We start from the raw sequence: 56,358 nt of genomic DNA on the forward strand, positions 1-56,358 counted from the left end.
CCGGCGACCAGCGCGCCAAGCGCGACGCCGCGGCTGGTGCCGTCCAACTCCTCGGCGAGGTAGGCCATCGCGGTGGCCGGCAGTCCCGCGATCGCCAGGCCAAGCAGCACTCGTAAGACGAGCAGCGCGGGAAAGTTCGGGGCGAAGGCGCAGCCGACCGCGAGCAGCACGGCAAGGATCACCGAACCGAGCATCACCCTGCGCCGACCGATCAGTTCGGATAACGCGGCCAGCGGCACCACGCCCACGGCAACCGCGATGGTGGCGGCGCTGAGTGCCAACGAGGCGCTGCCCGGCTCCAGCTCGAAGCTGTCCGCGAGCTGCGGCAACAACGGCTGCACCGCGTAGAGCAGCGCGAACACCGCGAAGCCCGCCGAGGTCGCGGCGATTCCGATCCGTCCAGCCCGAGCAGCCACGAGAACAACGCTAAGCGACGCTAATCAATACGTCCAATACAGTAATATGCGATAATTAATGCAATGACGCATGAATATGTCCCGGACGATCCAGCCGGGTTGGCCGCGGAGCTCGCACCCCGGCTCGCGATGCTCCGAGTACTCGCGAACTGCGGGCATATCACCAAGGCCGCGGAACAGCTCGGGGTCGCACAGCCGACGCTGAGCCGGCAGCTGGCCGCGCTCGGTGAATCACTCGGCACCGAGATCGTCACCAAGGACGGCAGGGGTATCCGGCTCACCAGGGTTGGCAGGCTCCTCGGCGAAGTCGCCGACGACGGGCTCGCCGCGATCGAAGCTGGCTGCCGGCGGGTGGTCGAGGAACTCGATCCGCAGCGCGGGCATGTGGTGCTGGGCTTTCTCTCGCTGCTCGGCAGGGCCATCGTGCCGGATCTGCTGCACGGATTCCGGCAGCGGTTTCCCGACGTTCGGTTCAGCTTGCAGCAGTCCTCCCGCCAGGAGGTCCTGGACATGCTGCGCGGCAACCGGGTGGACCTGGCGATGCTGGCGCCGTTGCCAACCGAGTACCCCGAGCTGGACAGCATCGCGTTCGCCAGCGAGGAGCTGAAACTGGTGGTGCCACCCGGCCATCGGCTGGCGGCGCGGCCGGCCGTCCGCATGGTGGATCTCGCCGACGAAGACTTCGTCGGCCTGGTCCCCGGCTTCGGATTGCGCAAGATCACCGACGAACTGTGTGCCGAGGCCGGGTTCGCCGCCCGAATGGCTTTCGAGGGCCAGGAGTCGTACACGGTGCGTGGACTGGTCGCCGCCGGCCTCGGGGTGGCCATCCTGCCGAGCTCCGAGCCCGGTTCGGCGCCCGTCGCGGTGGAGATACCGATCATCCCTACGGTCCACCGGACCATCGGGCTCAGCTGGCTACGCGGGCAACGGCTCACCCCCGCGGCGCGTGCCTTCCGGGAGCACGTCCGCGCGGCCGCCCACTGACGACCAAACCGCATTCTTGAGGGATCTTGCGGTCACCGTGGCACAAACGCGACGGCAGAATTGTTATGACACGCGTTAGTGGAGTCGGTTGTTCGCCGGGATCACTATTGAGGGAAGATGACAGCTATGGCGGAAGAAGCAACCGCGAATACCGACGACACCACTGCTGACCCGGCCCAGCGCCGCGGCAGGTTCGGGATCAGCCGGAAGGTTCGCGTCACATTCATGAAATTCGCGGCCAGTTCCGCAGCGGCTACGGTGGCCGGACAATTAGTCCTAAGCTTCCTATACTGGACACACCTCACCACCGCGGGAATTTCATCCGCAATCGCATTCCTCACCGGTTCGGTGATCAACTACATCGCCTATCGCAAATGGACGTGGCAGCGAAAGGGCAGGCCGAGCCTGCGTCATGAGTTGCTGCCCTACATCGGCGTCGTGGCCATATACGGCGTGGGCACAGTGGGCATCACGAAGCTCACTCACATGTGGCTGAGCCCGCTGGTAGAAGACACCGCGTTCCGCGGCCTGCTGCTCAACGCCTGCTTCCTGTTCGCGACCGGCGTGCTCTTCCTGTTCAAGTTCTTGCTTTTGAACCGCGTGTTCGGCGAGCGCCACGGAAAAGGTAGTCCCGCAGCCACGTCCCCGTCATAGCCTTCGCGTAGTTGTAGCCGTAGACCACGTTGTTGCCCTTCTTCGTGGTCCCGGCCGAGCGAAGGTTCATCGTCATCGGCTGTTCCTTGAGCCGCGCGCCCCGCGCGAGCAGGCCAACCATCAACTCGGACGACTGATACTGCGGTTGCTGCAGCTTCGTGTCGCGGGCCAGTTCCGCGCGCATCCCACGGAACCCGAACGACGTGTCGGTGATCTTGTTCATGGTCAACACCGAGGCCATGATCGCGAACACCCTGGTGCCGAGCCAGCGCACGCTGTCCGCGGCGTGCTCCTCACCGAGCACCCTGGACCCGGTCACGAAGTCGGCCTCGTCCTCGATCAGCGGCTTGAGCAGCAGCGGTAGTTCCTCGATGTCGTACTGCCCATCGGCGTCCGTGGTCACCACATAGCGCGCGCCGTTCTGGCTCGCCAGCTGGTAGCCAAGTCGCAGCGCGGCGCCCTGCCCCCGGTTGGTCGGCGCGACACAGGTGTAGGCGCCGTGTTCCCTGGCGACCCGCGCGGTCTGGTCCTTACAACCGTCCGCGACGACAAGCACGTCCACCGCGAGATCGCAGCTGCTCGACGGCAGCCCGTCCAGCACGGGCCCCAGCCCGTCCTCCTCGTTATAGGCGGCGATCACGATCACCACCGGGGCGAACTGCACCTCGCCGTAGCGCGCGTTGAACTCGCGCAGCGCGGCCATATCCACCGGGTCGGGGAACGGGGTGAGCTTGGCCCGTTTCGGTTTCAGCGGCTGCGGTCGGCGCGCGGGGCCCATCAACGCGGTCAACCCGAGTACGCCCGCGAGCGGCAGCAACACCAGGGCTGGCAGCTGATAACGCCAGGAGAACTCGTAGACCGCGGAGCTGAGCAGCAGGGTCAGCGCGAGTCCGGTGGGCAACAGCGCGGCCGCACGGATGCCGGAATGGCGCGCCCTGGCGATCCCCAGACCGCCGATGACGCCAACCACCGCGAACACCGCGAGCAGAGTGCCCGGCGTATAGCCCATGTTCAGCTGATAGGCGCGCAGGATGCTCGCCGCGGTCTCATTCGCTTCGGGCTTTTCCCCGCTGAACTGTAGGGCCGTCTCCTCAGCCTGGCCGGGCGCGCCGAAGATCGGGTACTCGGTCTGGAACTGCCAGCGATGCAGCGGCACGTCTTCCGAGGCGCTGGTTCGGGTCGGCGCGAAGCCCTTGAGGAAGTCGCGCAGGATCCCGGTGGCCATATCGAACGGCTGCGCCTGGTATACGGCTTGCCCGAATTCTCGTTGTAGCGCCGGGATATCCCAGTCGTCGGGGAACTGCGCCCGCCATACCGGGTTACCACCGATATGCGCGTAGTGGTCAATTCCTTCCCGCTGACCAAGCGGCTCTTCCGGGCACATCGCGAGAACTTGCGGGCGAACGTCCAGCTGCTCGCAGTTCGCTTCGACCGCGGCGCGCCCGTACATCGCGTTGGTGCCATGTCCGGTGAACGCTGGGTAGCCCGTCGACACCCAGAAGTAACCGATGTAGGTGGCGAGCACGATCACGAAGCCGAGGAACCCTGCGGCGCATCGCTTCCAGATGCCCTTCCAGCCCGCCTTGCTGCGCCAGGCACCACCGACGATCACCAGGTAACCAAGTAGCGGGACGATCGTGCTGATCGAGATGACCCGGAAGATGGACGCGACGCCGAGGATCGCGCCGGCGAACACGATCCGGCGAGTGTTCGGCAGACCCCTGCCGATCAGCAGCCACATCGCGAGCACCAGCAACGCCTGCATCCAGACGTCGGTCATGATGTTCTGCTCGATCTGCAGCTGGTAACCGTCCAGCAACACGGGTGCGGTGGCGATCGCGGCGAGCCAGCGCCGGGCGCCGTGCCGCCGGGCAAGCGAGTAGATCGCCACGGCCATGCCCATGCCAACAAGATGCTGGACGAGGGTCACCAGTTCGAGGTTGCCGAACCAGAGCAGCGGGCGAAGGACGAACACCTCGTAGCCGATCGGGTTCAACCCGTCCGGCGCGAGGTCCTCGATATTGCCCAGGTAGCGGAACGAATCGATATAGAGGATGGCCGGTTGATAGGCCACCATGGTCAACACGCGCAGCGCGAGACCAAGCGTGAGCAGCGTGCACAGAATCCAATGCCGCCGAAGCATCACGCCGACGCGGCGCAGCCGCGTCTGCGGAACAACGGGTTTCAGCGGGGCGGGAGCCTCAGCGGGTCGGGCTGCCACATCACTGCTCACGGTGCTCAACCTGCCACTCGCTCACTTTGGGCGGCGAGAAAGTCCCGCCACACCGTTTCCAGACCTTCAACGAGGGATACTGCCGGCTGGTAACCAAGATCCTCTTTGGACCTCGAGATGTCCACGATAACCGCCGGCATTTCGCCAGTTTTCGCCGGCACGTGTTCAATCGGCAACTCAGCGCCAGTAACCGTGCGTACTGCCTCGATCATCTCCAGCACGCTGATCGAGTGACCCGCGCCGATGATCGCCGGGCCGGTGAAATCCTGGGTCCACGCCCGCAGGATGCCCTGCACCACGTCGTCGATATGCACGAGATCGCGGCGCTGCCCGCCATCGCCGTACACCTGGACGCCGGAACCGGCCAGCGCGGCGCGCATCATCCGCGGCACGAAGCTGTCCTTGTGCCCCATGCCCGGCCCGTAGATATTGGTGAACCGCAACGCGCAGGTCTTCATCCCGTACGCGCCGGCATAACCGGAAAGCAGCATCTCGCCGGCCGCTTTGGTGCCACCGTAGGGAGTGAGCGGCAGCAACGAGTTGTCCACCGTGATCCGGCCGGTGCCCACATCGCCGACCACCGCGTTGGTGGAGGCGAGCACGAACTTCTCGGCGCCCTTGACCCGAGCCAGCTCGAGCAGATCGTGCGTCAACTGCACGTTATTGCTGAAGGTTTCCTGCGGCTGCTCCGCGGATTTGAGTACCGACGTGATCGCGGCCAGATGCACGACGCCGGCAACATCGTCGCCGAACGCGGCTTCGCGTACCTCGGCATCCCGCAGATCGCCCTGAATGGCGACAATTTCCGAATCGTCGGTTTCGAACGGCTTCAGATCCGCGACGGTAACCGGAATGCCGTTTGCCCGAAATGCGGCGACAACCGAGCGGCCGACAAATCCCGCGCCCCCGGTGACCAGCACTCGACGGTCTTGCAGTGCGGGCGGAAACGTAATGGAAGAAGAGTTCTGCGTTGTCATCGCGGGCAATCTACCGTCTGCCATCCGAGCGGCGTGAAACGAACTCGATTAACGTACGCGCGGCAAAGCCAGTGGCGCCCGCGACCACGTCGGCATAAGTCTTCTCGGCACGTGCCGGACCGGCGATATCGAGATGCGCCCACGGCAGCCCATCGGTGAATTCGCGCAGAAAGAGCGCCGCCGTGATACCGCCGGGACCCGGCGGACACTGCCGCACGTCACCGAGTTCACCGCGCACCGCTTCCGCGCTGTCCGCGAGCAGCGGCATCCGCCACCAGGATTCGCCAACACTGGCACCAGCCCGCGTCAGCTCCTCCGCGAGCTCGTCCGTGTTGCTGAACAGCCCGCCGGTGCGCAAACCAAGGGACACCTTCATCGCGCCGGTCAGCGTCGCCACGTCGATCAGCGCGTCCGGCTTATGCCGCCGAACGGCGTAGGCAAGCGCATCGGCGAGCACCAAACGTCCCTCGGCATCGGTATTGGTGATCTCGGTGGTGGTTCCGCCGTACTGACGCACCACGTCACCTGGCCGATAGGCACCACCGGAGATCAGGTTCTCCGCGCACGGCACCAGGCCGGTCACCCGCACCGGCAGCCGCAGCTCCGCGATCGCGCGCAGCGCGGCGACTACCGCGGCGCCGCCGGCCATATCGGTGCGCATCAGATGCATGCCGTCGGCCGGTTTCACGGAGATCCCGCCGGTATCGAAGGTGATCCCCTTGCCGACGAGTACCAGGTGCCCACGCGCGCCCCTCGGTCGCCAGCTCAGCTCGATCAGCCGGGGCGGCGATGCCGAACCCCCGCCGACGGCAAGCATGCCGCCGAACCGGTGCTCGGTCAGCCAGTGCTCATCACGGATCTCGGCACGCAGGCCAGGCGTGCCCTCGGCGACCTTGCTGGCCAGCCGGGCCATCCAGTCCGGGTTCTTCACGTTGGAAGGTGAGTTGGCCAGATCGCGGGCGAGCGCAGTCGCCGAGGACTGGGCGATCGCCTCGGCGAGCGCGCCTTGCCACTGAGCCGATGGTTCGCTGGCTACCAGCCGGATCTCGCGGGTCGGCTGATCCTTGCGGTCACCACTGACCAGGTACCGGTAACCGCCAAGGCGCAGGCCGTGGACGAAGGCGGTCAGCGCGGCGGTGTCCAGCTCGGCCGGCAGCGCGATGGCCAGTACCCGTGCGACCCGCCGACCGGCGTCCCGCTCTCGCTCGGCATCCGCGTCCACCCCACGGATCAGCGCGGCGGCAGCACTACGCCAGTCCTCCGGGGTTCCCGCGCCGACACCGAGCAACCAGTTCGGCCCGCCACCGGCGAGCGGCATCCGGTGTAGCTCGCCGGCCTTACCCCGTGGCCGCAGCTCGGCGAGCCAGTCCGCGGGCAGCGCGGCGGCCTCCGGGCCATACCAGGCCGGCTGCTCGCCAGCCGAGCCCGTAGAGGTTTGCTGAGCCGTGCTGCCGGCTAGGACGACGCGGGGCACACCCCGGCCAGCCGCGGTGGCGAGCCGGACGTCTGGCAGCGAGCCGGGCACGGGCGGGAGCATCCCGTCCCGGCGGGCACGCGAACCGGATGAGGTGGCGCTGGTTGCCTTCGCTGGTTTGCTTGCCCCTGCTTCGCTGGCTTCAGTTGTGCTGGCCTGACTACCGGCCACTGGCGAGACCTCCGTGCGAATTCCGTGCGAATATCGCGCGACCCCGGCTGCCACGCTGTTGCACAACCGGGGTCCACCCGTTTCCGAGAACGCACGTCACCGAGCTGCGGTGATCATGCGCAAGACTGTCAGCTCCCGGTGGTTTTCAGTGCCTCAGCCAGTGCACTGGCTTCCTCGGAGGACATCTCGACCACGAGCCGCCCTCCCCCCTCGAGTGGTACGCGCATCACGATGCCCCGCCCCTCTTTCGTCACCTCGAGGGGACCGTCACCGGTCCGGGGCTTCATGGCCGCCATAGCGTGCTCCCTCCGTCATAACTGCGCACCCGGCTCAAGCGACAATCACCGGGTTGCCGTCCATTCTCCCCTATCCGGGTCGAACTGCGAAAACGGACCGATCTTTTCGTGTCGTGATCGCCTCGATCCGGTTGGTAAGCGGCCGGAAATAGTGCCAGACTTTACGCTGCCGAGCTGGGTTTTGATCATTCACGGCGGGAGGATCGCCTTGTCCGATTGTTTGGTTGTCGAGGACAACGCCGGGGTGCGCACGCTGACCATGCACCGCCCGGAGGCGTACAACTCACTGACCGTCGAATTGAAGGAAGCGCTGCGCGATGCGCTGGCCGACACCGCCGCCGATGCCGCGATACGCGCGGTGGTGCTGACCGGCTCCGGCAAGGCCTTCTGTGCCGGGCAGGACCTCAAGGAACATATCGGGCTACTCAACGCCGGCGATCCGGCACCATTCGAGACCGTGCGGCGGCACTACAGCCCGATCGTGCAAACGCTGGCACGGATGGACAAACCGGTGATCGCGGCGGTGAACGGCACCGCCGCGGGTGCCGGCGCCGCCTTTGCCTACGCCGCCGACCTGCGGATCGCGGCGGAATCGGCGAAGTTCCTGATGGCCTTCGCCAATGTTGGGCTCGGTCCGGACTCCGGGGCCAGCTGGACACTGCAGCGGCTGGTCGGCTTCGGTAAGGCCATGGAGCTGATGCTGCTCGCGAAGCCGGTCGATGCGGCCGCAGCCGCCGAACTCGGACTGGTCAACCAGGTGGTGGCCGACGAGGAGGTGCTTGGCACGGCACAGGAACTGGCCGCGCGGCTGGCCGCCGGCCCGACCGCGGCCTACGCCAAGATCAAACAGACCCTGCATGGCGCGGCCGACGCGGAGCTGGATGAGGCGCTGGAACTGGAAGCACAGGCACAGGCCGCGCTCGGCCGCACGGCTGATCACGCCGAAGCGGTGGACGCCTTCGTGGCCAAACGCGCGGCCCAGTTCACCGGCAGCTGAGTGATCACGATCAACCCGCGGACGGGTCAGCCCGCCAGCAGTCGACGATATGGTCGTCCACCATCCCGGTCGCCTGCATCAGCGCGTAGCAGGTGGTCGGGCCGACGAAGGCGAACCCACGGCGCTTGAGTTCCTTGGCCATGGCGCGCGATTCCGGCGTCACCGCGGGCACGTCGGCCAGACTGCGCGGCCGTTGCCTTGCCGTCGCGTCCGGCGCGAACGACCACAGCAACTCGTCCAGCGGTCGATCCAGCTCGGCGACGGCCCGCGCGTTCCGGATCGTCGCGGCGATCTTCGCACGATTGCGCACGATCCCGGTGTTACCGAGCAGCCGGTGGACATCGTCCTCGTCAAACTCGGCTACCCGCGCGGGATCGAAGCCAGCGAAAGCCTCCCGAAAAGCCGCTCGCTTGCGCAGGATCACCAACCAGGACAGTCCGGACTGGAAGGACTCCAGGCACACCCGCTCGAACATGGCGGAGGCACCGTGCAACGGGTAGCCCCATTCGCGGTCGTGGTAGTCCATGTAGTCCTCGGCCGACGTGCTCCACCCGCAGCGCACCAGGCCGTCCTCGGTCACGACGACTCCTGCTTAGCCATCCGCGCCTCGAGCTCGGCGACCCTGCCGCGCAGCTCGTCCAGTTCACCGGCAGCTTTCCGCATTACCCAGTCCACTTCGGACATCTTGTAACCGCGTAGCGTCAGTTGAAACCGCACGGCGCGTAGGTCATCACCAGACACATCGGACGGCGGAAGAGTGGTCGGCGAGGTGCCCGGTTGCAGCGGCTCCAGTTCCTCGCCCCGACCGAACAATACGGACGCGAGCAGGAACACCACGGCCGCGATCAGGACCATGACGACGAGGTAGATCAGCGCGGTGCTCACCCGTCGATCCTGACACGGACCCCCGACGGATGCCCATGCCGGCTCAACCAGCGCGCTCGGCGAGCACCGTACGCATCGGCGGCCGCTCGCCCGTCTCGACGGCAACCACATCCGGCAGCCATTCGCCGGACACCTGGACGAACTGGGTCAACGCCGGATCGGCATCGACCGGCACGCCACACCGCCGCAGTGCGGTATTCAGGATCTGCCCCGCCATCGCCCCCAGCTGGGTGAGCGAGCGGTGCCGATGTTTGCGCACGCCGAGGTTCACCTGCGCCAACCCGGCCAGCCCCGAGCGCGCGTAGACGTCGAGCAGCAAACCGATCTCCACCCCGTACCCGGTGGCATACGGCACGGACTCGAGGAACTCCCGCCGGCCGGCGTACTCTCCGCCAAGCGGCTGAATCAGCCCGGCAAGCTCCGGCCGCAGCGCGGCGAGCAGCGGCCTGGCAAGCAATTCGGTCACCCGACCACCACCGGTGCCCTGCTCGACCGTCTCCAGCCGCAGCGGGCGCCGGTAGAACCCCTTCACCAGCTGCACGGCCGGCTCGGTGAGCAGCGGGCCGAGCAACGCGGGCACGAACCCTGGATCCGGGTCGACCAGATCCGAATCCAGGTACACGATCAACTCACCGGAGGTCGCGGCGAGGGCCCGCCACAGTACTTCGCCCTTGCCGGCGACCGGTTCGAGTTCGGCAAGCACCTCGGTGCGGCGCACCACCCGCGCGCCGGCTGCAGCCGCTACCCTGACGGTGTCATCGGTCGAGCCGGAATCCAGCACCACCAACTCATCGACAAGCGAGCCGAGCAGCGGCCGAACACTGGCCACCACCTCACCGACGGTGTGCTCCTCGTTCAACGCGGGCAACACCACGCTCACCGTGCGATCCGCCTTGGCCGCCAGCAGCTCCGGCACCCGCCAGGCGGGCTCCTGCCAGGTATGCGTGGGAAACCAGGCCGCGGCGGCCGGGTGCATCGTGCTCACGAAACCCGATCTCGCGCCTCGCCAGCGCGCCATTTGCTGCCGCTCGGCGGGATGTAGTCGTGGAAGCCATCCAGCAACGCGACCGGATCGGCGTGGAAGGAGAGCATGTCCCGGTGCTCCGTGCTCAGGAACTCCTCATCGACCATGTGCTGGATCAGCTCGCGCATCGATCGGTAGTAGCCAGCCTCGTCGAGCACCCCGATCGGCTTCGTGTGCAGGCCGAGCTGGGCCCAGGTCCACATCTCGAAGAACTCCTCGAGCGTGCCGGCGCCACCTGGCAGTACCAGGAACGCGTCGCCGAGCTCGGCCATCTTCGCCTTACGCTCGTGCATATCGGCGACCACGTGCAGGGTGGTCAGTCCAGTGTGGCCGACCTCGCGATCCCACAGATCCTGCGGGATCACACCGACGACCGAGCCGCCCTCGGCCAGCGCGGCGTCCGCCACCACGCCCATCGTGCCAACGTGCCCACCGCCGTAGACCAGGGTGTCGCCGCGCTCGGCGAGCAGCCGGCCAACCCTGGCCGCCGCATCCGAGTAGCGCGCACCGCGACCGATACGCGATCCACAATAGACAGTTACGTGCATCTTAGTGTGCGTCCTCCCATGCCCGGTACGCGTCGCGTACCACCTCAACCGCATCATCTACGTCATCGGTGAGGTGCAGCAACCGCATATCGTCGGCACCGACCTTGCCCTCGCCCTGCACGGTTTCCTCGATCCAGCGGTACAGACCCTCCCAATAGGACCGTCCAAAAAGAACGACAGGGAACTTGGTCACCTTCTTCGTCTGCACCAGCGTGAGTGCTTCGAAGAGCTCGTCGAGCGTGCCGAAGCCGCCAGGCAGACAGATGAACGCCTGCGCGTACTTCACGAACATCGTCTTGCGGGTGAAGAAATAGCGGAAGTTCACCCCGAGATCGACCCAGGGATTCAGGCCCTGTTCAAACGGCAGCTCGATACCGAGCCCGATGGAAAGGCCACCAGCCTCCGAGGCACCCCGGTTCACCGCCTCCATCGCGCCCGGCCCACCGCCGGTGATCGCGGCGAATCCGGCATCGGCGAGCGCGCCGCCGATCTTGCGCCCGAGCTCGTACTCGGGATGATCGCGTTTGGTCCGCGCGGAACCGAATACGGTGACCGCGCGGGGCACCTCGGCGAGCGCGCCGAAGCCCTCGACGAACTCGGCCTGAATGCGCAGCACCCGCCACGGGTCGGTGTGTACCCAATCGGTCGGCCCGCGCGCGTCGAGTAGTCGCTGGTCCGTCGTCGTTGGCTCGACCAGCCGCGAGCGGCGCAGCGTCACCGGGCCGCGCTGGCGCTCCCTTGGATGCTCGGCGTCCTCGCCGTTGTTGTTTACCGAAATACTCACCACACCGAGCCTAATCGCGCTGTTGGGGGCGGCCCGACCTGGGAGGACTTCGCAACCGGAACGCTTTCCGCCAGCCATCGGCCGGCCATTCGGCGGATACCTCGGCCGGCAGGGCGCGGGGTTCAGCCGGCGAGAAAGGCGCGCAGCGTGCCGGCGACCGTGCGGATCTGCTCGGTTGGCACATGCTCCGCCTTGGTGTGCGCGAGCGAAGGGTCACCGGGACCGAAGTTCACCGCGGGCAGCCCGAGGCGGGCGAACCTGGCCACATCGGTCCAACCCAGTTTGGCCACCGGCTGCCCGCCGGCCGCGGTCACCAGCTCGCCGGCCGCTGGCGCGGCAAGGCCGGGCAGCGCACCCGCCGCGGCATCCACCACGGTCAGCGGGAAACCGGCGAAGACCTCCCGCAGATGTGCCTCGGCCCGCTCGATACCGCGATCCGGCGCGAACCGGTGATTCACCGTGAGCACGGCATCGTCCGGCACGACATTGCCGGCAACCCCACCGTCGATCCGCACCGCCTGCAAACCCTCGTGATAGGTGCAGCCGTCGATCTCCACCGAACGCGGGGTGTATTCGGCAAGCCGGCGCAGCGGCTCGGCGAGCGCGTGGATCGCGTTCGTGCCCATCCAGGCACGGGCGGTATGCGCGCGCTCACCCGCGGCACGCAGCTCGACCCGCATGGTGCCCTGGCAGCCCGCCTCGATCACCCCGTTGGACGGCTCGGCAACCACGGCAAGATCCCCAGCCAGCCAGTCTGGGAGCTCCCTTTCAATCCGGCCAAGCCCGTTGCGAGCGGCCTCGACCTCCTCGCAGTCGTAGAACACGAAGGTCAGGTCGTGCCGAGGCGTGGGCAGACTGGCCGCGAGATGCAGCAGTACCGCGTCGCCACCCTTCATATCGACCGTCCCGCAACCGTGCAGGACCTGGTCGGCGCCCTGCCCGGTGCGCCGGCACGGCAGGTTCTCGTTGATCGGCACGGTATCCAGATGACCGGCGAAAACCACCCTGCTCGGCCGGCCGAGCAGGGTGCGAGCCAGCACCGCGTTGCCCGACCTGCGCACTTCCAGATGCGGGGCCTGGGTACGCAGCGCCGCCTCAACCGCGTCGGCGAGCGGCTTCTCTTCGCCGGATACGCTCGGCACGTCCACCAGCGCGGCGGTCAGTTCCACGGGGTCCGCGGTCAACTCGAGAGCAGTCACGGATGGCCACGCTAACCCATTCGGCCAGCCACCGGCGGTGGCCCGCTACCGTTGCCTGGTGAGCACCGCAGAGCATCCGAACCCCGAAACGACCGGCGCCACGGGCGTCGGCCTGGCCACGGTGACCACCGACGGCACCGTGCTGGACACCTGGTTCCCGCAGCCAAAACTCATCAGCCACGAGCAGCCGGCTGCCGCCGAGACCGGCGGCAGCGTGCGGCTTTCCGCGAGCGAGACCACCGACGCCCTCGGCGCGGCGGCGGCCGACCTGCTCGGCGAGGACACCGACCGCGGCGTCGAGGTTGTCGCCGTGCGGACCACGGTCAGCTCGCTTGCCGCCGCGCCGGTGGACACCCACGACGCCTACCTGCGGCTACACCTGCTTTCCGCACGGCTGGTGCGACCACACGGGCAGAGCCTGGACGGTATCTTCGGCCATCTGTCCAATGTGGTGTGGACCAACTTTGGGCCGTGCCCGGTGGAGGGCTTCGAGGCGACTCGGCTGCGGCTGCGCTCGCGCGGCCAGGTAGCCGTCTACGGCCTGGACAAGTTCCCTCGGATGGTCGACTACGTGCTGCCGAGTGGCGTGCGGATCGCCGATGCCGACCGGGTACGGCTCGGCGCGCATCTGGCCAGTGGCACCACGGTGATGCACGAGGGCTTCGTGAACTTCAACGCCGGCACACTCGGCGCGTCCATGGTGGAGGGTCGGATCTCCGCGGGTGTGGTCGTCGGCGACGGCTCGGACGTCGGTGGTGGCGCCTCGATCATGGGCACCCTTTCCGGCGGTGGCAAGGAAGTCATCGCGATCGGGGAGCGCTGCCTGATTGGCGCGAACGCGGGCATCGGCATCTCGCTCGGCGACGACAGCGTGGTGGAGGCCGGGCTGTACGTCACCGCGGGCACCAAGGTCGCGGCGGAAGGGCGGATCGTGAAGGCACGGGAACTCTCCGGTGCCAACGGCGTGCTGTTCCGGCGCAATTCGGGCACCGGCGCGGTCGAGGTCGTCGCGCGGAGTGGGAGCGGTGTCCAGCTCAACGAGATGCTGCACGCGAACGACTGAGCCGGCCGGATCGGTGCATTACCCTCGCGTGGATGACGACGAACAGGGCTGGCACCTCGCGCGCGTTGCCGGTCGCGGCCACTGAGCTCGGCCTCACCGCCGAACCACTGGTCGCGGCCAAACGCGAGCCGCTGCACGCCCATCTGCGCGCGGCCGTCGATACGCAGCTGCGGGTACTACTCGCCCGCCAGGAAGGGCTGCGCGCCGGGGACGATCCGGAAGACGTGCACCAGCTTCGCGTCGCGGCCCGCCGGTTGCGCGCGATCCTGCGCGAGCAGGGCAACTCGCTTGGCGAGGCCGCCAGCGAGCTGCGCGCCGAACTGCGCTGGCTGGCCAGTTCCTTCGGTGAACTACGCGATCTGGATGTACTCATCGAAGGCCTCACCGAAGACGCCGCGCTGCTGCCGGAAGCCGACCAGGCGGCGTTTTTCCCGGTGTTGGAAGCCTTCCGGGCGCACCGCAAAGAAGCTCGTAAGCTGGCCATGCGTACCTTGCGCACCGCGCGGTACCGCAAACTGCTGCAACGCCTCGCGGATGCCGTTCTGACCGAGGAGCCGGCGGCAGCCGCACGGCCGGCCACGAGCGCGGTTGGCCAGGCGGCTGGGCCGAAGCAACTGATCAGCCGGCCATACCGGAAGATGCGCAAGGATGTCGCCAGGGCCAGCGATCCACCGACCGATGCGGAACTGCACGAGCTGCGGATTCGCGGCAAGCGGTTGCGCTATTCCGCCGAGTTCAGCGCCCCGCGCGGCGCGAAGCAGACCGATCGCACCAAGCAGCTGATCAAAGCGACCAAGCGGCTACAAACCGTACTCGGCACCCATAATGATCTGGTGATCGCCGAAGAGCGACTACGCGAGCTACTCGGCGCGGAGTCACTGGACACCGAGGCGATCCTGGCCGCGGGCCGACTACTGGAACGCCGGTCCGTCCAGATCGAGGACTGCCGGCTGCGCTGGCGCAAGGAATGGGCGGTGGTGGACAAACACGCCCGCGCCCTGCTCTGATCGCGCGCTGCTCTGCTTGCTCGCTGTTGTTGCCGCCCCGGTCAGGCAACCAGCCGGCGGGCTGCCGCCGCGATCCGCTCATCGCTCGCGGTGAGCGCGACACGCAGATGCGCGCCGCCACGCGGGCCGTAGAAGGTGCCTGGCGCGACCAGAATCCCGCGCTCGGCGAACCAGGACAGCTCAGCCCAGGCATCCCGCCCTCTGGTCACCCAGAGGTAGAGCCCAGCCTCGGAGTGATCCACCCGGAACCCGGCCGATTCCAGCGCGGCGCGTAGTACCGTCCTGCGCGCCGCGTAGCGCTCCCGCTGCACGGCAAGCACCTGGTCGTCGGCGAGCGCGACGGTCATCGCTTCTTGTACCGGCCGGGGCACGATCATTCCGGCGTGCTTGCGCACCGCCAGCAGTCGCTCCACGACGGCTGGATCGCCGGTGACGAAACCCGCCCGGTAACTGGCCAGATTCGCGGTCTTGGACAGCGAGTGGACCGCGAGAATGCCGTCCAGCCGGCCACCGTGCACCTCGGGATGTAGCACCGAAACAGGTTCGGCGTCCCAGCCGAGGTCCAGGTAGCACTCATCCGAAACGACCAGTGCACCGCGCTCGCGCGCCCAGTCCACCGCCTTACGCAGATGCTCGACCGGCAGTACCGCACCGGTCGGGTTGGACGGCGAGTTGAGCCAGAGGATCGCCGGTGTGGCCGGTCCCAGCGCGGTGAGCCCATCCGCCCGCACGCTCTCCGCGCCGGCCAGCCGGGCACCGGCGTCATAGGTCGGGTAGGCGAGTTCGGGCAGCACCACGAGATCCCCCGCGCCGACCCCGAGCAGGGTGGGCAGCCAGGCCACGAATTCCTTCGAGCCGATCGTGGGCAGCACCGTTTCCGGCGCGATATCGACCACCCCGTGCCGGCGACGCAAAGCCGCTACGGCCGCTTCCCGCAATTCGGGCGTGCCGTGCGTGGTCGGGTACCCCGGGATCTCGGCAACCGATCGCAAAGCCTGCTGAATCGATTCTGGAACCGGGTCAACGGGAGTGCCGACCGACAGGTCAACGGGCCCGTCGGGATGGGCACGGGCGGTCGCGGCAGGCTCAGCGAGCGAATCCCACGGAAAGCTTGGCAACCGCCCGTATGGGCCCGTGGTCACTCCGCCTGCGGGGGCAGGTCTTTGATCCACTGCGGATCATCCGCGACCTTGCCGACCTTGGAGGCACCACCCGGCGAGCCAAGCTGATCGAAGTAGTCGACGTTCGCCTGCGTGTACGCGGACCACTGGTCGGGGACATCGTCCTCGTAGTAGATGGCCTCCACGGGGCAGACGGGCTCGCAGGCACCGCAGTCGACGCACTCGTCGGGGTGGATGTACAGCATCCGCTCGCCCTCGTAAATGCAGTCGACCGGGCACTCATCGATGCATGCCTTGTCGAGCACGTCGATGCAGGGCTCGGCGATCACATAGGTCACTGCGCTCTGCTCCTCACTTTGTCTGGCCGCGCGCCTGAGGCTACGCGGGCGCCTTCATTATCCCTCGCTCAGGCAGGCCTAACCCCAGCGGAACGGACGTAGCTCACACATCGGTTGGCAAACCAGGCAGGATGTAGGTAATGGACGAGAACCTGCAACTCGAACACGAATGTGCGGATGCCTGGCCGGCGCTGGTGGAACGCCCGCTCGGCGAATGGCGCATGCGGGCCGCCGATGGCTTCACTGGCAGGGCAAACAGCACGCTCGCTGCTGGTGACCCCGGTATGCCGGTCGAGGACGCTCTTGACGAGGTCATCGCGTTCGCGGTCGATCACGGGATCACGCCGGCCACCCAGGTGGTGCGTGGCACGGAAACCGAGCAAGCGATCGAAAAAGCCGAGTGGGTGGTGAACGTCGACCATCCGGCTGGGGCCGAGGTCGCGGTGCTGACCAGCGGAATCGAGACCTTTGCCGAGCCGGAGGCCGCGGAGGGCGTATCGGTCGATCCAATGCCGAGCGCCCAATGGTGGCAGCTGGCCGCAGGGGCGCCGGAGCCAAGCAGGGCCCAGCGCCAGGTACTCGGCACCGGACGCAATCTCGGTTTCGGTTCCGCCTGGCGAGACGGCCAGGTGGTGGCCGCGGTTCGCGGTGCCGTGGTGGGCGATCTGCTGCATATCGCCAGCCTGTCGGTGCTGCCCGAGTACCGCCGAGACGGTATCGCGACGAACCTGCTCGGCTCGCTCGGCCAGTGGGCGACCGAACGTGGCGCGACGCGCTGCGCGGCACAGGTAGCCGTGCACAACACGCCAGCGCTGGAACTGTGGCAGACACTCGGATGTGCCGAACATCACCGCTACCGCTACTGGAAACCCGGCAACTAGAACCTCGCTAACCTTAAAGAACGCGGTTACGGGGTGTGGCTGGGTCAGCGCTGGCGGCGGTCGTCCTGGGTTCGACGGTCTCCGGTGATCCGGATCCGCGGGGCCGCCGTGCCCTCGGCGCCGTCCGCGGTGCTTTCGGTGTCTTCGGCACCACTCGCCTCGGTGCCACTCGCCCGCGCCTGGTTGAACATGGTGGTGATCTCCTCCACCAGCTCTTCCTTATGCCGGTCATCCTTACGCGCGATGCTCATTCGCGTACTCCCGTCGGTAGCCGATCGCTGCCCTCACTGTGCCTGATCAACGCGCCGAAGGCATCCGCGCCGCCTGCTGTCCCGGACTGCCGAGACCGCGACCGAGCGCCCCGCCAAGCACGATCGCGCTCGGTAGCGCGCCACAGGCGAGCAGCAACAGCGTGCGCCAGTCCGGAATGAGCAGGTTGTCCCCACCTGGCCCGAACACGCCGAAGATGAGTAGCACGACGAACCAGACGAATAGTGGCGCGCCGGCGATCGATGCCTTCGCCCCGACCCGCGCTGCCTGGGAAACCAGCAACGGCGTCGTAACCAGCGCGAGCACCGCGGAAATCGGGAACGGCGCCCCACCAAGGTCCGGCAGTACGGTGCCGTCCAGCCGCAACGGTAGATAGAACAGTTCGACGATCGCGAGTAGCGCGGCGTCCACGCACAGGATGGCAAGCAGCGCGCGGCGCTCTCCTACGGTCACCGCGCGCCCGCCGTTGCCGAGCCGTCCAGCCCGCCGAACAGATCGGTTTCCGCACCCTCGGCCGGACCGCTGGCCAGCACGTAGTACTCCGCGTCCACGATCGGCTGGGCCAGTTGGTTGGACAGCGCGTAGCAGCGTCCCTGCGCCGAATCCCAGACGTTGACCTGTGTCGCATGCGCGTGCAGCGCGCGGAGTTTGGCCGGCAGCACCTCGGCGATCTGAACCACCGTGGTGATCTCGGCGTCCTCGGTCACCGAAAGTTCGCTCAGCGCGGGCACTCGGTACGGCACCTCAGGCGTGGCGGCGAGCTGGGCAAGGCCACGTTCGGTCGCGCCCTTGGAAAGCACCCCGTAAAAGACCCTGGCGATATCGGCGTTGCCTTCCGCGGCAGCCATGGTGACCTCATGCGCGCGGATGTGATCGGGGTGCCCATAGCCACCGAAGGAGTCGTAGCCGATCACGACCTGCGGCCGCACCTCGGCGAAGATCTCGGCAAGCTGGCCGGCCTGCTCGGCAAGGTCTCCCGCGACGAACGCCCTCGGATGTTCGGCCGAGGCGGTGCCAGCCATCCCGGAGTCCCGCCACCTGCCGATGCCACCGAGAAACCGGTGCTCCGCGACGCCGAGCGCGGCACAGGCCGCGCGTAGCTCGCCAACGCGGTAACCGCCGAGCTGATCACCCGCCCAGGCGCCAAGCTGCCCGAGCTCGGGCTGGATGATCTCGCCTTCCTCGCCGAGCGTGCAGGTGACGACGGTGACCTGAACGCCTGCGGCGGCGTAGCTGGCGATGGTGCCGCCAGTCCACAGGCTCTCGTCGTCCGGATGCGCGTGTACCAGCAGTAGCCGTAGCGGGTCCGTGGACATCACTCCCACACCATAAGGAATGGGGCCGGCGCCGTGCGCGCCAACCCCAGATCCTCAGGACGCGAGCTCTTCGGGGAAATGGCAGGCCGAGTACGTGCTGCCGTGCTGCACGAGCGGCGGTTCCTCGGCCGCGCAGATATCCTGCGCTTTCCAGCAGCGGGTGCGAAACCGGCAGCCGGATGGCGGATTCGTCGGGCTGGGGACATCGCCGGCCAGCACGATCCGATCCCGCTGCCGTTCCCGTTCCAGTTTCGGATCCGGCACCGGAACCGCGGAAAGCAACGCCTGGGTGTACGGATGCGTCGGCCTGTTGTAGATGTCGTCGCGCCCGCCAACCTCGACGATCTTGCCGAGGTACATCACCGCCACCCGATCGGAAATATGCCGCACGACGGACAGGTCGTGCGCCACGAACAGGTAGGCGATCCCGCGTTCCTCCTGTAGTTCCTCGAGCAGGTTCACCACCCCCGCCTGCACCGAAACATCCAAAGCAGACACCGGCTCATCGAGCACGATGGCCTTGGGACGCAAGGACAGTGCGCGTGCGATACCGATTCGCTGCCGCTGCCCACCGGAGAACTCGTGCGGGTACCTGTTGCGGTGCTCGGGATTCAGTCCGACCAGTTCCATCAGGTCATTGACCTGTTCCCGGATACTGGCATCCGAACCACTCGCCGTCGCGCCGTGAATATTCAGCGGTTCAGCGATGATGTCATTCACTGGCCACTTTGGATTCAACGAAGCGTACGGGTCCTGGAACACGATCTGCAGATCCCGCCGAACCGGGCGCATTTCCGGTGCGCTCAACCCGGTGAGCTCGCGGCCCTGGAATCGGACCGACCCGGAGGTCGGCTTGTGCAGCTGGAGAATGGCCCGCCCGGTCGTGGACTTGCCGCAGCCGGATTCGCCAACAAGGCCAAGGGTTTCCCCTTGCCGCAGGCTCAAGCTGACGCCGGAGACCGCCTGCACCTTGCCCACCGTGCGCGGGATGACCCCGCCGCCGCGTACCGGAAACTCCTTGACCAGGTCGGTGACTTCGAGCAAGGGCCCGTCGTCCTGCTGGTGCTCGTTCATCGCGACTGTGCTCATTGAATCGTGCTCTCCCCGGCCGCGGCTGGCTCATCCACCACGCCGAGCTGTTTGGTCTGGAACAACTGATGCGGATCGGTGATCTCGACGAGCTTCTCCCAGTGAACACACCGAGCGAAATGGTCACCCGTATCGGTGCTGACCAGTTCCGGTTCACCGTCCTCGCAGGCATCGCTGGCCAGCGGGCAGCGCGGCGCGAAGGTACAGCCAGAAGGCAGGTGCAGCAGGGAAAGCGGGGCACCGCTGATCGGCGTGAGTTTCTCCCCGAGCTGGTTCGGGTTCGGCACCGAACCCAGAAGCCCCAGGGTGTAGGGCATCCGCGGCTGTTCGAATACCTGGTCCACGCCGCCGGCTTCGACCACCGTCCCGCCGTACATCACCTGCACCCGGTCGACCATGCCGGCGACCACGCCGAGGTCGTGGGTGATCATGATGATCGCCGCACCGGTCTCGTCCCTGATCCGCAGCAAGGTATCCAGAATCTGTGCCTGCACTGTGACATCCAGCGCGGTGGTCGGCTCATCCGCGATGATCAGTTGCGGATCGTTGATGATGGACATCGCGATGATCGCGCGCTGACGCATCCCGCCGGAGAACTCGTGCGGGAACTGTTTCGCCCGCTGGTCCGGCTGCGGGATGCCGACGAGTTCCAGCGCCTCCACGGCTTTGGCCCACGCGGCCTGCTTGCGGACCGAGTGATGCGCCCGGTAGGCCTCGGCCAGCTGCCAGCCCACGGTGAATACCGGGTTCAACGAGGTCATCGGATCCTGGAAGATCATCGCGATCTCGTTGTTCCGGTAGGGCTGGAACTGCTTGTAGGTCAACCCAACAAGTTCGTCGCCCGCGTAGTTGATCGAGCCATCGACCTTCGCGTTCTTCGGCAACAGCCCCATGATCGCCATCGAGGACACCGACTTACCCGAGCCGGACTCCCCGACGACACCAAGGACCTCACCGCGCCGCAGGTCGAAGGAGACCCCGCGGACCGCGTTCACCACGCCATCGTCGGTGGGAAAGCGCACGGACAGATCCCGCACGCTCAACAGCGTCTCACCGGACCGTGCCGCCGGCTCGGCATCGAAATCAAAGGTTTCGGTTTCCATCGCGCCAGTCATTACGCACGCACCTTCGTCTGCCTCGGATCGAACGCGTCCCGTAGCCCGTCACCAATGAAGTTGATCGTCAGCGAGATCAACACGATGGTCACGAATGGCGCGAAGAACAGCCATGGCCGGGTGCTCAACTGGGCGTAGGTCTCATTGATGATCAGCCCGAGTGAGGTGTCCGGCGCCTGCACGCCGAGCCCAAGGAAGGAAAGCGCCGCCTCGACCAGCACCGCCTGGGCGATGACCAGCGTGGCGTTCACGGTGATACTGCCGATCATGTTCGGCACCAGATGCCGGAAGATCACCCGCGAAGTGGTCGCGCCACTTGCCCGCGCAGCCTCGATGAACTCCCTTTCGGACAGTGAAAGCGTCTCTCCTCGGGTGATCCTGGCGATCTGCATCCAGAAGAACACCGCGAGCACGACCGCGACAACCCACCAGGAGCCCTGTGCCGACTTCACCAGGATCGCGGCAACCGCGATCTGCGGGATGATCAGCATCAGATCGGCAAGGCGCATCACCAGTCCGTCGGTGAAACCCTTCAGGTATCCGGCGAGCGCGCCGAGCGTCACCCCAATCGCGGTTGCCCCGATCGCCACGACAAACGCGATAAGCAGGGACAGCTGGGTACCCCGGAGCAGCTGGGCGACCATGTCCCTGCCGAGCTGGTCGGTACCCAGCGGGTGATCAGTGCCGGGCGGCAGATAACCGGCCGCGTCCGTGTTGCCGTACTGGTGCGGCCAGAACAGCGGCAGGAACACCGCGACGAGCACGATCAGCAGCAGCACACTGGCGCTGATCATGGCAAGGCGGTGCCGGAGGAACCGGCGCAGGACGGTCTGGGCCTGCGTTCGCGCCTTGACGGTGTCGAACTCTTGGTGCTGGCTCGGGTCGCCACCCGCACCCGTGGTGGCAGCCGCGACATCGGATCGCGGCGGCGTCGGTAGGTCAGCCAATTCGAATCCTCGGGTCCAGGAAGCCGTAAACCAGGTCGGCGATCAGGTTGAACACCACAACCAGTACCGCCACGATCATCAGCCAACCCATCAGCATGTCCGGGTCGTACTGACGTACCGAGCGGACCAGCAGATCGCCCATGCCCTTCCAGCCGAACACCGTCTCGGTGACGATCGCGCCGGCAAAAATCGAACCGAAGTTCAGCGCGAACAGCGTGGTGACCGGAATCAGCGCGTTCCGGTAGGCGTGCCGGAAGATCACGCGGCTTGACGAAAGCCCCTTCGCCCGCGCGGTACGCACGTAGTCCGAGTTCAGCGTCTCCAGCATCGAGGAGCGCTGGAACCGGCTGTAGGCGGCGAAGCTGATCAGCATGATGGACAGCGTCGGCAGTATGAAGGTGCCGGTGTACCTGGCGATGATCTCTCCGAGGCTGCCGCTGAAGCCGCCTTCGGGCGGGCCCGCCGTGGTCAACCACCGGTCCAGGCCGATATCGACAAGGAAGTTGTTGAACTGGATGCCGTAGGTCTTCAGCACGATCGCGACGCAGAAGATCGGCATCGAGAACATCAGGAACGCGGCACTGGTCGCGATGTAGTCGAAGATCGAGTACTGCCGGACCGCGGCGAGTACGCCGATGGCCATACCCAGGACGATCGCGAGAATTTCCGCGCCGAGCACCAGCCGGAAGGTGGTCCAGAAGGCGTCGGTAACGACGGTGAACACGTCGGCTCGGGCCTGCCCGAGCGCGACGCTGAAGCCCCAGTCCCCCTGGAAGAACCCCATTAACCAGTCCCAGTAGCGGACCAGCACCGGCTTGTCCAAGCCAAGGGATGCCGCGGCGTTCTGAATGGTCTCTTCGGTAACTCCTGGCTGCGAGCGCAGCTCGCCGAGCGGATCGCCGGAAAGCGCCACCATCAGGTAGACGGCCAGCGTGCCGACGATCAGCACGGGGATCGATATCAGCAGCCGGCGAATGGCGTATCGAATCACGTAGTGCTCCTCATTGGGCCCGGCAACCCCGGATCAGGGCTGCCGGCGGTCGACCGTGGCGGGGTACGCCCGGTTCCCAACGTCGGTCCGCGACCGGGCTGGGTTGCTGAGCTGGTGGCTGCGCCCCAGCCCGCACGGACTGTTGTTCCCCGCGAAGCCATGCGCGAAAAGGTAACGTGTCGCGCACGGCTGGCAACTCGTGGGCCATTAACTACTTCGATTGAAGTAAAGTCAATGACCCACGAGCCGCGGCTGTCACATCGTTATTCGGTCTTCTCCCACTCGCCGACGTTCCACAGGCTGCCGTAGTACGACTGGTAGAACACTCGGTCGATGCCCTGGAAGGCCCACATGTCCGGGGACTGGAACAGCGGCAGCGTGTAGTAGTTCTCCGCCAGCGCCTTGTCCGCCTGCTGGTAGAACGGCGTGGCGTCGGCCGGGTCGGTCTGCGTTACCGCCTTCTGGAAGGCCTCGTCGACCTTCTTGTCGGAGAACTCACTCCAGTTCTGCCCGCCACCGGTCTCGTAGATCGACTTCTGGCTGGCCTTGAACGGCTCCTGCACCCAGCCGAACAGCGCGACGTCGTAGTCACCCTCGCTCACCCTGGTGTCCAGGAAGTTCGGGTCCTGATCGTCGGTGATCTTCATGCCAGCGTCCTTGCACTGGTTCATGATCAGTTCGACGGTCTGCTTACGGCGCGGGATGTCCGTGTGGCTGATCCGGAACTCCAGCTTCTCGCCGTCCTTGGCGAAGACGCCGTCGCCGCCCTTCTTCCACCCGGCGTCCTGCAGGGTCTTGGTCGCCTTCTGGGCGTCACCCATGGACTTGTCCGAGTAGTTGTCCTTGAAGCCATCCTCGCTTGGATAGAAGACGATGCTGTTCAGCGGTTCGGCTTCCTCATCGACCGGCTTGATCAGCTTCTCCACGATCTCATCGCGGTCCACGCACTCGAAGAAGGCCTGCCGGACCGCGTCGTCCTGGAAGATCGGGTTCGCGTAGTTCAGGTCCAGGTGCTCGTAACCGAGCGAAGGCTTCGACCCGTAGGTCATCCCCTGCGCTTCCAGGCCCTGCAGCCGCTGGGCCGCATCGGCATCCGGCTGGGTGGACGAGACCACGTCCAACTCGCGGTTCTCCAGCGCCTGCGCCTGGGCGGTGGCGTTCGGAATCGACCGCAGCGTGATCTTCTTCGGCCCCGGCGTGTTCCCGACCCATTCGGGGTTGCGCACCATGGTGACCGACTGGTTCTGCTGCCAGCTTTCGATCATGTACGGCCCGGAGCCCGGCATCTTCTCCTTGTCGAAGCCGTTCCACTCCTTGTTCCAGAAGTCCGAAACCTTGGTCAGCACATCGGCCGAGGAGTTCTCGTCCACCTTGGTGATGTCGTCGACGTTGGTGTTCTTCTCCAGGATGTGCGCGGGCAGCACGTCCATCGAGACGCCGAACATCGCCTTGTAGTCCACGTACGGCGTGTCGAAGGTGGCCTTGCCGGTCAGGTCATCCTCGCAGGTGAACTCCTTGACCTGCTCGTAGCCGTTGGTCGCCGCCGCAAGGAAGTAGGTGCCGCCGTTGCCCTTCTTCGCCTTACCGTTCTGCGCCAGGTAGGTGAGGTAGAAGTCGTCGCAGTCCCAGGCCTCGCCATCGGACCACTTCACGCCGTCCTTGATCTTCCAGGTCACCTCCATCGGGTCCTCGTTGGTGAGCTCGACGGACTCCATCACATCCTTGTTCAGGAGGACCTCGTTGTTGCCGTTCAGCGTGTAGGCACTCGCCAACGTGGTGACCAGCGCGGCCGAGTTGTACGCATTGTTCGCATCGGCCGTCGAATTGTTGTAGGCCGTGAACGGATTGTCCGTCGAGACGGTGACCTCTTCGGTTTCCGGGATATTGGCGGGCAGGGAGTAGTTTTCGCCCTGCTGCCCTTTGCCGACCGCCATGTCCTTGACGTCGCCACTTGCACCGTCTCCGCCTTCACCGTTGCCGCCGCAGGCACCGAGCACGAGTGCCGTGCCTAGCGCCATCGCAACAGCGGAGACTTTTCTGGATCTCCTCATCGGTATGTGCCCTCCTAGCACCGGGGTCCAACCCCACGCACAGATATGGGTCGGAGCCTATGTCACGCCGAGCCCAACGGCAGGCGTTATGCGGGAAAACTAGGAACACAATCCAAGCTGGTCACCGGTAAGGGAAAGATCGTGACCAAAGGGTGACTCGCGACCATACTTTCTCACCCATTCAATGGGCCGATTGCGTCAGCCGGACGTCCTTCGCCAGGTCGTTGCCCCTGCGAACGGTCCATCGAGCGGCGGCCCCGGATCGACTTCCGATACATCCGGCCGGACGGCGAGATTATCCGCCAATTGGAAGAGTGGAATCACCACCGACTGCCGCCATAGCCGCGGTTCCACCCTGGCGAGCACTTCGGCGAGCGGCAGCCGCCCGGTCAGCGCGGCGCTGATGGACGGTTGCAACTCGGGATCGCAGAACGCGGCGGCGTTTGCCGGCGGCGCATCCGGCGCGGCATCCGAATCATCACTACGCGCGATCGCTCGACAACCGAAGGTCTGGGCGAGCACGCTCGCCGGATCGCCCCCTCTGCCTTGCGGGCCAACCACGATATTTGGGCCAGGTGCGGTGGTTTCGGTCTGCTCCTCCAGCGGGACACTCGGCGTATTCAACTGATCACCGTAGAGCGCGCGGGGGTCCGGGGACCGCAGCGTCACGTCGATACCGGCCGTACTCAACTGATCACGCAGTTCCTCCGCAACGCTGGTATATGGCGCCACGCCTTCGGGCGCGGCAATCGTCAGCCGGAGCGGATCGCCTTCATCGTCCAACCAGGACTCGCCGTCCCACTGATAACCAGCTTCGGTGAGCAACCGGCGCGCGCGGTCGTTGTCCTGGCTGGCCGCGGGCACGTCGCCGGGCATGGTGGCCCGGTAGCCGGGGCTCGACGGCGCCCGGACCAGCGAATCAGCCCGCAGCTTCGCGCTGGGGCCGCCATCGGCCCCAGCCTCGATCAACGCGTTGCGGTCAAGCAGCGAAGCGATAGCGGAACGCACCCGCTCGTCGGTGAACACCTCGCCGATCGGACGCAGCAGAACGCTGGCGACCGTGGGCTGCGGAACGTCGAACAACTCGATGCCATCACCAAGCGCGGCGAGTTCACCCTTGCCCTCGGAATCGGTACCCACCAGGGCAAGCTGATCGTTCCCGCTGCCGAGGGCGCTGACGATGCCGGACTGATCCGCCCGGCGGAGGACGAGCTGATCGACCATGGCCGGCTGTTCCCAGTAACGCTCGTTACGTTCCAGGATGATCTCGCCACGCGCCGCATCCAGCGACTTGATCGCGAATGGTCCGCCGTAGGCGGGGAAACTCTCGGCGAGCGCGGCCGACCAGCCGCCGGGGGCATCCTTGAGTAGGTGCGCGGGTAACAGGCTCTGGAACAGCGTCCGCCAGCCCGGGTAGGGCTCGGCAAAGGTGACCTCGACCCGCTTCCCACCGTCGGTGGACGAGATATCGGTGATCAACTGGTAGCCGGTTGGTTCCACGACCCCTGGCGAATTACGCATCTGCTGCCAGAGATACACAAAGTCTTCCGCCGCGATCGGCGCCGAGTCCGACCAGGACGCGTCGCCACGCACCTGATAGGTCACCGTGAACGGATCGGCGTTGGTCACCTCGGCCCAGCGCATCACGGTGCGGTCCAGTTCGGGACTGCCGTCGGCCGCCGACCGGAACACCGAGGGCAGCAGCAACTGGGCGAGCGCGGTGGTGACAGTGGACTGATCGGCGAGGTTATGCGGGTTGTAACCGCCCGCGACACTGCTGACGCCCACGGTGAGTTGCCGCGCCGGTTCGGTCGGTGTGCTGGACGCGACGGTGCTCGGCGAACTGACCAGCGGGGGCGGGGGCGTATTCGTGCAGCCGACAAGCAGTACGGCCAGGACCAGCGCACCGCATAACGCGATCGGTCTCGTCTGGAGCCAGCCACCCCTTGCCCGCACGCGGTCAACCTCCGTATTACCAATGAGACCGCCAGGTGAGCCGGCTGGTTGATGCGCGGTCACCTACACGTATCAGTTACGTTCGGTCGGCTTGGTAGCTACCGGCACAAATAGGTCGGCTACGAGGTTCCCATAAGCCGACCAGTCAGCCGGCAGCGGGCACCGCGAGACCATCCCGGCAACGCGACCGATTCGCTAATCAGCCCTGGTCACGCAGCTTGTTCCGGTTGCGCTCCTTGGCCCTGGCGTGACTGTCCAGATGGATCTTGCGTACCCGGATCGCCGCGGGGCCAACCTCAACGCATTCGTCCAGCGCGCAGAACTCGAGCGCTTCCTCCAGTCCCAGCTTGCGCGGGCGGGCCAGCCGCTCCAGCTCGTCCCCTGTGGACGAGCGCATGTTGGTGAGCTTCTTTTCCTTGCAGACGTTGATGTCCAGGTCCTCGGCGCGCGGGTTCTCGCCGACCACCATGCCTTCGTAGACCTCCGCGCCCGGTTCGACGAAGAAGGTGCCGCGTTCGGCGAGCTGCAACATCGCGTAGCTGGTCACCGCGCCGGAGCGATCCGCGACCAGCGAACCGCTCTGCCTGGTGCGGATCTCGCCGGCCCAGGGGAAGTAGCCCTCGAACACGTGGTTGGCGATACCACCGCCGCGAGTCTCGGTGAGGAACTCGGTGCGGAAGCCGATCAGTCCCCGCGCCGGGATCACGTAGTTCAGCTTGATCCGGCCACTGCCGTGGCCGGACATGTCCTCCATCCGCCCCTTGCGGCCGGCGAGTAGCTGGGTAACCGAGCCGAGGTGTTCTTCCGGCGCGTCGATGGTGAGCCGTTCGAACGGCTCACAGAGTTTGCCGTCGATGGTCCTGGTGACCACCTGCGGTTTGCCGACGGTGAGTTCGAAGCCTTCCCTGCGCATGGTCTCCACCAGGATCGCGAGGGCCAGCTCGCCACGCCCCTGCACCTCCCAGGTGTCCGGCCGCTCGGTGGGCACGACGCGAATGCTCACGTTGCCGATCAATTCGGCGTCCAGCCGGGACTTCAGCAGGCGCGCGGTGAGTTTGTCGCCGCCGTTGCGGCCGGCCTGCGGCGAGGTGTTCACGCCGAAGGTCATCGAGATCGCCGGCTGATCCACGGTGATCCGCGGCAGTGGCTGCGGATCTTCCGGGTCGGCCAGGGTATCGCCGATGGTGATGTCCGGAATACCGGCGATCGCCACCAGATCGCCGGCGCTTGCCTGCTCGGCCGGCACTCGCTGCAACGCCTCGGTGATCAGCAGTTCGGTCAACCGCACGTTCTGGGTAGTGCCGTCTTCCCTGCACCAGGCGACAGTCTGGCCTTTGCGCAGTGTGCCGGCGTGAATCCGGCACAGCGCGATCCTGCCGAGATAGCTGGACGCGTCCAGGTTGGTGACCAGTGCGCGCAGCGGTGCCTCGGCGTCGACGCTCGGCGGCGGAACGTGGCTCAGCAGCGTGGCAAAGAGCTGGTCCAGGTTCGGCGCGTCCGGCAGTTCGCCATCGGCCGGTGCGGTCAACGAAGCCCGGCCGTCCCGCGCCGCGGCGTAGATCACCGGTAGATCGAGCACCGCGTCCAGGTCTTCCAGGTCCAGATCGCTCGCCAGATCGAGCAGCAGGTCGTGGGTTTCCGAGACGACCTCGGCGATCCGCGCGTCCGACCGGTCCACCTTGTTCACCACGAGCACCACGGGGAGATTCGCGGCAAGTGCCTTGCGAAGCACGAAGCGCGTCTGTGGCAACGGTCCTTCGCTCGCGTCCACAAGCAACAGCACACCGTCCACCATGGACAGTCCACGTTCCACCTCGCCGCCGAAGTCGGCGTGGCCGGGAGTGTCGATCACGTTGATCACGACCGGCCCATCGGCCGTCTCCCTGCGGACCGCGGTGTTTTTCGCGAGAATCGTGATGCCCTTCTCGCGTTCGAGGTCACCCGAATCCATCACGCGATCGACCGGTTCGGTGCGCGCGCTGAAGGCGCCGGACTGCCGCAGCATGGCATCGACCAAGGTGGTCTTACCGTGGTCTACGTGCGCGACGATGGCGACATTGCGCAGGTCGGTTCTGGTCGTGGTGACCGTGGCGGATGCGGGCACGCGGAAACTCCCCTGAGGTAACAGCGAATGGGCGGCGCGCCGCGAGCCGTGTAGCAAATGCGCAGCGCACAAACACCTCTAGGATAGCTGGCCATCCGCTGTGAGCAGGGTCACGCCAGAGGTCTGGTGCGGTATCCGGTGCCCCGCCCCTGGCGAATCGCCGAGGGACGGGGCCGCGATGAAGGCGGGTTGTCAGTGCGGCGCGGGGATGCGCGCCTCGTTGAAACTGGCTAATTCGTGTGCGGTGCGGGTCGCGTCAAAACCGATTACCTCGTGCCGGGCGAGGTGCTGTAGGGCGAACGGATCCGTGGCGAGGACCGCGTCCAACTTCCCACGTGACATCTGACACGTGAGGATTACGTCTCCGTTGTGGGTTTCCCGACGGCCAGAAGCGAGGAACAGACCGGCCCCGTACTGCTTGGCGAGCCACTCGGCATGGTCAGGCAGTGCGAAATCGACCTCCTGCAGCGGCGCTGTGTAGGTGATCACGACTACGTACATCCCTCGAAGGTAACTCCGTGCCCCCGGTTCACACGATGGCCGAGCCGGCTATATCGTGAGTCCTGATGAAATCTTTGCAGTGTCGAAACAGTGCATGGTGGGCCGCCAACCGGCGGCCGTGACACTGCGCGTTCACTACATACAACGCAGGCCGCCCCATCGGGCGGCCTTTTTTGTTTGCGCGCACGGTGGGTTGGCCGGAAATCGGAGTTTTGATGAACGACCGGCCCTCGGCACACCCAACGGGCGTAACCCGGCTGTCCGGGATCACCCCTTCGGGCCAGGTGCAGCTTGGTAACTACCTCGGCGCGATTCGACGGTGGGCGCGGGATAACACGAGTGGCGATCTGTACTTCGTTTCCGATCTGCACGCGATGACCGTTCCGCATAACCCGGCAAAGCTCAGGGCATTGACCCGGCAACAACTGGCGGTACTTGTCGCCGCCGGCCTCCCGACCGAAGCACTGTTCGTCCAATCCGATCTGGTGCGCGAACTCGGTGCACTGACCTGGTTGCTGGAATGCACCTGTAGTTACGGCGAAGCGTCCCGGATGACCCAGTTCAAGGAGAAATCCAACAGCAGCACCGGGTTCCGGCTCGGCCTGCTCACCTATCCGGTGTTGATGGCCGCGGATATCCTCGCCCAGGGCGCAACCGAGGTGCCGGTCGGCGATGACCAGCGACAGCATGTGGAACTCGCCCGCGCGCTGGCACGGCGATTCAACGGAGCCTACGGCGAGGTCTTCGTGATACCGGAAGCCACGCTGCCACCGAACGGCGCGCGGATCCGCGATCTCGCGGAGCCAAGCCGCAAGATGTCCAAGTCCGCGGCGGACACCTCCGGAATCCTCTCCGTGCTCGATTCGCCGGATTTGTTGCGCCGCAAGATATCTCGCGCGGTTACTGACAATATGTCCAGAGTGGAATACCGGCCGGACGAGCAGCGGGGCGTGGCCAACCTGCTGGATATTCTGGCTGCCTGCACGGGCACCTGCGCGACCGATGCGGCGCGCGATATCGAGTCCTATGCCGAGTTGAAGGGCGCGGTCGCCGACGCGGTGGTGGAAACGCTGCGCCCGGTACGCGAGCGCACCGAGGAAATCCTCGCCGACCCAGCCGAACTGGACCGGCTCCGGGCCGCGGGCGCGGAACGTGCCCGGCAGCGCTGCGCGCACCGGCTGAACTCGGCGCTACGCCTTGCCGGCGTCGGCTGAAGCCCGCAATGCGGGCAACAGCACGAGGTCGGCGTCCAACCAGGACACGTCGTCGAGTTGGGCTGGCGAGAGCCAGCGCAGCGCGCGGTGTTCCCTGGCGCGCGGCTCGGCATGCGGATCGACGAGTGCGGCGTGGTACACCCGCAACAGCGAACCGCTCGGCAGCAGCACGTCGACACCCAGCTCGGCGCCGACGATAACGTCGACGCCGAGCTCCTCGTGACATTCCCTGCGCAGAGCGGCGCCATCGGTTTCGCCCGGCTCGACCCGGCCGCCTGGCAGTTCCCAGCGGCCGGCGTCGCGCGCGGGGAAGGCACGTTGCTGGGCGAGCAGTTCACCCGCGCGCCAGATCGCCGCGCCAACCACGACATCCGCCCGGGCGAGGCGATCGGCCGTAGCCTTGGGCAGTTCGGCAAGCTTGCCCTGCTCGGCGGCGCACAGCGCGGCGAGCACCACGCTCGGTGTCGCATCGACGGGCACGGTGGGGCGGGCTGTCGGCATCGGCCCATCATGCCCGATCCGTCGCCGTCCACTCGCTAACCTTCAAGAACGCGGTAACGGACCGTGACCGCAAGATGCCTAAAGACCGCGGTCGGCGGCGGCGCGCCAGACGACCTGGATGCGCGCGCCGCCTTCCGGCGATTCGGTCAGCCCGACCCGCCCTCCCCTGCGCCGCACGACCTCAGCCACCAGCGCAAGCCCGAGCCCGGATCCACCGGAACTGCGCGCCCGGTCATCGGCCACCCGGTAGAACCGATCGAAGACCCGCTCGCGGTGCTCCGGCGGCACGCCGGGCCCGTCGTCATCAACCACGAGCCGCACCCGAGAACCCACGGTGAGCACCGATACCTCGATCTGCGCCCGCGCGTACCGCCCCGCGTTGCGCAGCAGATTGTCCAGCACCAGCTCGACCTCGGCGTGTGTGGCGTGTGCCCAGTTCCGCTGACCGGTATCGGTGCACAACACGGTCGGCGAATCGGCCGGCAGCCGCGCGATCGCATCCCTGACCAGCGTGCTCAGTTCCACCGGCTCGGCCGGCGGCAGTTCACCGGCATCCGAACGGGCCAATGCGAGCAGGCCATCCAGCAGGCCGGACAGCCGCTGCGACTCGGTCACGACCTCGGTAAGCACCTCATGGGCAAGCTCCGGGTCCGGGTGTGCCACCGCGACCTCCGCCTGCGCGCGAATCGAGGTCACCGGCGAGCGCAGCTCGTGCGCCGCGTCCCCGGTGAACCGGCGCAGCCGCGCGGTTGCTTCGTCCCTGCGTGCGAGTAACCCGTTCAACGCGCCGGCAAGGGCGCGCAGTTCATCGTGCGCGGCCGGCAACGGCAACCGCTCGCCCGCCGGCAGCCGGCCAGCGGCCAGGCGCATCCGTTCCACCGGCCGAAGCGTCAGCCGTACCGTCAACCAGGTCACCAACCCGGCGAACGCCGCGCCAAGCACCGCGCCGCCAAGTAGCCACTGCTGTGCGGATCGTTGCCCTTGTGCCTGCCCGAGCAGGTTTGTCCCGGCGACCACCAGCCGCTGCGCGCCGTCCGGAGCGCTGACCACCTCGCCCAGCCAGCGCCGCTGCGAAGCCGATTCGCCGGGAACATCGCGGGTGACCGCGGTTCCGGCCTTGAGCTCGGCGATATCGCCAGCGGCCAGCTGTACCGGCGAACCGCCATCGGTTGGCGCGCCGGATATATCCAGCACCCGGAGCTGAATGTCCACATTCGTCAATTTCGCCGCGCCGGCCCGCACCTGGTCGGCACCCGCAGCCAGCTGCTCGGCGAGGCCCTCATCGGTTGATCGGGTGAGCAGCGGACCGAGCAGCGTCCCCGCCAGCAACGCCAAGCCAAGCAGCGCGGCCAGGGTGGCCGTGGTAGCCAGCGCGGTGATCCGAAACGGCAAGGTCCGCCGCAACCACCAGCGACCGAAGGGACGCATCAGCTTGTGCCACCGCCGTCGGCGATGAGCTCGGTAGGCCCAGCGGGGCTCGCGGTGGCCAGGTACCCGTGCCCGCGCACGGTGCGCACCAATGAGCCAACGCCCGCGGCGACCAGCTTGCGCCGCAGGTAGCCAACGTAGACCTCGACGACGTTGCGCGTGGCCGCCTGCTCGTCACCCCAGACCGCGCGCAGCAGATCGTCTTTGGTCACCACCGAATCCGCGCGGCGCACCAGTACGTCGAGCACCGCGTATTCCCGGGGGCTGAGCTCCACTTCCCGTGTGCCGCACCAGACCTTGCGGGTGCCCCTGTCGATCTCCAGCTCGCCGAGCCGCAGCCGACCGCGCTCGCCCTCGTGTTCTGCTCGCCGCAACACCGCGCGTAGCTGCGCGACCAGCACCACGAAGGAGAACGGTTTCACCAGGTAACCGTCCGCGCCAAGGTCCAGCCCGTCGGCCTGGTCGATCTCCCCGTCCTTGGCGGAGACCAGCAGCACCGGGGTACTCACCCCGTCGGCGCGCAGCTGCTCGAGCACGCGGTACCCGGATAGCCCCGGCAACATGATGTCCAGCAGTACGGCATCGAACGAACCGGTTCGGGCCAGCCGAAGCGCCGTCGGCCCGTCCTCGGCCGTCACCACTTCCATCCCCTCGGCCTGCAGGCCACGGCGCAACGCCTTGCACACCCCGGGTTCGTCGTCGACTACCAGCACTCGTGGTTTCACGTGTCCCAGCATGCCCCGAACCGGACGTTCGCGGCGGGATGTTCTCAGTTAACTCTCAGCATGCCGGCGGCGTCTCAGGCTTATCTCAGGGATCGGGGAGCACAGTAACTGGCACGGCCCGGGAATCGCCGGGGCCTACAGGGTGAGGCGTACCGGAGGGAACAGGATGAGAGCCAGCAGGAAAGCACTTATCGGGGCAGTCAGCGGCACGGCCGTCGGGGCGATCGGGCTGGGGTTGCTCGCGATGCCAGCCACCGCCGGCGGCGCGCCGGAACTGCCGGATGTATCGGCACCGGAGCTGGTGAGCTCGGTACTCACCGCGGATATGCCGGCGCTGGCCGGCACCGTGGAGGTGGAGAACAACCTCGGTCTGCCGGACATCCCCGGACAGCAGTCGATGCTCGGCACCGAATCCGCGCGGGTTTACACGGACGGCAAACAGGGCGCACGGGTCTCCTTCGAACAGGACACCGGGGAGCAGATCGCGGTCAGTAACGGGAACAAGGCCTGGTTCTGGGACGCGGCTTCGCAGCGGGTCACCGAGTACTCGCTGCACGAAAAGCAGCGGAAACCGAAGGATGCGACCAAGGACAACCCGGCCGAACTGGCTCGCTCGCTCGTCGACAAGCTCAACGAAACCAGCGAAGTACGGGTCGACGGGACCGCAAGGGTCGCCGATCGGGCCGCCTACGACCTGGTGCTCACTCCGAAGCCAACCGAGCGCACGCTGCTGCGCGAAGTTCGGGTGGCCGTTGACGCGGAGACCAGGCTGCCGCTGCGGCTGGCCGCCTTCGCGAACGGCAGCACCGAACCCGTCGCCCAGCTGTCCTTCACCGATCTCACCATCGGCGCGCAGCCAGCCGACCTGTTCACCTTCACGCCGCCGGCCGGTGCCGAGGTCGTGCGGCCGGAACCGAACAAGCAGCGCGACCGGAAGCCTGGCGAGCAGGAAGCCGCGATGGCTGACTCGTCAGTGATCGGCGATGGCTGGGACACCGCGCTCGTGCTGCGGGGCAAGGAGCTACTCAACAGCATGGGCATGGCCGACCAGGGCAGGCCCGACCAAGACAAGCCCGACCAGAGCGGGGTTGGCCCCGGGGCCGAAGCGGATGCCCGCCAGATGCTCGAACAGGTCGGCGAGAAGGTCACCGGCTCGTTCGGCAGTGGCCGGTTGATTAGCACGAACGTGGGCGGCGCGCTGATCACCGACGACGGCAGGATTGCCGTGGGCGCGGTGCCGAAGCAGGTCCTGATCGAGGCGCTGGAGCAGGCGAAATGACCAGCACCATGACCAGCGCGGCGTACGCCAAGGGGCTGCGCAAGGTCTACCGGGGGACGGTCGCGGTTGACAATGTCGACCTCGACGTCCCCCGGGGCGCGGTACTCGGCCTCCTTGGACCGAACGGGTCAGGCAAAACCACCACGATCCGGATGCTGCTCGGACTGGTGACCCCAAGTGCGGGCACTGTCGAGCTACTCGGTGCGGATATGCCGTCCGGCGCCGCGCGCGTGCTGCCAAGGGTAGGCGCGCTGGTGGAAGGGCCCGGTTTTCACCCGTTCCTTTCTGGCAAGGAGAACCTGCGCAGGGTGGCCACCGCCGAGCCGACGCTGTCCAGTGCGGCGATTCCCGGTGCGGTGCGGGATGCGCTCGACCGGGTGGGACTCAGCGGGGCGGCGAACCGCAAGTTCCGCGGCTACTCGCTCGGCATGAAGCAACGTCTCGGCCTGGCCGCGGCACTGCTCGTGGAACGTGAGCTGGTGATCCTGGACGAGCCGACCAACGGGCTCGATCCGGCCGGCGCGCGGGAGATCCGCAGGGTCATCGCGCAGCTACGCGAAGCGGGCAGCACGGTCATCGTCTCCTCGCATCTGCTCGCCGAAGTGGAGGCGACCTGTACGCACGTCGCGGTGCTGCACCAGGGCAACGTGGTGGCACAGGGCGAGCTTGCCGACCTACTCGAGGCAGGCAACCCGACGCTGCTTGTGTCCACTCCGGACGCCGATCGCGCGGTGGAGTCGTTGCGGGACAACCGAATACCCGCGCGAATCGCGCCGGATGGCGTGCGGGTGGATCTCACCGCGGTGCGCCAGCCCGACGTGCTGCGGGCATTGGTGCACGCGGGGGTGGATGTCTACGAGGCACGCAGGGAGCGCACCGGCCTCGAGGAGCTGTTCGCCAAGGTCACCGAGAACGAACTGGACGCGGCCGCCGACGAGGTGCCCGCGCAGGTGCCCGATGACTGGTTGAGCCCAGTTTCTGGCAGCGGGGTTTCTGGGAATGGAGTCGCTGGCAATCGGGAGGAGTCATGAGTACCGCGATCGCGGCCACACCGGTGGCACGGCGCCCGGAACGGACCGGCGCGCCACTCGGCCGGCTGCTCACCGGGGAGCTGCGGTGGATCTTCCGGCGGCCGCGTACCCTGGTCGTGCTCGGGTTGCTGGCGCTGGCCCCGGTCGCGGTGGGGATCAGCGCCGCCGCGGTCGGCAATGCCGCGGCATCCGGTGAAGGGCCACCACTGTTCTCGGTGATGGGCGGCAACGGGTTCATCCTCGCGATCGGCAGCCTGTTGATCGGCAGCACTTTCCTGCTGCCCCTGGTGGTCACCATGTCGGCGGCCGATGCGCTTGCCGGTGAATCCGCGAACGGAACGCTGCGTGGGTTACTGCTCGCGCCGGTTGGCCGGCTCCGGCTGCTTGGCATCAAAGCCTTCGGGGTGGCCTGTATGGCGGTGGCCGCCGCGGCGATCACCGCGCTCGCCGGCCTGCTCACCGGGCTGGTGATCTCCGGTACGGACGGGCTGGTCACGCTGTCCGGCAGCACCCTTTCGCTGTTGGACACGCTGGGCACGCTCGGGCTCGCGGTCGCCTGGGTCGCCCTGCAGCTGTACGCGTTCGGTGCGATCGCGCTGGCGATCTCGGCCTGCACCGAGCATCCGATGCTGGTGCTCGCCGGGGTGTTCGCGGGCAATATTCTGTTCGGCATTCTCGGTTCGTTGCCCGCGCTTTCCTGGCTGGACCCGTTCCTGATCACCGAATCCTGGGCGGCATTGCCGGATCTGTTGCGGGACCCGATTCCGGCGGAAGCGCTGACCGAGGGCGCGCTACGCGCGGCGTGCTACATCGTCATCGGACTGTCCCTGGCTGGCGCGCGAATGTTGACCAAGGACGGCTGAGCGGGTCGGGGGCGACGGTGTCGCGCCTGGTCAGGGGCGGACCAGCGCGACACCGTCGGGATCAAGGGCAAGCCGTACCTCCTCGCCGAGCCGTGGCGCAGTACGCACACCGGACTGGGCGGGCACCTCGTGTCCGCCCAGTTTCTCGTCCAACCGGACGCTCAGCTCCACGCGATCGCGGCGGTTGGTGCGGCCAACTACCCGCCCCGCGACCTCGCCCCGCTCGGCCACCCGCAACCCGGCCGGGCGCAACCCGAGGGTGGCCGGACCGTCCGGCCCGGCCACCGCGAAACTACCGAGCACGCTGCTTGCCTCGCCTGCCCGCACCCGCGCGGGCAGGAACGCGGTGCAGCCGAGAAAACCGGCCGCCCACTCGTCGGCTGGCGAGCACCACACCTGCTCCGGCGCACCGGTCTGCACCACCCGCCCCGCCCGCAGCAACGCCACCCGGTCCGCGAGCGTGGCCGCCTCATCATGGTCGTGCGTTACCACCAAGGCGGTGCTGCCGGTCTTGCGTAGCAGCTCGGCCAGTTCCCCCGCCAGCTGGTCCCGCAACATCCGGTCCAATGCGGACAGTGGTTCATCGAGCAGCAGCAACCTGGGGCGGGGAGCGAGCGCCCTGGCCAGGGCGACCCGCTGCTGCTCGCCGCCGGAAAGCTCGCGCACACCGCGGGCGCCGTAGCCGGCCAACCCGACCAGCTCGAGTAGCTCCGCCACCCTGCTCTCCCGTTCGGCCCGCGCGAGGCCGCTCATCCGCAGGCCGAACGCGATATTGCCGGCGACATCCCGATGCGGAAACAGCTGGCCGTCCTGAAACACCAGCCCGAAGCCGCGCCGGTGTACCGGCACTCCGGACAGTTCCGCACCGTCCCAGCGCACCGCGCCCTGCGCGGCTTCCAGCCCGGCCACGGCGCGCAGCAGCGTCGATTTGCCACACCCGGACGGACCGAGCAAGGCGAGCACCTCGCCGTCGGCGACCGAGAGCGTTACCTCGGACACCGCACGGAACTCGCCATAGCGAACGGTCAATCCAGCGATCTCCAACACTCAGAACTCTCCCAATCCGCCGGCACGCCCGGCGATCCGCAACCGGTCAAGCGCGATGACCACCGCGCCGGTCAGCATCATGAGCAGCGCGCAGGCCGCGTAGGCCAGTTGCGCGTGTTGCTCGCCGGGTCTGGCGAGCAGTTCGGCGATAACCACCGGCAGCGTCGGTGCGTCCGGTCTGGCGAGAAAGCTCGTCGCGCCGAACTCGCCGAGTGCCACCACATAGCCGAACCCCGCGGCGGCCACCAGCGAGCGCAGCGCGATCGCCAGGTCGACCTCGCGCCAGACCCGCGCGGGCGCGGCGCCGAGCGTGGCAGCCGCCTGGCGCAGCCGGTCGTCGATCGAACCGAGCACCGGCAGCACGATCCGCACTACGAGCGGGGTCACCACCAGTGCCTGGGCGAACGGCACAAGCAACGGCGAGGTGCGCAGATCGCCGGGTAGCGCGTGCAGGGTGACCAGGTAGCCGAACCCGACGGTTACCGCGGACACGCCGAGCGGCAACATCAGCGCCGTGTCCAGGGTCTCGGCGACCGGCCGAGCGCCGCCGGTACGACGCAGCCGGACGAGCACCACGGCGGCGAGTACGCCGAGCACCATGGCCAGCACGGTGGCATCGGCCGCGGTACGCAGCGAGTTCAGTGCCGCGTCCAGGCCGGAGACGGCCACCGTCCCTTCGGTGTCACCGGTGAGCAGCGCGCGATATCCGGTTATCCCCCAACCGTCCGAGGTATGCAGCGAACGTGCCAGCAGCGCCACGATCGGGACAAGCAACAGCACGAGCGTGCCGACCGCGGCGCCGACCAACCACCATTCGCCGCCTGCTGGCCGGCGCGCGCCGTCCGGCGCCGCGCTGAGCTTTTCGCCGGGCCTCTCGCCCGCTCGCGTGGCGTTCCGCCGGCGTCGACTGGCCGCGCCGATCACCAGCGCGGCCAGCACCGCAGCGAACTGCACGAGGGAAAGCGCGGCCGCGCCCGGCAGGTCGAGCAGCTGGGTGGTGCGCAGGTAGATCTCGGTCTCCAGCGTGCGGTACCGCGCGCCGCCGAGGATTAGCACCACCCCGAAGCTCGTCGAGCAGAACAGGAACACCACCGCCGCGGCCGAGGTGATCGCTGGCCGCAGCGCAGGCAGCGTGGCCACCCGAAACGCCCGCAGCCGGCTGGCGCCGAGCACCCGCGCGGCGTCCTCGGCCCGCCGGTCGAGGTGGCTCCACAGGCCGCCCACGGTGCGCGCGACCACGGCGACATTGAAGAAGGCGTTCGCCAGAACGATCGCCAACACTTGACTATCCGGCAGCAGCACCCGGAAGGCCAGCCCGACGACCACCGTGGGCAGTACGAACGGCACCAGCACCAGGGTGCGGGCCAGCCCTACCCCCGGCAACCGGCAGCGGGCGAGCAGGAAGGCCACCGGTAGCCCGGCGAGCAGGGCAACGGCGGTGGAGGCAAGCGCCTGGCCGATGGTGAACACCGCGATCGGCCAGATCTGCCCGCTGGACAGCGTGGCGAGCACCCCGCCGTCGGTGAGCCCAAGCCCGACGATCGCGGCGACCGGCCAGACGAAGAACACCGCGAGGAAGCCGATCGGCAGTGCGGCGAGTGCCGCCCACGACCAGCCAGCTCGCCGGTTCACTCCTGGACTAGTTCGCGCCACTGCGCTACCCACTGCTCGCGGTTGCGCTGCACCTGTTCGGCGGGCAGCGAACTGGACTTATCTGGCAGCGGGGCGACCTCCGCCCAGCTTTCCGGCAGGTCCACGTCCGCTCGGGCCGGGTAGACGTACATCGACTCGGCGACGCTGCGCTGGAAGGGCTCGGAAAGGAGGAAGTCCAGTACTGTGCGGGCGGCGGGGGTGTTCGGCGTACCGGCAAGCACCCCGGCGTACTCGACCTGCCGGTAGCAGGTTTCCGGGAGCGCCCTGGTCGGCGCGCTGCCATCCGGGGAGACCTCGGCCGCCGGCGAGGATGCGTAGGAGACCACGATCGGCCGCGAACCCTGCTCGGCGGAGCCGGAGAACTCCTGGCCGTAGGCCTCTTCCCAGCCGCTGACGACCTGGACGCCGTTGGCTTTCAGCTCGCCCCAGTACTCGGCCCAGCCGCCGCCGAACTCCGCGATGGTGCCGAGCAGGAAGGCAAGGCCGGGCGAGGACGTCGCCGCATCGGGCACCACCAGCTGATCGCGATAGCGGGGGTTGGCCAGGTCACGGTAGTTCTCCGGTTCCGGCAGGCCGGCCTCGGCGAAGAACTCGGTGTCGATGTTGACGCAGACGTCGCCGACGTCCACGGCCGTCAGCCGGTGTTGCTCGTCGAGGTCGTAGCGCTGCGGTCCGCTGTTGGCGTGCGGGCTGCGGTAGGTGGCGAACACCTCTTCGTCGAGTGCGCGCGAGGCAAACGTGGAGTCCACGCCGTAGGCGATATCGCCGATCGGGTTGTCCTTGGTGAGCACCAGTTTGTTGGTCAACTCGCCGGCGTCGCCGCTCTTGTTGACCTTGATGGTGATCCCGGATTCCCGTTCGAACTCGTCGAGCACCTGTTGCGGCGCCGCCCAGGAATCGTGGGTGACCAGCGTAACCGTGTTTGATTCGGGCTGGCTGGTATCGCCGATCAGCGTGCAGCCGGTCAGCGCACCGATCGCGAATAGGCTCACCGCGCTGGTGAGCAGCCGGGACTTCGGCAACAACGTTCCTCCTCGCGGGCAGCCACCGCGCGAGCAGACGCCGATGCACTCCCTGCGCCGGCATGACCCGGATCAGGTGCGAACGGTCGAGGGCTGCTCGCGCTGTCCGGCCAGGGCCGGACATGCCCTCCTCTCAGCCCGGCGCGATACCGGGCTCCCGTGGCAGCTACGCAGTCTACGCGCGGATCGGCGGCAAAAGGTCCACCATGGAGGTATGGCTGATTTGTTGACCGAGGAACAGGTGACCGACGCACTGACCCGACTGCCGGGTTGGCGCACGGCGGACGAGGCGCTGTACCGCGAGGTTCAGTTCGCCAGTTTTCCGGAGGCGATTCAGGCGGTGAACCGGATCGCGGAGATCGCCGAGAATGACAACCACCATCCGGACATCGATATCCGATGGCGTACGTTGATCTTCCGATGCAGCACGCATTCGGCCGGTGGGATCACCGCCGCGGATGTGTCGCTTGCTGGCGAGATCGATGCGGTGGTTGAGTCGACCGGCGGCTGATTCTCTTGGCACTGAGGGGTTGTTCGGCGGTCGGCGTGGCTCGGTCGGGTGACGGGCAACCAAACTGTGACCAAAGACCGAGAAAAAGTCCGCCGAACCACGCAACGAAACCGCCGGCTGAAACGTATTTCTTAGTAGAGGCGGCGAACGTCGGACGCCGTCCTCAGTAGAAATGATCAACTTCGAGCTGACAGAAGGTTGTAATGGTTTCCGGGGCACCGTCCATGACGTCCATCCGCCTGCCGCGCCGTGGCGGGCGTGCTTTCGCGTTTTACCTTGCCGTGCTTGGGCTTCTGGCCGCCGCGGTACTCGCGTTCGCCATGGAGAAACCGGATACCAGTGCGCATGTGCCGGGCTCGGCAACCCAGGCTGGCGCCGCGACCCAGGCCGGCGCCGCGGAAACCAGGCAAGCCAGCGGGCCCTCGGACGGGCGCGCGTTGTTCGTCGGCGCACTCGCCGGAATCGGCATGCTCGGTGCGGCCGGCGGGGTGATCTGGTTCGTCGCGCGCAACCGCAGGATCGAGTAATACCGGCACGTTGTGGGGCTGCCCGTGAACTGCCCCACAACGTGGCCGGATCTGCTAATAATCAGGGAGATCAACGCGGTTATACCGGTGTCAACTTCCGGCACTCTCCACATAGGAAAGCCCATGGACACCAAGATCGCGGCCGTCGACACCCGTACCTTCGGCTGGGTCCCCACTATCGCCGCAGCCGTCGTGCTGCTGGCGCTGCTCGCCCTCGGCCTGTTTGGCTGAGCTGGTTTCTCGGTTAACGACTCGGCCTCGGCGCTAGGGTTCGCGGAACGCTAGCCCTCGATCGGTCAGTTCCTCGGTCAGGATGCGGACGGCTTTGGGGCCGACCCCGTGCAGATCCAACAGTTCGGCCTGGCTATGCGTCGCGATCTTCTCCAGCGTGTCCCAGCCCGCGCCGAGCAGGGCGCGGGTCGCGGGCCTGCCGATCGCGGCGGGTAGCGCACAGTCGGGCTGGTCGGCGCCAGCTTCGGCCGCGGCGAGGTCGTTCGCCAACCGCTTCGGCGCCCGATGTGCCCAGGCGGCGCGCACCAAGGCGTTCAGGTCCTTGCCGTTGATGTCGGCGAGGACGATGCGAAAGCCGATCGGCTTGCCGTTGCGCTCAAGTCGCTCGCCGCTGGCGTGTGCGTCGATGGCCGCGTCGGTGTCGGTACTCGTCAGCCGCAGCTGCACCTGACCGTCTCTGGTGACCGAGGCAAAGCCCTTGTCCCGGACCGCGAAGGCGACCATGCCGAAATGCGTGCCCTCGGTGACCTCGGGAAGTGCCAGGGCGGCTTTGCGCAGCTGGGCCAGCGTCGTCATGGCGACAGCGTAGCCGGCTACTCCGACAGGCGCGGCGTTATCGGCGGGTGGGGCCCAGCCAGCGCGGGACTCGCGAGCGGTACTCCTCGTAGGCGCTGCCGAACCGCGCCCGGAGCGCGGCTTCCTCGGCTGGAATCTGGGCGCGGTCGATGAGTAGGACGAATGCGCCGGCCGGCACGCTGGCGAGCCAGGAGCCGCGGAACACGGCGTGTGCGGTGAGCATGCCGGCCATGCCGACGTACATCGGGTTACGGGAAACCCGGTTGGGGCCGTCGACCACCAGTGAGGTCGCTTCCGCCGGGCCGATCGGGTTCACCGTGGTTTCGCTTTTCCGAAACTTGCTTACTGAGGTACCAAGTAGCCAAGCGGATGCCCCGGCGAGCAGGCCGGCAACGGCCGTTCGCGACCTCGTCGCGGCCCGGCCCGGCAGTGCCCGCTGGATTACGGCGGCCAGCCCGACCAGCGCCAACGGTGGAATACCAAAACCCTTCGGAGATCCCATCCACCCAACTTACCCGCGCTCCGTCGGCCACTGCCCAAACCGCAATCTTTAAGGATCGTGCGGTAGGGAGCCTCGGCGGTTGTGCAGGACCAGCCCCGCAACGAGTGCCGCGCCCCACAGCAGGAACAACGGGTCCCAGAGCCAGGCGTGCCCAACCATCCCCGGGCGGTCGTAGCCACCTGCCGGCTGGATGATCCCGCTCAGTACGAGATTGCCGACCACGGTGTTGGCGCCGCCCCAGACGATCAACACCGCCGCGCCGACCCAGCACAACGCCTTGACGGGGCGCCGCCGCAGCCATCCCCAGTAGGCGAACAGCAGTGGCGCTATCGCCGCCACGACCTTCACCACACCGGCGGCCAAGAGCACAACTGGCGCGTCGGCGAAGGCATCAACCACTCGATCACCGAGCGTGGCCAACAGCCACTCGCCGCCGAACAGCCAGTAGAACGTGAAGAAACTATGCAGCACACCCAGCAGGGCGGCGCACCCCAGCCAAGCGATCCCTCGCGTCACTGGCACCTGACCTCGAGCGGCCTGATCGCCTGGACCCGCCGAACTACGCCGGCCAGCGCCAGCGGCGGGACACGAATACCCTTCGAGGAGCCCATCCAGCCAAGCTACCCGCACCGCAATCTGAAGAGAAAGTTAGTGCGGGGTGCGGTGGCCTGGTCCGTTGAACCGCATTTCTTAGCGATCTTGCGGTGACTGCATGTGTCGATCTTGGCGACGTCCCGTGTTCGCGTTCTTTAAGGTTAGCGGTGCTTATCGGGGCGAACCAGGGAGATTGCCGGGCTGCCCGCACCGCATAAGGTTCGCGCCATCGGGAGGGTCAAGTACACCAAAGCCCCGATGACTGCCAGGCTCTCGGTGCTCCTGTGTGCGACAGCGGGACTGTCGAAACCTCCTGCGGATAGGAGCGAAGCACTGCCGAGAGCGCTTTCGAACTGCCGTTTCCGGAACGGACCAACATGTGCTGGACCAAGCTGAGCTGCCCAAATGTACGATTCATACCGCTACGAACGGTGTCGAGGTCGGGCAAGTGGCCGACACGGGGAAGTTTCGGCGTGATGGCGTACACCCGGTTGAAGAGTCGACCATGGTGCGCACACACGTTCCGGACCACGTTCAAACAACGCATCCATGATTCAAGCTGCGGCGCGGACAAACCGAAGACATCGGCAAGGTCGTCTTGGATCTTCCGAGGCGAATAGCCGAACAGGTACGTCAGGCTACCCCAGTCAAGAATCTCGACGGCCACCCAGACGGGAAGCGTACCGCCGTACCTGACTTGGTGATGAGCGATGAAGTCTTCTCTGGATCTGGACAACTCGACTTCGTACCCACGGCGCCACTTGTCGTAGCTACTGCCCTTACGTGCACGCGGGCCGAGTAAATCCGGCCGCAAGTGGGCACATTCGTCGAGTTCGCCGAGAGCATGCCCCAATGCGGCGCGCAGGGATAACTCTACCGGCGCAAGCGCATCGAAGGTCGCACTTCGTAGTCGGGCATCGAACTGGTAGAGCTTCGTAACATCAACGAGGGTTGTTCCTTTGTAGAACTGATCGCTCCGCTCGGTTGCCGATATCTGCCGACGGAACGGATACCAGTACCCACTGAGGCGGTAGTAATTGACTTTGTGCAGCTGCGCGACCGCGGCGGTCCGATCCCCCACGTCCATACCGCGAGACGCCAGCACGTCGACAAGCTCGTCGTAGGTCTTGAACCTCTTGACCCCCACCGACAAAGCAGCTCCTGCGCTACGTAATAAAGAAGACCGGCCCTGGACCTACCGAAGTAGGCGGAACCGGTCGTAGTACAACCTACTTTACCTCACGAATCGGACACCGGCAACTTCGCCGCCTTCCGCAACCCCAACCAGCCGAACTACCCGCACCGCAATCTTTAGGGATCTTGCGGTCCGGGCCGCCGCTGCGCTGAATGTTAAGGCGGGATTCCACCAAGTCTGGTAAATTCTTACCTATGCATTTGTACTTCCTGTGACGGCTGCGTTGGCCGATCGCGCTCGTTGAGAGTCTCCGAGCCGACGGCGGCAACGCGTTCAACCCTTTTTCGGTTCGCCGTCATTTCGCGTACCCGTATGTCTGTTCTGACTTGGGTGCGCCGGTACGAAGGATGCACTGTGAACACCCACACTCATCGGGTTCCCGCGCGCCATCGCGCGCAATTGACCGTCAACGACGTCTCGGTGACGCGAGGCGTGACCCGGGTGCTGAACCACGTCAGCCTCCCGCTGACTCCCGCATCGCGCGTCGCGATCGTCGGCGAGAACGGCAGGGGGAAGTCGACCCTTCTCCACGTGCTCGCGGGCACGCTCAGCCCCGACGACGGCAGTGTCCAACGCGTCGGCACGATCGGTGTCGCCGAGCAGGAGATGGATACGGCCGACGAACGCACCGTCGGGCAGGCTGTCGCGGACGCGATCGCCGATTCCCTCGCGGCGTTGGCACGGCTGGATGCCGCCAGCTACGCGCTCAGCGAGGGTGCCGAGTCCGCGGCCGGCGAGTATGCCGCCGCATTGGAACTCGTCGACGTGCTCAACGCGTGGGACGCCGAGCGGCGAGTACAGATCGCCCTCGAAGCGCTCGGCGCGGAAACCGACATGACCAGAAAGCTCGCCGAACTTTCCGTCGGGCGGCGCTATCGCGTGCGGCTGGCCTGCCTTCTTGGCTCCGATGATGACTTCCTGCTGCTCGACGAACCGACGAACCACCTCGATCGGCAGGGCCTGGAGTTCCTGACCGGACAGCTGCGCGCACGCGACGGCGGTGTCGCGGTCGTCAGCCATGATCGCGCGCTCCTGTCCGACTTCGCGGAGACCATCGTCGATCTCGACCCGACGCCGGACGAGCGTCCACGCGTCTACGGGAACGGCTATTCCGGTTACCGGGAAGGCCGCTCAGCCGAGCGAGAGCGCTGGGAGCAGGAGTACGAACGACAGCGAGCCGAGCACGCTCGACTGCAAGACGACCTCAACGCCGCGCAGAACCGGCTCGTCTCGGGATGGCGGCCGGACAAAGGGCACAACAAGCACGGGCGCGCCACTCGGGCCAGCGGCCTCGTCCAGAGCGTCCATCGACGCCAAGCCGCACTCGACGCGCACGCGATCACCGTGCCCGAGCCGCCACTCGAGTTCCGGTTCCCCGAGCTTCGCGCGCGGCCCGGTGCCTCCTTGCTGAGCGTGTCGGAGGTGCGCGTGGCTGGCCGGCTGCGTGGGCCGGTGTCCTTCTCGCTGTCCGGGCGTGACCGGCTTGTCGTGACCGGCCCCAATGGCGCGGGTAAATCCACGCTGCTCAGCGTTGCCGGCGGCACGCTGGAACCGGACACGGGTTCTGTGCACAAGCCCGACAGCACGCGGTTGGGTTTCCTGCGGCAGGAGAGTGATCTGCCGCCGGATCGGCGGGCGAGCGAGGTGTACGCCACGCACGTCGACGCGCTCGTCGCTGCCGGCATCGTGCCGGCGGCGGAAGTGATCGGGATATCGCAACTCGGTCTGTTGAAGGCTCGCGAGGCGAGCAAGCGCGTCGGCGAGCTCTCGGTGGGGCAGCAGCGTCGCCTCGATTTGGCACTTGTGCTCGCGATCCGCCCGCACGTGTTGCTGTTGGACGAGGCGACCAACCATCTGTCCATTGCACTGGTGGACGAACTCACCGAGGCGTTGGGTGCGACGCAGGCAGCCGTCGTGCTGTCCACGCACGACCGGCAGCTGCTGCGTGATGTGTCCGGGTGGCCCACCATCGAGCTGTCTGCCGCACCGCGATCTTTAGGGATCTTGCGGTGAAGGCCCGGAACAGACCTAGACGTTGAAGCGGAATTCCACCACGTCGCCGTCGGCCATGATGTAGTCCTTGCCCTCGATCCGGACCTTGCCGGCGGACTTCGCCGCGGCCATGCTGCCGGCCTCGACAAGGTCCGCGTAGGACACGACTTCGGCCTTGATGAAGCCGCGCTCGAAGTCGGTGTGGATCACCCCGGCCGCCTGCGGTGCGGTCGCGCCCTGCGGAATCGTCCAGGCCCTTGCTTCCTTCGGCCCCGCGGTCAGGTAGGTCTGCAAGCCCAGCGTGTGGAAACCCGCCCTTGCCAGCGCGGCCAACCCTGGCTCTGGCTGGCCGATCGATTCAAGCAGCTCGCCTGCCGACTCGGCGTCCAGCTCGAGCAGCTCGGCCTCTACCTTCGCGTCCAGGAACACCGCGTCGGCCGGCGCTACCAGCTCGGCCAGTTCCTTGCGCCGCGCCTCGTCGGTCAGCACACCTTCATCGGCGTTGAACACGTACAGGAAAGGCTTGATGGTCAGCAGGTTCAACTCGCGCAGCAGCTCCAGGTCCAATTCGGACTGCGCGTTGAACAGGGTCCGCCCGCCGTCGAGCACATCTTTGGCCTGCTGCGCGGCCGCCAGCGCCGGTCGCTGCTCCTTGCGGGTCCTGGCCTCCTTCTCCAACCTCGGCAGCGCCTTGTCCAGCGTCTGCAGGTCGGCGAGTACCAGCTCGGTGTTGATCGTCTCCATATCGCTGGACGGATCGATCGCACCGTCTACGTGCACCACATCCGGATCGTCGAACACCCGGATCACCTGGCAGATCGCGTTCGCCTCGCGAATATTGGCCAGGAACTTGTTGCCAAGACCCGCGCCTTCCGAGGCACCCTGCACGATCCCCGCGATATCCACAAAGGACACCGTGGCGGGCATCACCCGTTGCGAGCCGAATATCCTGGCCAGCTCGTCCAGCCGCGCGTCGGGCAGCGGCACGACACCCACGTTGGGCTCGATCGTGGCGAACGGGTAATTGGCTGACAGCACATCGTTACTGGTCAGCGCATTAAACAGGGTCGACTTGCCGACATTGGGCAGGCCGACGATGCCAAGGGTCAAACTCACGGAGCCACCTCGAACGAAGCGTTGAACACGGCCTACGAGTCTACGGGTAGCTCAGCGCGGGCCGCGTTCAGCCGCCCTAGTTCTCAGTCGTCGCCGTCATCGCCATCGTCACCGTCGTCGTCGTTCTGCTGCTGTTCGGTGCCGCCGTCGTCGCCGTCCTCGCCGACGTCGTCGCAGGCGCTGGCCAGGGAGATCGCCCCTGCCGCCACCACCGAAATGCCGAGCACGCTCAGCCACCGCCGCTTACGCTCCTGGTTAACTCGCATGGCGACACCCTAAACGCCCCGGTCACCGGCCCGCGTCGCCCGTACGGTGATGTCCGATTTCCGCGAGCCCTGGCCTTCTCCCGGTGGCAGTATCGTGGTCATGCTGGTAGACGAAGAGCAGGCGTATCGCGCGGTACTCGCCAAAGATGCCCGGTTCGACGGGCACTTCATCCTCGCCGTGCGCACCACCGGTATCTACTGCCGGCCATCCTGCCCGGCGATCACACCGAAACGCCGAAACGTCGCGTTCTACCCCACCTCGGCGGCCGCCCAGTCGGCAGGCTTCCGGGCCTGCCGGCGCTGCCTACCGGACGCCGTACCCGGCTCCCCGGAATGGAACCTGCGGGCCGATCTCGCCGCCAGGGCAATGCGCCTGATCAGCGACGGCGTGGTGGAACGCGCCGGCGTGGCTGGGCTGGCCGCTCAGCTCGGCTACTCGGTTCGACAGCTGAACCGGGTACTCACCGCCGAACTCGGCGCCGGCCCACTCGCACTCGCCCGCGCCCACCGCGCACATGCCGCGCGCATCCTGATCGAGCTCAGCGACCTCTCGTTCAGCGATATCGCCTTCGCCGCGGGGTTCGCGAGCATTCGACAGTTCAACGACACGGTTCGGGCGGTTTTCGCCAGCACGCCGGGTGAGCTGCGCGCGGGCGGCGGCCGGCGATCCGGCCCAGCCGCGAGCGGCGGCGGGCGGATCACCCTGCGGCTGCCGGTGCGCACCCCGTTTGACGGCGCGGGTGTGCTCGATTTCCTCGGTCGGCGCGCGATCCCGGGCGTCGAGTCGATCAGCGAGGGCAGCTACGGGCGCACGCTTCGGCTGCCGCATGGCCCGGCGACGGCCTGGCTCACCCCGGACGACGGGCACGTACGTTGCGTGCTCCGGCTGACCGAGGTGCGCGATCTGGCCAGTGCGGTTTCCCGGCTGCGCCGGTTGCTTGATCTGGACGCCGACCCGCAAGCGGTGGACGAGGCACTTGGCGCGGACCCGGCACTGGCCGAGTCGGTGCGCGCGGTCCCCGGTATCCGCGTGCCCGGTGCCGTGGACGGCGACGAGCTGGTGGTTCGGGCACTGCTCGGGCAGCAGATCTCGGCACCAGCCGCGCGCACCGCGGGCGGTCGGCTATGTGCCGAACTCGGTTCGCCACTCGCTGACCCCGATGGCGAGCTGACCACGCTGTTTCCCACCGCGGCCGATATCGCCGCCGGCGGCGCCGAGGTGCTGCGCGGTCCGCAACGGCGGATCAACGCGATCGTCGGGGTGTGCGCGGCGCTCGCCGACGGCTCGGTAGCCACGCATTTCGGCCGGGAGCCAGCCGAGCTACGGGCCGAGCTACTCGCGTTGCCCGGGATCGGTCCCTGGACCGCCGACTACGTCCTGATGCGCGTACTTGGCGCGCCGGATGTACTGCTGAGCACCGATCTGATGGTGCGTCGAGGCGCTGGGCTGCTCGGACTTCCGGACACCCAGGGCGGGCTGGATGCCCGCGGTGAGCCCTGGCGGCCGTGGCGCTCCTATGCCGGCATGCACCTCTGGCGGGCAACCGCATAGCCGCCCAAGTGCGACCAAGAAACCCAAACATTCGTGAAGGAGCATCCGATGTCCATCGCCCAAGCGTCCACTCTGGACACCAAGGCAGGGCCGTTCACGGCCATTGTCGCCACCGACGGCGCCGTGCTGGCCAGCGGCTGGACGGCGAGTAGCGCCGAGCTAGTCCCGCTGATCAGTCCAGCGCTGCGCCCGAAGGAGGTACGCGAGAAACGTGATCTCGGCGCGGTGAGTACGGCCATCCGGACATACCACGCCGGCGAGCTGAACGCGATCGACGATATCCCGGTCCGGCAGAGTTCCGGCGAATTCCTCAGTCACGCCTGGGACGTGCTGCGCAAGGTGCCGGCGGGCGAGCCAATCACGTACTCGGACTACGCGGCGCTGGCTGGTCGGCCGGCCGCGGTGCGCGCGGCCGCTTCGGCCTGTGCACGAAACGCCGCCGCGCTGTTCGTGCCATGCCACCGTGTTCTGCGCATCGGCGGCGCGCTCGGTGGCTTCCGCTGGGGGCTGCCGGTGAAACGCTGGCTGCTCGAGCACGAAGCCAGTTGATCGGAACACGTTCCCACGTTGACTCAGCCCTTGATGAGCTCCACCGTGGACCCGTCGCGTGCCTTGCGGACGCGCAGCCGTACCGGAATGCGCTGCCGTAGCTCCTCCACATGCGAGACAAGCCCGACCACTCGTCCGCCGGCACGCAGCTCATCAAGGGTGTCCAGCACGACGTCCAGCGCATCGGCATCCAGCGTGCCGAAACCCTCGTCGATGAACAGCGTGTCCAATAGCGCGCCACCGGTCTCGGCGGCGACCACATCAGCGAGACCGAGCGCCAGCGCGAGCGAGGCGAGGAAGGACTCCCCACCGGAAAGCGTCTTCGCCGGCCGCACCTTGCCGGTGTAGTCGTCCAGTACGTCCAGCCCCAAGCCGCCGCGCGTACCCCGTGCGCCAGCCGCGTCGGAATGCACAAAGGAATAGCGCCCGCGACTCATGCGGCGCAGCCGGCCGTTGGCCGCGACCGCCACCTCCTCGAGCCGGGCGGCGAGTACATAGGAGCGCAACGACATTTTCCGGGCGTTCTGCCCGCGCCCATTGACCACATCGGTGAGCGCGGACAGCTCGGCGAACTCAGCCTCCGCCGGTTCCAGCGCTCGCCACTCGGCGCGTAGTCGCTCGGCGAGCGCGGTCACTTCGGTTGCGCGTCGCTCGGCGGCACGCAAGGCGGCAACCGTGCTCTCGGCCAGCTCCCTGCACCGGGTATGCCGTTCCCGCGCCGCTTCGATATCCACGTCCTGCGCCGGATCCAGATCAGCCAGCTCCGGCTCGGCGAGCACCGCGCGGGCGGCTGCCTCGGCCAGTTGCGCCGCGTGCAGCTCCCGCTCCAACTCGGCAAGCCGCGCAGGCTCGCGTGCCGCGGCCAACGCTTCGGACACCCCAGGGAACCCTGCTTCGGTCGCCTCGGTTTCCACCGCGCGGCGTTGCTCGGCCGCACGCCGCACCGCTTCCTCGAGCGCCGCCCGCGCCTCGGCGAGGACGTCGTAGCTTTCCGCCCCGGCAAGCAAGTACGCCCTGCGCGCCGCCACATCGGGATGGTCGCCCCGTGCCACGGCCAGCCGTTCGGCGCGCTCGCGCATCGTGCGATGCAGCGTGTCCAGCTCGGCCCGGGTGCCGGCCAGCTCGCGTTCGACCGCCGCGCGCCGCTCGGTACGGGCTTCGATCTCCTCCTCGACCGAGCGCAGTGCACTGGCGAGCTCGGTTCGGGCCTTGGCGAGTTCACTCAACCGGTCGAGCTCGGCCTTCGCCTCGACCAGCAACCCGCGCAGCTGCTCGGCTTGCTGTCCTGCCGCGCGCTCCAGCATCTGCTGCTGCCTGCTTTGCGCTTCGTGTACCGCCTGGCCGGCGCGTTCTCGCCGGTCCGCGGCGGCTCGCTCGTCCTGCTCGGCCTCGCGTTCGTTGGCCTCGCTGACCACCAGCAACGAGGGCTCCGCCGGCCGGGGGTGCTCCGAGGAACCGCAGACCGTGCAGGGTTCACCGGCGGTCAGGTCCGCGGCCAACTCGGCGGCCATTCCGTCCAGCCGGCTGGCGCGCAACTCCTGCGACCGGTCCCGCGCGCGCTGGTGCTCGTCAATCGCCAGGCGCGCCTGGTCCTCCGCCGCACGCACGGCCTCGGCCAGCTCGGGTAGTTCCTGTGCTGCCCGGTGTTGCTCGGTCAGCTCTTCGACCTTGACGCCGGCCGCGTCCAACCGAGCCTCGGCTTCCGCGGCCGCGTCCAGCTGCTCGCGCAGCTCGGTACGCCGGGCCGGCAGTGCGGCCAACCGGTCGTCGAAGGCATTGAGCCGCTCGCGCAGCGTGGTGTCCAGTTCGGACAGTTCATGGGCCCGGGTCTGGTCGCGCTCCTGCTGCTCGGCTTCGGCTACCAGCGCGCTCAGCTCACCGGCGGTTTCCCGCAGCTGGCCGGCCACCTCACGCAACTCAGCTACCCGCGCCGGTTCGGCAGGGCGATCAGCCGCGCCGACCCGTTGCTCGACCGTGCTGACCGCCGCGCTCTCCCGTTCGGCCGCGGCACTGCGCTGCTGTGCCAACCGGTCCAACTGAGCATGTGCGGTGACCACCGGCGCGGCGGCGCGTGCCGCGACGAGCTCGGTCGACCGGAGTTCGCGCGCTTCGGCCTCCGCCGCGAACCTGGCCAGTTCGGCATGCGCCTGGCGCAGCCGGCGTACCCGCTCGGCACGCTCCTGTCGGGCTGCCAGCTCGGCGTCCGCACGTTCGCGCTCCGCGCGAGCCTGCGCCTCGGCCTCGCGCGCGACGGAAAGCGCCGTGTCCACGGCTTCTTCGGTGTCGCCGAGCCAATCCGCGGACACCTCCTCCGGTAGCTCCATGCCCGCGGCCTGGGCGAGACGTGCCAGCAACTCGCGTGCTGCCTGTCGCCGCGTTTCCAGCTGCCGGCCGCGCTCCGTGCGACGGTCCCGGAACCACTGTTCCACCTCGGCGAACCGGCCGGTGTCGAACAGTCGCTCGAGCAGTTGCTCGCGTTCCGCGGTGTCCGCGCGCAGGAACCGCGCGAACTCGCCCTGCGGCAGCAGCACCACCTGGAAGAACTGTTCGGCACTCATCCCGAGTAACCGCTGTATCGTCCGGCCGACCTCGTCGATCCTGGTGAGCCCTTCAGCGGGTTGACCGCTCGGCGGGCCGCCAATCCAGGTGAGCGAGGCCTTTGCCGGGCTCTTCGTGGTGCCCTCGCCACGTCGTTTCGGCCGTTCGTATTCCGGCCGGCGGTGCACCCGCAACCGCTGCCCGCCAATGGTCAGCTCCACGACCACTTCGGTGCCCAGCTCGGGCGCGGCCGCGTCGCAGCGGAGGCGTTTGACCTCGCCGCGCGCCCCTGGCACGGCACCGAACAGGGCATAGGCGACCGCGTCGAGCAGGGTCGTCTTTCCCGCGCCGGTATCCCCGTGCAGCAGGAAAAGGCCGTCCGCGCCGAGCTCGTCGAAATCGATCGTCTCCGATCTCGGGTACGGTCCGAAGGCTGTCAGCTCAAGCCGGTGCAACCTCATCCGACTTCGGCCTTTCCGGTCTCCGCGAACGCGGCGGCCAGCAGCTCCCGCTCGGCATCCGTCGGCGCGCTACCCCGGCAATCGCACAGGAAGCCGTTGGCGATCTCGGTGTCGTTCCTGCCGCGCACCGCTTCGGCATAGCGGGGGCGCTCGCCCGTCGTGTCGGCTGGCTGCCAGGTGGTGTGCACCGCGTGCGGGAACCGCTCGCGCAGCCTGCGCAGCGCGTCGGTGGGCCGAACGCGGTCGGTCAGCGTCACCGAGAGGTAATGCGTTTCCAGCTCGGCATGTTCCGGCGCGCGCAGCACCTCGTCGAGCTCGCCGGTGAGCTGGCTGAGCTGGCGCGGTACCGGTAGTTCGTGCCGGCGCACCTCCGCGAGGCCGGCCGCGTCCAGATCGACCAGCCACACCGATTTGCGCTGTCGCGCCTCGGAAAACGAGTAGGCAAGCGGGCTGCCGGAATAGCGGAGCCGGTCGTCGATGCGTTGCGGCCCATGCAGATGGCCGAGCGCCACATAGTCCACCCCGTCGAAAACCGCGCCAGGCACCTGTTCCACCCCGCCCACCGCGATCGGTCGCTCGGACTCGCAGCCGGTGCCGCCGGTGACGAAGGCATGCGCGAGCACCACGGAGCGCATCCCGCCGCGATTGGCCAGATCGGCGCGGACCCTGCGCATCGCCTCGGTTAGCACGCCGGTGTGCCCGCGCGCCTCGGGTACGCCGAGCGTCTGCCTGGCAGGCTCGGGCTCCAGGTACGGCAGGCCATAGCAGGCGAGCGGGCCGTGCGCGTCCTCGAGCAACACCGGCTGATCGAGGCGGGCTATCTGGGTACGCAGGTGCAGCCCGCCCGCCGCGGCGAACTCGCCGAACGCGCCGAGCCGTGGCGCCGAATCGTGGTTGCCCGGCGTGATGACCAACTGTGCGCCTGCCGCGCGGATTCGCGCGAGTATCCGCTCGGCGACCCGGACGGCCTCCCCGGAGGGCACCGCGCGGTCATAGATATCGCCGGCGACGACCACGACGTCCACCCGTTCGTCGACCACCACGTCCGCGAGGTGCCCGAGCACCGATTCCTGCTCGGCGAGCAGATCGGCGCCGTGAAACGTCCTGCCGAGATGCCAGTCCGAGGTGTGTAGCAGGCGCATACGAGCAAGCTAGGACGACCGGCCGACAAAGCCGGTGAGCACCACGCGTTTAGTACGCAGAACGGTTAAATAACGTGGTTACCACGACATTTTCCGCGTAAAACGGCGAGCCGGCGAGCCGGAACGGATTCCTGTCGGGGGTGTCCGCCATGATCACTGAACGAACAGGACATTCCACCGAACGGAGCGATCTGGTGACCTCAGCGGTAGTCAGCACCGCGGCGATCGTGGTCGCGCTACTCCTTGCCGCGGCGGTCGCGCTGATCTGGCGGTTGTACGCGGAAAGCATGCGTAGGGCCGACAACGCGGCACAGCGGCTCGCGGAGGAACGCGCGCGCTCGGATGCGCATCAGGCGGCGCTGCGGCGCTACGAGGTCGCCTTCGCGTCGATCAGCGGGCGCGGCGAACTCGGCGAGCAGGTCTTGGTGGAGACCACGCGAGCCCTCGGACTCCGCGCGGGCATCCATTTCACGTTGCAGGACGACCTCGCGGGCGGCGGTACCGTACGCCCCGATCTAGTACTGCACGTTGGTGGCGGTCGCACCGTACCGGTGGACGCGAAGGCGAGCATGGCGTGCTGGGCCGAAGCGGTGGAGACCGACGACCCGGAGGAGCGGCTGGACGCGCTACGCGTACACGTGCGCAATCTGCGCGCGCGGGCGACCGAGCTGGCCGGCAAGGGTTACCAGCGCTGGGCGGATGCCATCTACGGCACCGTCATGTTCATTCCCTCGGATGCGGCGGTGGTCGCCGCCCTGGACACCGACCCCGAGCTGCTGCGCTGGATGCTGGACCGGCGCGTGTTTCCCTGCGGGCCCACCGGATTCGCGGTGGTCGCCTCGGCCGCCCTGTTCGCCGGCACTGACCGGGCCCTGACGACCGACGTGGAGACCCTGCGCGGCCATGCGGCTGGCGCACACCGGGCAGCGAGCAGCGCGGTGGAGGCGGTCAACGTGTCCAGTACGCACCTGCAGCGGTTCCTCGCCGCGCGGCGCAGGGAACTGGAAGCACTGGAAACCTTCCGTAGCTCGGTCGCGCCGCTGACCGAAGCTGCCGGCAGCCCCACCCAACTCACCGAACTACGCGACAACACGGAGGCAAATGTCATCTGATCAGAAAATCTCAACGCTTGGCGAAAATTAGGACAAAACGGTCAAATCTGGGAACTGCTTTCGGTTAACGTGGCGAACCGTACGCCGATTTCCGCACCTTTTGGCCGGAATCCGTGAGCCCAACGGGCAATTCTGGCTCCGGCTCGGTGGAGCCGGCAGCGCAGCCAGCACGATACGGGCTACGGTGTGGTCCCGTGACCGCGACAAGCGACCCGCACAACGCCGCCGATCAAGAAGGCGGCAAGACCAGCTGGGATGAGCGTGCCTTTTTCGGCACTAGACGGGGCCTGCCGTGGTGGGGCGCCGTGCTGCTCGCACTGGGCGTGGCCGTCGTTTCGGCCGTGCTGAACCAGCAGATCGACGACAGCCTGGGCCTGATCTTCCAGATCGCCTACTTCGCCGGATGTGTCGCCGCGGTGACCATGGTCCAGCGCAAGAGCCTGTTCGGTCCGATGGTGCAGCCCCCACTGATCCTTGGCGCGACGGTGCCCAGCGTGATCCTGCTGTTCTCCGGTACCGCTGGTGCGGAGGACACCCTGGGTAAGGTGCTGGCGATCGGCACACCGCTGATCAACGGGTTTCCGACGATGGCCATCACTACCGGGATCTGCGTACTGATCGGGGTGCTGCGGCTGTTCCGCGAGCGGGACCCGAGCCAGCAAGCAGCAGCTCAGAAGTCCAAGTCAAGCCAGAAGTCCGGGGCTGCCGAGAAGTCCAAACCCAAATCGAGCCAGAAGCTCAGTGCGGCAAAGTCCTCGGACAAGGCAGAAAAGGGCCGGGGCAGAGCCGGAGCGGACGACCAGGACGGTCCTGGCCAGGAAGAACCGCCGAATCGTGGACGCGCGGGCGCGGCTGCGGCAGGTGCCGCGGCAGCCGGAGCGGCGGGTGCGGGCGCGGCGGCCGCCGCACGGGGCAGGCGCGGTAGCCGACCGGACGATCCCGCCGAGCGTGGCCGGCCGCCACGACGCCGCCCAGGCCAAGGTCGCCCCGACCAGGCACGCCCAGATCAGGGTCGTTCAGATCAGGGCCGTCCAGAAAAGGGACGTCCAGAGAAGGGCGGCGCGCCAGGGCCAGCCGATCCGGAACGGGACCCACGGTCCCGCCGCGGCCAGCGGCCGCAGCGGCCAGATCAACCACCGGAGCGAAAGCCTCCGCACGGGGGTCGTCCTCGCGGTGATGATCCTGCCCGACGCGAGCCGCCACCTGGCGCGCCCGGATCCGAAGGCCGCCGCGCCGGACCACCCCGGCGCAGGCCGGATGGCAACGCCCCGCCGCCGCGCGGCCAGCCACCACAAGAGCCACCACCACCGCCGCGACGCAGGCGTCCCCCACCACCCCC

At 67.4% G+C, this 56,358-nt stretch carries 55 protein-coding genes (2 of these 55 only partly in view); 17 read left to right on the forward strand and 38 right to left on the reverse strand.

What is annotated here, in order from left to right; translation table 11 throughout:
- A protein-coding gene (locus EV191_RS00810; protein WP_243658673.1) for an MFS transporter crosses the window boundary here: on the reverse strand, positions 1-416 show its 5' portion. The gene continues 814 nt to the left of window position 1, outside the view; the window shows 416 of its 1,230 coding nt (coding positions 1-416); the start codon lies at positions 414-416; its stop codon lies beyond the left edge, outside the window.
- A gap of 63 nt (positions 417-479) precedes the next feature.
- Here EV191_RS00810 and EV191_RS00815 point away from each other — a divergent pair, with 63 nt between their 5' ends.
- Both EV191_RS00815 and EV191_RS00820 read left to right on the forward strand, forming a co-directional pair.
- Positions 480-1,400 (forward strand): LysR family transcriptional regulator, encoded by a 921-nt coding sequence (locus EV191_RS00815; RefSeq protein ID WP_243658674.1) that lies wholly within the window; start codon positions 480-482, stop codon positions 1,398-1,400.
- A gap of 126 nt (positions 1,401-1,526) precedes the next feature.
- A complete protein-coding gene (locus EV191_RS00820; RefSeq protein ID WP_165912773.1) occupies positions 1,527-2,054 on the forward strand; it encodes a GtrA family protein in 528 nt (175 codons plus the stop codon).
- Here the strand turns inward: EV191_RS00820 and EV191_RS00825 are convergent.
- The 4 genes from EV191_RS00825 to EV191_RS00840 form a co-directional block, all read right to left on the reverse strand.
- On the reverse strand, positions 1,978-4,287 hold the full coding sequence (locus EV191_RS00825) for a glycosyltransferase (protein ID WP_341539586.1): 2,310 nt from the start codon (positions 4,285-4,287) through the stop codon (positions 1,978-1,980). The genes EV191_RS00820 and EV191_RS00825 overlap by 77 nt on opposite strands.
- 5 nt (positions 4,288-4,292) lie before the next feature.
- Entirely contained in the window at positions 4,293-5,264 is a 972-nt protein-coding gene (locus EV191_RS00830; RefSeq protein ID WP_132874864.1) for an NAD-dependent epimerase/dehydratase family protein, read from the reverse strand.
- Between the two features lie 10 nt (positions 5,265-5,274).
- Entirely contained in the window at positions 5,275-6,801 is a 1,527-nt protein-coding gene (locus EV191_RS00835) for a leucyl aminopeptidase family protein (RefSeq protein WP_132876050.1), read from the reverse strand.
- Between the two features lie 236 nt (positions 6,802-7,037).
- Positions 7,038-7,205, reverse strand: a complete 168-nt coding sequence (locus EV191_RS00840; RefSeq protein ID WP_132874865.1) for a DUF3117 domain-containing protein — start codon at positions 7,203-7,205, stop codon at positions 7,038-7,040.
- A 202-nt stretch (positions 7,206-7,407) separates the two neighbouring features.
- Between EV191_RS00840 and EV191_RS00845 the strand changes: the two genes are divergently transcribed.
- Positions 7,408-8,202 carry an enoyl-CoA hydratase-related protein gene (locus EV191_RS00845; protein WP_165912863.1) on the forward strand — a complete coding sequence of 265 codons (795 nt, stop codon included), beginning with the start codon at positions 7,408-7,410 and terminating at the stop codon, positions 8,200-8,202.
- 10 nt (positions 8,203-8,212) lie between these two features.
- Here the strand turns inward: EV191_RS00845 and EV191_RS00850 are convergent, their stop codons facing one another.
- From EV191_RS00850 to dapE, 6 genes are all read right to left on the reverse strand, one after another.
- On the reverse strand, positions 8,213-8,782 hold the full coding sequence (locus EV191_RS00850; RefSeq protein ID WP_279388399.1) for a DNA-3-methyladenine glycosylase I: 570 nt from the start codon (positions 8,780-8,782) through the stop codon (positions 8,213-8,215).
- A complete protein-coding gene (locus tag EV191_RS00855; protein ID WP_132874867.1) occupies positions 8,779-9,087 on the reverse strand; it encodes a DivIVA domain-containing protein in 309 nt (102 codons plus the stop codon). The genes EV191_RS00850 and EV191_RS00855 overlap by 4 nt, the downstream gene beginning before the upstream one ends.
- Positions 9,088-9,130: 43 nt before the next feature.
- Positions 9,131-10,063, reverse strand: coding sequence for a glucosyl-3-phosphoglycerate synthase (locus EV191_RS00860; RefSeq protein ID WP_132876052.1), 933 nt, complete (start codon positions 10,061-10,063; stop codon positions 9,131-9,133).
- 5 nt (positions 10,064-10,068) lie between these two features.
- Positions 10,069-10,659, reverse strand: a complete 591-nt coding sequence (locus EV191_RS00865) for an LOG family protein (protein WP_132874868.1) — start codon at positions 10,657-10,659, stop codon at positions 10,069-10,071.
- 1 nt (position 10,660) lies between these two features.
- Positions 10,661-11,443 (reverse strand): LOG family protein, encoded by a 783-nt coding sequence (locus EV191_RS00870; protein WP_424565417.1) that lies wholly within the window; start codon positions 11,441-11,443, stop codon positions 10,661-10,663.
- Between the two features lie 122 nt (positions 11,444-11,565).
- Positions 11,566-12,642 carry a succinyl-diaminopimelate desuccinylase gene (dapE, locus tag EV191_RS00875; protein ID WP_132874870.1) on the reverse strand — a complete coding sequence of 359 codons (1,077 nt, stop codon included), beginning with the start codon at positions 12,640-12,642 and terminating at the stop codon, positions 11,566-11,568.
- Positions 12,643-12,700: 58 nt separating this feature from the next.
- Here dapE and dapD point away from each other — a divergent pair, with 58 nt between their 5' ends.
- Both dapD and EV191_RS00885 read left to right on the forward strand, forming a co-directional pair.
- Positions 12,701-13,705, forward strand: coding sequence for a 2,3,4,5-tetrahydropyridine-2,6-dicarboxylate N-succinyltransferase (dapD, locus tag EV191_RS00880; RefSeq protein ID WP_132874871.1), 1,005 nt, complete (start codon positions 12,701-12,703; stop codon positions 13,703-13,705).
- 32 nt (positions 13,706-13,737) lie between these two features.
- The gene (locus EV191_RS00885) at positions 13,738-14,712 is read left to right on the forward strand and encodes a CHAD domain-containing protein (protein ID WP_132874872.1); all 975 of its coding nucleotides are present in this window, start codon (positions 13,738-13,740) and stop codon (positions 14,710-14,712) included.
- A 41-nt stretch (positions 14,713-14,753) separates the two neighbouring features.
- On the opposite strand, the gene dapC is transcribed toward EV191_RS00885, so the two are convergent.
- Positions 14,754-15,854 carry a succinyldiaminopimelate transaminase gene (dapC, locus tag EV191_RS00890; protein WP_132874873.1) on the reverse strand — a complete coding sequence of 367 codons (1,101 nt, stop codon included), beginning with the start codon at positions 15,852-15,854 and terminating at the stop codon, positions 14,754-14,756.
- Positions 15,851-16,171 carry a ferredoxin gene (fdxA, locus tag EV191_RS00895; RefSeq protein WP_132874874.1) on the reverse strand — a complete coding sequence of 107 codons (321 nt, stop codon included), beginning with the start codon at positions 16,169-16,171 and terminating at the stop codon, positions 15,851-15,853. Before fdxA ends, dapC begins: the two co-directional genes overlap by 4 nt.
- Before the next feature lie 140 nt (positions 16,172-16,311).
- On the opposite strand from fdxA, the gene EV191_RS00900 reads away from it, so the two are divergent.
- Entirely contained in the window at positions 16,312-17,052 is a 741-nt protein-coding gene (locus EV191_RS00900) for a GNAT family N-acetyltransferase (protein ID WP_132874875.1), read from the forward strand.
- A 44-nt stretch (positions 17,053-17,096) separates the two neighbouring features.
- Here EV191_RS00900 and EV191_RS00905 read toward each other — a convergent pair whose 3' ends face one another.
- The 11 genes from EV191_RS00905 to EV191_RS00955 form a co-directional block, all read right to left on the reverse strand.
- On the reverse strand, positions 17,097-17,303 hold the full coding sequence (locus EV191_RS00905) for a hypothetical protein (protein WP_132874876.1): 207 nt from the start codon (positions 17,301-17,303) through the stop codon (positions 17,097-17,099).
- Between the two features lie 46 nt (positions 17,304-17,349).
- Positions 17,350-17,775, reverse strand: coding sequence for a hypothetical protein (locus EV191_RS00910; RefSeq protein ID WP_132874877.1), 426 nt, complete (start codon positions 17,773-17,775; stop codon positions 17,350-17,352).
- Entirely contained in the window at positions 17,772-18,638 is an 867-nt protein-coding gene (mshB, locus tag EV191_RS00915) for an N-acetyl-1-D-myo-inositol-2-amino-2-deoxy-alpha-D-glucopyranoside deacetylase (RefSeq protein ID WP_132874878.1), read from the reverse strand. Before mshB ends, EV191_RS00910 begins: the two co-directional genes overlap by 4 nt.
- 54 nt (positions 18,639-18,692) lie before the next feature.
- Complete coding sequence (locus EV191_RS00920; protein WP_243658676.1) at positions 18,693-19,727, reverse strand: ABC transporter ATP-binding protein; 1,035 nt, start codon at positions 19,725-19,727, stop codon at positions 18,693-18,695.
- Entirely contained in the window at positions 19,724-20,842 is a 1,119-nt protein-coding gene (locus tag EV191_RS00925; RefSeq protein ID WP_424565418.1) for an ABC transporter ATP-binding protein, read from the reverse strand. The genes EV191_RS00920 and EV191_RS00925 overlap by 4 nt, the downstream gene beginning before the upstream one ends.
- Positions 20,842-21,789: an ABC transporter permease gene (locus EV191_RS00930; protein WP_132874879.1), complete on the reverse strand. Its 948-nt coding sequence runs from the start codon at positions 21,787-21,789 to the stop codon at positions 20,842-20,844. Before EV191_RS00930 ends, EV191_RS00925 begins: the two co-directional genes overlap by 1 nt.
- The gene (locus tag EV191_RS00935; RefSeq protein WP_243658677.1) at positions 21,782-22,780 is read right to left on the reverse strand and encodes an ABC transporter permease; all 999 of its coding nucleotides are present in this window, start codon (positions 22,778-22,780) and stop codon (positions 21,782-21,784) included. Before EV191_RS00935 ends, EV191_RS00930 begins: the two co-directional genes overlap by 8 nt.
- Before the next feature lie 263 nt (positions 22,781-23,043).
- On the reverse strand, positions 23,044-24,798 hold the full coding sequence (locus tag EV191_RS00940) for an ABC transporter family substrate-binding protein (protein WP_341539587.1): 1,755 nt from the start codon (positions 24,796-24,798) through the stop codon (positions 23,044-23,046).
- A 231-nt stretch (positions 24,799-25,029) separates the two neighbouring features.
- Positions 25,030-26,787 carry an ABC transporter family substrate-binding protein gene (locus tag EV191_RS00945; protein ID WP_132874881.1) on the reverse strand — a complete coding sequence of 586 codons (1,758 nt, stop codon included), beginning with the start codon at positions 26,785-26,787 and terminating at the stop codon, positions 25,030-25,032.
- 199 nt (positions 26,788-26,986) lie between these two features.
- A complete protein-coding gene (typA, locus tag EV191_RS00950) occupies positions 26,987-28,891 on the reverse strand; it encodes a translational GTPase TypA (RefSeq protein ID WP_132874882.1) in 1,905 nt (634 codons plus the stop codon).
- Positions 28,892-29,083: 192 nt separating this feature from the next.
- A complete protein-coding gene (locus EV191_RS00955) occupies positions 29,084-29,392 on the reverse strand; it encodes a YciI family protein (RefSeq protein WP_132874883.1) in 309 nt (102 codons plus the stop codon).
- 215 nt (positions 29,393-29,607) lie between these two features.
- Between EV191_RS00955 and trpS the strand changes: the two genes are divergently transcribed.
- Complete coding sequence (gene trpS / locus EV191_RS00960; RefSeq protein ID WP_132874884.1) at positions 29,608-30,606, forward strand: tryptophan--tRNA ligase; 999 nt, start codon at positions 29,608-29,610, stop codon at positions 30,604-30,606.
- Here trpS and EV191_RS00965 read toward each other — a convergent pair.
- The 3 genes from EV191_RS00965 to EV191_RS00975 all read right to left on the reverse strand — a co-directional run bounded on the left by EV191_RS00965 (position 30,583) and on the right by EV191_RS00975 (position 33,272).
- Positions 30,583-31,107: a (deoxy)nucleoside triphosphate pyrophosphohydrolase gene (locus tag EV191_RS00965; protein WP_132874885.1), complete on the reverse strand. Its 525-nt coding sequence runs from the start codon at positions 31,105-31,107 to the stop codon at positions 30,583-30,585. The two genes, trpS and EV191_RS00965, sit on opposite strands and share 24 nt — an antisense overlap.
- A 78-nt stretch (positions 31,108-31,185) precedes the next feature.
- On the reverse strand, positions 31,186-32,535 hold the full coding sequence (locus EV191_RS00970) for an ATP-binding protein (protein ID WP_132874886.1): 1,350 nt from the start codon (positions 32,533-32,535) through the stop codon (positions 31,186-31,188).
- The gene (locus EV191_RS00975; protein ID WP_165912774.1) at positions 32,535-33,272 is read right to left on the reverse strand and encodes a response regulator transcription factor; all 738 of its coding nucleotides are present in this window, start codon (positions 33,270-33,272) and stop codon (positions 32,535-32,537) included. Before EV191_RS00975 ends, EV191_RS00970 begins: the two co-directional genes overlap by 1 nt.
- A 154-nt stretch (positions 33,273-33,426) precedes the next feature.
- On the opposite strand from EV191_RS00975, the gene EV191_RS00980 reads away from it, so the two are divergent.
- From EV191_RS00980 to EV191_RS00990, 3 genes are read left to right on the forward strand one after another with little or no spacing between them, the layout of a single operon-like run.
- Positions 33,427-34,539, forward strand: coding sequence for a sigma-E factor regulatory protein RseB domain-containing protein (locus EV191_RS00980; protein ID WP_132874887.1), 1,113 nt, complete (start codon positions 33,427-33,429; stop codon positions 34,537-34,539).
- Complete coding sequence (locus EV191_RS00985) at positions 34,536-35,570, forward strand: ABC transporter ATP-binding protein (protein WP_132874888.1); 1,035 nt, start codon at positions 34,536-34,538, stop codon at positions 35,568-35,570. Before EV191_RS00980 ends, EV191_RS00985 begins: the two co-directional genes overlap by 4 nt.
- A complete protein-coding gene (locus tag EV191_RS00990; RefSeq protein ID WP_132874889.1) occupies positions 35,567-36,433 on the forward strand; it encodes an ABC transporter permease in 867 nt (288 codons plus the stop codon). Before EV191_RS00985 ends, EV191_RS00990 begins: the two co-directional genes overlap by 4 nt.
- A gap of 30 nt (positions 36,434-36,463) precedes the next feature.
- Here the strand turns inward: EV191_RS00990 and EV191_RS00995 are convergent, their stop codons facing one another.
- Genes EV191_RS00995 through EV191_RS01005 form a run of 3 tightly spaced genes read right to left on the reverse strand, consistent with a single transcriptional unit; the run spans position 36,464 to position 40,155 of the window.
- Positions 36,464-37,480, reverse strand: coding sequence for an ABC transporter ATP-binding protein (locus tag EV191_RS00995; RefSeq protein WP_132874890.1), 1,017 nt, complete (start codon positions 37,478-37,480; stop codon positions 36,464-36,466).
- Entirely contained in the window at positions 37,481-39,133 is a 1,653-nt protein-coding gene (locus tag EV191_RS01000) for an ABC transporter permease (protein ID WP_132874891.1), read from the reverse strand.
- Positions 39,109-40,155 (reverse strand): thiamine ABC transporter substrate-binding protein, encoded by a 1,047-nt coding sequence (locus EV191_RS01005; protein WP_243658678.1) that lies wholly within the window; start codon positions 40,153-40,155, stop codon positions 39,109-39,111. The genes EV191_RS01000 and EV191_RS01005 overlap by 25 nt, the downstream gene beginning before the upstream one ends.
- 214 nt (positions 40,156-40,369) lie before the next feature.
- On the opposite strand from EV191_RS01005, the gene EV191_RS01010 reads away from it, so the two are divergent.
- Positions 40,370-40,666 (forward strand): 4a-hydroxytetrahydrobiopterin dehydratase, encoded by a 297-nt coding sequence (locus tag EV191_RS01010; RefSeq protein WP_132874892.1) that lies wholly within the window; start codon positions 40,370-40,372, stop codon positions 40,664-40,666.
- 224 nt (positions 40,667-40,890) lie between these two features.
- Positions 40,891-41,193, forward strand: coding sequence for a hypothetical protein (locus tag EV191_RS01015; RefSeq protein WP_132874893.1), 303 nt, complete (start codon positions 40,891-40,893; stop codon positions 41,191-41,193).
- 264 nt (positions 41,194-41,457) lie between these two features.
- On the opposite strand, the gene EV191_RS01020 is transcribed toward EV191_RS01015, so the two are convergent.
- From EV191_RS01020 to EV191_RS01035, 4 genes are all read right to left on the reverse strand, one after another.
- A complete protein-coding gene (locus EV191_RS01020) occupies positions 41,458-42,000 on the reverse strand; it encodes a helix-hairpin-helix domain-containing protein (protein ID WP_132874894.1) in 543 nt (180 codons plus the stop codon).
- A gap of 37 nt (positions 42,001-42,037) precedes the next feature.
- Positions 42,038-42,502, reverse strand: a complete 465-nt coding sequence (locus tag EV191_RS01025; protein ID WP_132874895.1) for a methyltransferase family protein — start codon at positions 42,500-42,502, stop codon at positions 42,038-42,040.
- A gap of 48 nt (positions 42,503-42,550) precedes the next feature.
- Positions 42,551-43,018, reverse strand: a complete 468-nt coding sequence (locus EV191_RS01030) for a DUF3995 domain-containing protein (protein ID WP_207894360.1) — start codon at positions 43,016-43,018, stop codon at positions 42,551-42,553.
- A 316-nt stretch (positions 43,019-43,334) separates the two neighbouring features.
- Entirely contained in the window at positions 43,335-44,243 is a 909-nt protein-coding gene (locus tag EV191_RS01035) for an Abi family protein (protein ID WP_243658788.1), read from the reverse strand.
- Positions 44,244-44,645: 402 nt separating this feature from the next.
- On the opposite strand from EV191_RS01035, the gene EV191_RS01040 reads away from it, so the two are divergent.
- A complete protein-coding gene (locus tag EV191_RS01040) occupies positions 44,646-46,304 on the forward strand; it encodes an ABC-F family ATP-binding cassette domain-containing protein (protein WP_243658679.1) in 1,659 nt (552 codons plus the stop codon).
- Between the two features lie 15 nt (positions 46,305-46,319).
- Here the strand turns inward: EV191_RS01040 and ychF are convergent, their stop codons facing one another.
- The gene (ychF, locus tag EV191_RS01045) at positions 46,320-47,399 is read right to left on the reverse strand and encodes a redox-regulated ATPase YchF (RefSeq protein WP_132874898.1); all 1,080 of its coding nucleotides are present in this window, start codon (positions 47,397-47,399) and stop codon (positions 46,320-46,322) included.
- 83 nt (positions 47,400-47,482) lie between these two features.
- Positions 47,483-47,665: a hypothetical protein gene (locus EV191_RS01050; protein WP_132874899.1), complete on the reverse strand. Its 183-nt coding sequence runs from the start codon at positions 47,663-47,665 to the stop codon at positions 47,483-47,485.
- Positions 47,666-47,765: 100 nt separating this feature from the next.
- Here EV191_RS01050 and EV191_RS01055 point away from each other — a divergent pair, with 100 nt between their 5' ends.
- Positions 47,766-49,217 (forward strand): DNA-3-methyladenine glycosylase 2, encoded by a 1,452-nt coding sequence (locus EV191_RS01055; RefSeq protein WP_132874900.1) that lies wholly within the window; start codon positions 47,766-47,768, stop codon positions 49,215-49,217.
- A gap of 48 nt (positions 49,218-49,265) precedes the next feature.
- Complete coding sequence (locus tag EV191_RS01060) at positions 49,266-49,766, forward strand: methylated-DNA--[protein]-cysteine S-methyltransferase (RefSeq protein ID WP_132874901.1); 501 nt, start codon at positions 49,266-49,268, stop codon at positions 49,764-49,766.
- Positions 49,767-49,789: 23 nt separating this feature from the next.
- Here the strand turns inward: EV191_RS01060 and EV191_RS01065 are convergent, their stop codons facing one another.
- Both EV191_RS01065 and EV191_RS01070 read right to left on the reverse strand, forming a co-directional pair.
- Entirely contained in the window at positions 49,790-52,765 is a 2,976-nt protein-coding gene (locus tag EV191_RS01065) for an AAA family ATPase (RefSeq protein WP_132874902.1), read from the reverse strand.
- On the reverse strand, positions 52,762-53,907 hold the full coding sequence (locus EV191_RS01070) for an exonuclease SbcCD subunit D (RefSeq protein WP_132874903.1): 1,146 nt from the start codon (positions 53,905-53,907) through the stop codon (positions 52,762-52,764). Before EV191_RS01070 ends, EV191_RS01065 begins: the two co-directional genes overlap by 4 nt.
- A gap of 149 nt (positions 53,908-54,056) precedes the next feature.
- Between EV191_RS01070 and rmuC the strand changes: the two genes are divergently transcribed.
- Positions 54,057-55,019 carry a DNA recombination protein RmuC gene (rmuC, locus tag EV191_RS01075; RefSeq protein WP_207894362.1) on the forward strand — a complete coding sequence of 321 codons (963 nt, stop codon included), beginning with the start codon at positions 54,057-54,059 and terminating at the stop codon, positions 55,017-55,019.
- A gap of 194 nt (positions 55,020-55,213) precedes the next feature.
- Positions 55,214-56,358, forward strand: partial view of a DUF6542 domain-containing protein gene (locus EV191_RS01080; RefSeq protein WP_207894363.1) — the 5' portion only. The gene runs 13 nt beyond the window's last position; 1,145 of the gene's 1,158 nt are visible here — the first part of the coding sequence; its start codon is at positions 55,214-55,216; the stop codon falls past the right edge of the window.

It is taken from the genome of Tamaricihabitans halophyticus (genome assembly GCF_004340875.1).
Taxonomy (GTDB): Bacteria; Actinomycetota; Actinomycetes; order Mycobacteriales; family Pseudonocardiaceae; genus Tamaricihabitans; species Tamaricihabitans halophyticus.

Excerpts from the sequence above, each read along its gene's own strand:
- EV191_RS00815 (WP_243658674.1), top strand. The coding sequence starts at position 480 with ATGACGCATGAATATGTCCCGGACGATCCAGCCGGGTTGGCCGCGGAG.
- EV191_RS00820 (WP_165912773.1), top strand. The coding sequence starts at position 1,527 with ATGGCGGAAGAAGCAACCGCGAATACCGACGACACCACTGCTGACCCG.
- EV191_RS00830 (WP_132874864.1), bottom strand. The coding sequence starts at position 5,264 with ATGACAACGCAGAACTCTTCTTCCATTACGTTTCCGCCCGCACTGCAA.
- EV191_RS00835 (WP_132876050.1), bottom strand. The coding sequence starts at position 6,801 with ATGCTCCCGCCCGTGCCCGGCTCGCTGCCAGACGTCCGGCTCGCCACC.
- EV191_RS00840 (WP_132874865.1), bottom strand. The coding sequence starts at position 7,205 with ATGGCGGCCATGAAGCCCCGGACCGGTGACGGTCCCCTCGAGGTGACG.
- EV191_RS00860 (WP_132876052.1), bottom strand. The coding sequence starts at position 10,063 with ATGCACCCGGCCGCCGCGGCCTGGTTTCCCACGCATACCTGGCAGGAG.
- EV191_RS00865 (WP_132874868.1), bottom strand. The coding sequence starts at position 10,659 with ATGCACGTAACTGTCTATTGTGGATCGCGTATCGGTCGCGGTGCGCGC.
- EV191_RS00885 (WP_132874872.1), top strand. The coding sequence starts at position 13,738 with ATGACGACGAACAGGGCTGGCACCTCGCGCGCGTTGCCGGTCGCGGCC.
- EV191_RS00900 (WP_132874875.1), top strand. The coding sequence starts at position 16,312 with ATGGACGAGAACCTGCAACTCGAACACGAATGTGCGGATGCCTGGCCG.
- EV191_RS00905 (WP_132874876.1), bottom strand. The coding sequence starts at position 17,303 with ATGAGCATCGCGCGTAAGGATGACCGGCATAAGGAAGAGCTGGTGGAG.
- mshB (WP_132874878.1), bottom strand. The coding sequence starts at position 18,638 with ATGTCCACGGACCCGCTACGGCTACTGCTGGTACACGCGCATCCGGAC.
- EV191_RS00920 (WP_243658676.1), bottom strand. The coding sequence starts at position 19,727 with ATGAGCACAGTCGCGATGAACGAGCACCAGCAGGACGACGGGCCCTTG.
- EV191_RS00925 (WP_424565418.1), bottom strand. The coding sequence starts at position 20,842 with ATGACTGGCGCGATGGAAACCGAAACCTTTGATTTCGATGCCGAGCCG.
- EV191_RS00940 (WP_341539587.1), bottom strand. The coding sequence starts at position 24,798 with ATGGCGCTAGGCACGGCACTCGTGCTCGGTGCCTGCGGCGGCAACGGT.
- EV191_RS00955 (WP_132874883.1), bottom strand. The coding sequence starts at position 29,392 with ATGTACGTAGTCGTGATCACCTACACAGCGCCGCTGCAGGAGGTCGAT.
- trpS (WP_132874884.1), top strand. The coding sequence starts at position 29,608 with ATGAACGACCGGCCCTCGGCACACCCAACGGGCGTAACCCGGCTGTCC.
- EV191_RS00965 (WP_132874885.1), bottom strand. The coding sequence starts at position 31,107 with ATGCCGACAGCCCGCCCCACCGTGCCCGTCGATGCGACACCGAGCGTG.
- EV191_RS00970 (WP_132874886.1), bottom strand. The coding sequence starts at position 32,535 with ATGCGTCCCTTCGGTCGCTGGTGGTTGCGGCGGACCTTGCCGTTTCGG.
- EV191_RS00975 (WP_165912774.1), bottom strand. The coding sequence starts at position 33,272 with ATGCTGGGACACGTGAAACCACGAGTGCTGGTAGTCGACGACGAACCC.
- EV191_RS00980 (WP_132874887.1), top strand. The coding sequence starts at position 33,427 with ATGAGAGCCAGCAGGAAAGCACTTATCGGGGCAGTCAGCGGCACGGCC.
- EV191_RS00985 (WP_132874888.1), top strand. The coding sequence starts at position 34,536 with ATGACCAGCACCATGACCAGCGCGGCGTACGCCAAGGGGCTGCGCAAG.
- EV191_RS00990 (WP_132874889.1), top strand. The coding sequence starts at position 35,567 with ATGAGTACCGCGATCGCGGCCACACCGGTGGCACGGCGCCCGGAACGG.
- EV191_RS01010 (WP_132874892.1), top strand. The coding sequence starts at position 40,370 with ATGGCTGATTTGTTGACCGAGGAACAGGTGACCGACGCACTGACCCGA.
- EV191_RS01015 (WP_132874893.1), top strand. The coding sequence starts at position 40,891 with ATGACGTCCATCCGCCTGCCGCGCCGTGGCGGGCGTGCTTTCGCGTTT.
- EV191_RS01020 (WP_132874894.1), bottom strand. The coding sequence starts at position 42,000 with ATGACGACGCTGGCCCAGCTGCGCAAAGCCGCCCTGGCACTTCCCGAG.
- EV191_RS01025 (WP_132874895.1), bottom strand. The coding sequence starts at position 42,502 with ATGGGATCTCCGAAGGGTTTTGGTATTCCACCGTTGGCGCTGGTCGGG.
- EV191_RS01050 (WP_132874899.1), bottom strand. The coding sequence starts at position 47,665 with ATGCGAGTTAACCAGGAGCGTAAGCGGCGGTGGCTGAGCGTGCTCGGC.
- EV191_RS01055 (WP_132874900.1), top strand. The coding sequence starts at position 47,766 with ATGCTGGTAGACGAAGAGCAGGCGTATCGCGCGGTACTCGCCAAAGAT.
- EV191_RS01060 (WP_132874901.1), top strand. The coding sequence starts at position 49,266 with ATGTCCATCGCCCAAGCGTCCACTCTGGACACCAAGGCAGGGCCGTTC.
- EV191_RS01065 (WP_132874902.1), bottom strand. The coding sequence starts at position 52,765 with ATGAGGTTGCACCGGCTTGAGCTGACAGCCTTCGGACCGTACCCGAGA.
- EV191_RS01070 (WP_132874903.1), bottom strand. The coding sequence starts at position 53,907 with ATGCGCCTGCTACACACCTCGGACTGGCATCTCGGCAGGACGTTTCAC.
- rmuC (WP_207894362.1), top strand. The coding sequence starts at position 54,057 with ATGATCACTGAACGAACAGGACATTCCACCGAACGGAGCGATCTGGTG.